Origin of the sequence: Cellulomonas phragmiteti (assembly GCF_016862775.1) — a bacterium.
Taxonomy (GTDB): Bacteria; Actinomycetota; Actinomycetes; order Actinomycetales; family Cellulomonadaceae; genus Cellulomonas; species Cellulomonas phragmiteti.
In genome coordinates this window covers 1-54,280 of sequence record NZ_BONP01000026.1, presented here as the reverse complement: position 1 = coordinate 54,280, position 54,280 = coordinate 1, and the positions used below count along the sequence as shown (strand labels likewise).

The window sequence follows — 54,280 nt, the reverse complement described above, 5'->3', positions numbered from 1 at the left end:
TTCTACAAGGGCAGCAACAACGTGAGCTGGACGCCCACCGGCGTCTGCTCGTAGACCCACCGCACCCACGACGACGCCCGTCGCCGCACCGACCACGTCGGCAGCGGCGGCGGGCGTCGTCGCTAGCATCGTGCGGGTGTACGTCCCCGTCTTCAACGCCCTCGACGACGCCGACCAGATCCGTGCCCTGGTCGCGGCGGCCGGCTCCGCCGAGCTCGTCACCGTCGGCGCCGACGGCTACCCGGTGTCGACGCTCCTGCCGGTCGTGTGGGACGGCGACCGCCTGCTGCTGCACATGGCCCGCGCCAACCCGCAGTGGCGCACCATCGGTGACGACGCCCCGGCGCTGGCCGTCGTCACCGGCCCGCAGGCGTACGTCTCCCCCTCCTGGTACCCGAGCAAGGCCGAGCACGGCCGCGTCGTCCCGACGTGGAACTACTCGGCCGTCCACCTCACCGGCCGCGCCCGGGTCCGCACCGACGCGCAGTGGCTCCACGAGGCCGTCACGCTGCTCACCGACCTCCACGAGGCCGGCCGCGCCGACCCGTGGCACGTCGCCGACGCCCCGGAGAGGTTCGTCGAGAAGCAGCTGCGCGCGGTCGTCGGCATCGAGGTGCGGGTCGAGCGTGTCGAGGCGAAGGCGAAGTGGAGCCAGAACCGCTCGGACGCGGACCACGCCGGGGTCGTCGCAGGGCTGACGGCCGAGGACGACCCGCAGTCGGCCGCCGTGGCGCAGGCGATGCGTGGCACCGCCCGGGCCGCTCGACCCGCCGGCACGGCGGCCTCGGGGTGACCCGGTCGGCCGCGGCTCCCCGGTGGAACCACAACCTGCACTACCACCCCCTCGTGCTCGCGGAGGTGCCGCCGCACGCGCGGACCGCGCTCGACGTCGGCACGGGCGACGGGTTGCTCGCGGCGGACCTGCGCGGGCGCGTGCCGCACGTCGTGGGCCTCGACGTCGACGCCGGGGTCCTCACGCGCGCCCGGGACGCCGACCCGCACGTCGCCTGGGTGCGCGGCGACGTCATGGCGGCGCCCTTCGCGCCCGCGTCGTTCGACGTGGTCGCGTCGATCGCGACGCTGCACCACCTGCCCGACACGGCCGAGGGCCTGCGGCGGCTGGCGGACCTCACCGCGCCGGGCGGCGTCCTGGTCGTCGTCGGGCTGGCGCGCTCGACCGGCATCCGGGACCTCCCCTGGGAGGTCGCCGCCGTCGCGCAGCACCAGGTGCTGCGCCGCACCCGGACCTACTGGGAGCACACCGCCCCGACGTCGTGGGACCGGCCGCCCTCCTACGACGAGGTCCGCGCAGCGGCGCGGGAGGCGCTGCCGGGCGTCCGGTGGCGCCGGCTGGCGCTGTGGCGGTACGCCCTCGTGTGGTCCCGGGGCGCCTGAGCCACCCGAACGGGTGCGCAGGCGAAGCGTTTCGCCACCTTCGGCAGCGGCAGGTTTATCGCTAAATTCCAGCCCTGCCGTGAGCGCTCGCGCATCCGCGGCACACCCGCGCACCGGCACCGGCGCCGGGCGCACCGGCAGGGAGGAACCACCGTGCGACTGCAGAACACACCCCGGTACCTACGCGGGGTGATCGCGGCCTCGGCCGCCGCCCTCGTCCTGGCAGGTCTGGCGGCGCCCGCGTCCGCCCAACCCGCCCCGGCCCTGGCCGGAGGTGTCGCGCCCACGGCGGTGACCGCCGGCTGCGGCAGCGCACCCCGCCTGGCCAGCGGCAACCACACGATCACCAGCAGCGGCCAGCAGCGTCAGTTCCGCCTCGACGTGCCCGCCAACTACGACCCGAACCGGCCCTACCGCCTGGTCCTGGGCATCCACTGGTGGCACGGCACGTCCCAGGACGTCGTGAACGAGGGCTTCTACGGCCTGAAGCCGCTGGCGAACAACAGCACGATCTTCGTCGCCCCGCAGGGCCTCGACAACGCCTGGCCCAACACCAACGGGCGTGACGTCACGTTCATCGACGACATCCTGCGCACCGTCGAGGCCGCGCTCTGCGTCGACACCACGCAGCGGTTCTCCACCGGGTTCAGCTACGGCGGCGGCATGAGCAACGCCCTGGCCTGCGCCCGCGCCGACGTCTTCCGTGCCGTGGCGGTCCTCAACGGCGCCCAGCTGTCCGGCTGCGCCGGCGGCACCCAGCCGATCGCGTACCTCGGCTCGCACGGCGTCGTCGACTCCGTCCTCAACATCTCGCAGGGCCGCGCGCTGCGCGACCGCGCGCTGCGCAACAACGGCTGCCAGGCGCAGAACGCGCCCGAGCCGGCCGGCAACAGCGGTCAGCGGCACATCAAGACGACCTACACCTGCCGCGACGGGTTCCCGGTCGTCTGGATCGCCAACGACAGCGACCACCAGTGGGCCGCCGTCGACCGCGGGCAGCAGCAGTCTCACGTGCCCGGCGAGATCTGGCAGTTCTTCACCGCGCTGCGGTCGACGACCACGACGCCCACGCCCGGGCCCACCACGAACCCGACGCCCACCCCCGCGCCGACGTCGAACCCGACGCCGAGCCCGACTCCCGCGCCCGGCGGCAACGACTCCGGCAGCAACACGACCAACGGCTGCACGGTGACCTGGACCCGGACCCAGGAGTGGGGCGACCGGTTCAACGTCACCTACACCGTGACGGGCCGCTCGAGCTGGACCGTGACGGTCTACCCGAACACCGGCCAGTCCATCCAGAACTCGTGGGGCGCCACCCGCAGCGGCAACACGTTCCGGCCCAGCGGCTCGAACAGCTTCGGCGTGACGTACTACAAGGGCTCGCAGAACATCAGCTGGATCCCCTGGGGCATCTGCTCCTGACAGCAGGGACCTGCGCGGGGCCGCCCGCCGGAGCACTCCTCCGGCGGGCGGCCCCGCGTCGTTCCCGTCACCGACCGCACCGTGCCGGCGGGAAACCACCTGAGCGCGCGACCGTCACGCGCTACGGTCGCGCGATGGACCAGGACACGCTCGACGACCGGATCCAGCGGTACTACGCCCACCACGTCGACGAGTCCGTCCGTCTCACCTCGCGGGCCGCCGGACGCGTCGAGCTCGCACGCGTCCGCGAGCTGGTCGCTCCGCGGCTGGCACCCGGGTCGCACGTGCTCGACGTCGGCGGGGCGGCCGGTGTGCACGCGACGTGGCTCGCCGCCGAGGGTCACCACGTCACCCTGCTCGACCCGGTGCGCGCACAGGTCGACGCCGCGCGCCGCATCGGGACGTTCACGGCCGACGTCGGCGACGCACGCGCGCTGCCCGCGGCGGACGCGTCGTACGACGCCGTGCTGATCGCCGGCCCGCTCTACCACCTCGCCACCCGGGACGACCGGCTGCAGGCGCTGCGTGAGGCGGCGCGCGTCCTGCGCCCGGGCGGGCTGGTCTTCGCCGGTGCGATCTCCCGGACGGTCGCCGCGCTGGACGCCGTGCTCCGGCGGCGCTTCACCGACCTGCCCGGCGTCGCCCTGACGCGCCTGCTCGAGACCGGGGAGGTCGCGGACGAGATCCGCAACCCCGAGGGGGAGTTCCCCGGCGCGCACTTCCACACCGCCGCCGAGCTCGCCGAGGAGCTGGTCACCGCCGGGTTCCACGACGCGTCGGTGACGGGCCTCGAGGGGCCCGGCAGCATCGCGCTGGAGTTCGCGCCCGCGGACGACGACGTCGTGGCCGCAGCCCTCGTCCTGGCACGACGCACCCAGCAGGACCCCGAGGCCGTCGACCTCTCGAGCCACCTGCTGGGCATCGCCGTCCGCTGAGGCAGGCGAAGCGTTTCGCCGCCTACGTCCTGCGCAGGTATATCGCTACATTCGCGCCAGCCGTGAACGTTCACCCACCCGCGGCCCCACCCGCGCACCGGCACCGGCGCCGGGCGCACCGGCAGGGAGGAACCACCCCCGTGCGACTGCGTCACTCACCTCGATCCCTCCGGGCGGTGCTCGCGGTGTCCGCCGCGGCGTTCGTCCTCGGAGGCCTGGCGGCACCCGCGTCCGCCCAGCCCGCGCCCGCCCTGGCGGGAGGTGTCGCCTCCACCGCCCTCACGGCCGGCTGCGGCAGCGCGCCCCGCCTGGCCACCGGCAACCACACGATCACCAGCGGCGGCCAGCAGCGTCAGTTCCGCCTCGACGTGCCCGCCGGGTACAACCCGAACACGGCCTACCGCCTCGTCGTCGGCCTGCACTGGCTCAACGGCACGTCCCAGGACGTCGTCAACCAGAACTTCTACGGCCTGAAGCCGCTGGCGAACAACAGCACGATCTTCGTCGCCCCCCAGGGCATCAGCAACGGGTGGCCCAACACCAACGGCCGCGACGTCACGTTCATCGACGACCTGCTGCGGACCCTGGACGCCGCCCTGTGCATCGACACAACCCAGCGGTTCGCCACCGGGTTCAGCTACGGCGGCGGCATGAGCAACGCCCTGGCCTGCGCCCGCGCCGACGTCTTCCGTGCCGTCGCGGTCCTCAACGGCGCCCAGCTGTCCGGCTGCGCCGGCGGCACGGCACCGATCGCCTACCTCGGGTCGCACGGCACCTTCGACTCCGTCCTCAACATCTCCCAGGGCCGTGCCCTGCGCGACCGCGCCCTGCGCAACAACGGCTGCCAGGCGCAGAACGCGCCCGAGCCCGCCCGGGGCAGCGGCACCCACATCAAGACGACCTACAGCTGCCGCGACGGCTACCCGGTCGTGTGGATCGCCAACGACAGCGACCACCAGTGGGACGCGCGTGACCGCAACCAGCAGCAGTCGCACGTGCCCGGCGAGATCTGGCAGTTCTTCACGGCCCTGCGGTCGACCACGACCACGCCGACGCCCACGCCCAGCGCCACGCCCACGCCGAGCCCCACGCCCAGCGTCACCCCCACGCCGAGCCCGACACCCAGCGTCACCCCGACGCCCGGTCCCACCACCCCGCCGCCCGTCGGCGGCTGCACCGCGACGTACACGACGGTGAACTCCTGGCCCGGTGGGTTCCAGGGTGAGGTGACCGTGCGCGCCGGCGCCGCGACCACCGGCTGGAGCGTGAGCTGGCGGACCGCCGGCGAGCGCATCGACCAGCTCTGGAACGGCACGCTGGCACCGCAGGGCGACCTCGTCGTCGTGCGCAACGCCTCGTGGAACGGCACGCTGCCGGCCAACGGCACCGCGACGTTCGGGTTCCTCGGTGGCGGCTCGCCGTCCAGCCCTGCGCTCACCTGCACGGCCTCCTGACGGGTCCGCACCTCCCCCCGCCCCGGACCAGGTCCGCCTGCCCGGGGCGGGTTCCCTCCCCGGTGTCCGGGGACGCGGTGGGTCGCGCCGTCCTGGTGACACGGCGCGGCCCACCGCCGGGCACGCACCACCGCTCCGGTGGCGGGCCCGGCACGCGGTCAGCGGGACGTGAGCCAGAGGCCCGCGACCGCGGCCACGAGACCGGCCGCGAGCATGACGAGGGCGTGCAGGGCCGCGGCCGCCCCCCGCCCCGCGAGCAGCAGGCGGGCGCCCTCCACGCTCGCGGTGCTGAACGTCGAGTAGCCGCCGAGGAACCCGACGCCGAGCACCGCGCGCACCCCGCCGTGGCCCGGGTGCGTCAGCGCCCAGCCGACGACCGCCCCGAGCAGCAGACACGCGGTGACGTTGACGACCAGCGTGCCCAGCGGGAACGGCGCCCGGCTGCGCCGCGCCACCCAGGTGTCGACGGTGAACCGCGACGCCGCGCCCAGGCCGCCGGCGAGGGCGAGCAGGACGATCACGACCCGTCACCCGGCGCGTCGTCGACGGCGGTCCGGGCGGGACGCCGGTCGAGCACGTGGCCCACGGTCACGATCGCCGCGCCGGCTGCGGCGATGCCGAGCACCACGCTCGCTGCGGCGTACGCGGCGCCGACGACGGCGTGACCGTCGGCGACCAGCTGCTCGACCTCGAGCGCGAAGGTGCTGTACGTCGTGAAGCCGCCGAGCACGCCCGTGCCCAGGCCCAGCCGCACGACACGCCGCCGGCCGACGTCCGGGCCGCGCTGCAGCACCGCGAGCAGCCCGCCCAGCAGCAGCGAGCCCACCACGTTGATGCCGAACGTCGTCCAGGGCCACGCACCGGCCGCGGGCGCGGACGACTGCGCGAGCAGCGCCCGGATCAGCACGCCCACGGTCCCCCCGGCGGCGACGAGGGCGGCCGCGGCGGGCAGGGCCAGCGCGTCGGGCAGCGGCGACGACGGCGCACCGCTGTGCCCGGGCGGTGTCAGCGCTGCCACGGGGCCCGCGGGTCCTTCCAGTCGACGACGCTGAGCGGCACCGTCAGGACGGGCCGGTGCTGGTGGTAGGCGAGGTGCAGGGCGATCGACCCCTCGAGCAGCTCGCGCAGCCGCCCGGACCGGCTGCCGACGACGATCGCGGAGGCGTTCACCGCGCGGGCCAGGTGCGTCAGCGCCCGGTCGGGCCGCCCCGCCAGGTAGTGCACCCGCCACTCGACGCCCTGGTCGGCGAGGTGCTCCGCGGCCTGCGCGCGCAGCTCGTCCCGGGTGCGCTGCCACGCGTCGTCGAGGCCGTCGGAGTCCATCGACATGTGCGCGACGGACCCGTCGGGCCGCTCCTGCACGACGTAGCGCGTCGGGTCGACGTAGGCGAGGTGCAGCTGCCGGGCGCCGACGGCCCGCCCCCAGGCGGCGGCCGTGCGCATCACGAGCGGGTCCTGCCGGGGCACGACGCCCACGACGAGGGGCTGGCCCGCCGGGTCGACCATGCGGTCGAGCGCGGGCTGCGGGACTGCGCCGACGTCCATGACCATCCCTTCCCGGGCACCCGTCGCGCCCTCGTACCGCGGGGCCGCCGCGGGCAGGACGAGGCGTCGGCAGGGCCGGCGACACGGCTGGACCCCCCGGACTCCGTCGCCGGGCCCAGCCTACGCGGGCAGCGACCCGTCGTGCCGGGACCCCGCAATGCCGTGGACCGGTGGGCACGCCACCGCCTAGCGTCGCGGTCATGAGCGAGGACCTGCAGGGACGCACCGCCGTCGTGACCGGAGTGAGCCGACGGCGCGGGATCGGCTTCGCGGTCGCGTCGCGGCTCGCGCGCGCCGGGGCGAGCCTGTACCTCCAGCACTGGTCGCCGCACGACGCCGACCAGCCGTGGGGCGCGGACGACGTCGACGCGCTGCTCGCCGAGCTGCAGGCCGAGCTGGTGCCCGGGGCACGCCTGGACGCGACGAGCCTCGACCTCGCGGAGCCCACCGCCGGGCAGGAGCTGGTGACGCGGGCCGTCGCCGCGCTGGGGCACCTCGACGTGCTCGTGTGCAACCACGCCCGCAGCGGTGGCGACGGTCCGCTCGCCGAGCAGACCGCGCAGTCGCTCGACGCCCACTGGGCGGTCAACGCCCGCTCGACGATCCTGGCGACGCAGGCGTTCGCGGCGCAGCACGACGGCCGGCCCGGCGGCCGGGTCGTGTGGATGACCTCCGGCCAGCTGCACGGGCCGATGCCGGGCGAGATCGCGTACGTGGCGTCGAAGGCCGCGCTGGCGGGCCTGACCCCCTCCGTCGCCGCCGACCTGGCCGCCCGCGGCATCCTGCTCAACACCGTGAACCCCGGCCCGGTGAACACCGGCTACCTCGACCTCGAGACGGCGAACCGTCCGCCCGAGGTGCTCGAGGCGGTGCTCGCGCACTTCCCCGGGGGTCGGTTCGGGGAGCCCGACGACCCGGCCCGGCTGATCGCCTGGCTCGTCTCGGACGCCGGCCGGTGGGTGGTCGGCCAGGTGCTGTCCACCGAGGGCGGCTTCCGCCGCTGACCGCCCGGGACGCCCCGCGACGGCCTCGGACGGCCCCGCGGGGGTGGCGAGCGGGTGATCCTGGGCCGTCGGGGGTGCCTGCGGGCACCGCAGACCTGGACGAACACCTCCCGGACCCCGAAGGTGGGGCAGGTGGCAACGTCGACGCGCACCGGCACGTCCGACGTCCTGGTGCGCACGACCGCGTTCCTCTTCACCGTCGGTGGCGTGTCCGCCGCGCTGCTCTCCCTTGACGTGGTCCGCGTCGACGGCCCCCGCGGGGGTCCGCTGCTGGGCCTCGCGCTGGCGGCCGCGGCCACGGGCCCCGTGCTCCTCGCGGTGGGTCCGCGCATCCCCACGCGGGGGCTCGCCGCGACCGTGCTCGTCGGCGGGGCGGCGCTGGGCATCGGGACGTCGATGGCCCCGACGCTCACCCTGGCGCTGGCCTCCGCGGCCCTGGCGATGCTGGTCGCGATCGAGTCCATGCTCTTCCTGCGGCGGCGCGTCGCCTGGGTCCTCGTCGCGGTCGCGGTCACCTGCCAGGTCGTCCCGCTGCTCGTCGTCCACGACGTCCCGCCGCTGGTCTGCGCCGCGTACGCCGTCCTGTGGGTCGGCGTCGCGTGGGCCGTCGGGGTGCTCGCCCGGCACGCGTCCACCGCCGGGGTCGACGCGCTCACGGGCCTGGCCGACCGCCGCGGGTGGGACGCGGCGCTCGAGCAGGCCATCGACCGGCGCGAGCGGCGCGGCGTGCCGCTGTCCCTCGCCCTGGTCGACATCGACCACTTCAAGCTCGTCAACGACGAGGGCGGCCACGCGGCGGGCGACGACCTGCTGCGCGCGACCGCGGACGCGTGGCGCGAGCTCGACGTCCCGGGCATGGTCCTGGGCCGCCGCGGCGGCGACGAGTTCGCTGTGCTGCTGCCGGGCGTCACCGGGCCCGAGGCGCACGCCGTGGCCGACCGGCTGTGCGCGGCCGCGCCCGCTGCCGCGTCGTGCGGTGTCGCCGAGCACGTCGAGGGCGAGACCGTGGCCGAGGTGCTGCGCCGCACCGACACGGCCCTGTACGCGGCGAAGGCTGCGGGGCGCGGGCGCACCGTGCTGTCCGAGCGGCGCCGCAGCCGGCTCGTCGACGACCTGGTGCGCGGGCTGGCGGCCGGTGACCTGCGGGTCGCGCTGCAGCCGATCGTCGACGTCGCGTCGTGCACCGTCGTGGGTGTCGAGGCGCTCGCCCGCTGGGACCACCCCCGGCTGGGACCCGTGCCGCCGGTGGAGTTCGTGGCCGCGGCCGAGGACGGCGGGGTGATCGACCAGCTGGGCGCGGCGGTCCTCGCGCTCGCGTGCGCCGACGCGCACGTCCTGCAGGCGGCCTGGGGGCACCCGGTGCAGATGGGCATCAACGTGTCGGGGCGCGAGCTCGTCGGCCAGGGCTACGCGGCGCGGGTGCTGGCCGGCCTGCAGGCGGCGCGGTGGCCCGCGACGCAGTTCGTCCTCGAGGTCACGGAGAGCGTCGTCGAGGCGTCGGGCCCGGCGGCGCTGCGCGCGCTGCGCACGCTGCGGGAGGGCGGCATCCGCATCGCGATCGACGACTTCGGCACGGGGTACTCCTCGCTCAGCCGCCTCGACGAGCTGCCCGCGGACTACCTCAAGCTCGACCGCCAGTTCCTCACGTCGTTGACGACGTCCACGCGGCGCACCGGGATGGTCCGTGCCCTGCTGGGCCTGTGCGCCGAGCTCGACATGCGGGTCATCGCCGAGGGCGTCGAGACGGCCGAGCAGGCGACGCTGCTCGAGGAGCTCGGCTGCCCGGCTGCGCAGGGGTACCACTACGGCCGCCCGGTGCCGGTGGCGGAGCTCGCCGCCCGGCCGTGGCGGATGGTCCCGGCGGCGCCCCCGGTAGCGTCGGGCGGGTGACGACGGACGCGACGACCTCGACGACGCCGGGGCACGGGGAGCACGGGCTCGACACCACCCGCTACCGGTTCAGCACCGACCGCGACGACGTCGACCGGGCGACCGTGCACCGGTGGCTGGCCGAGCGCTCGTACTGGGCGCGCGGCCGGGCCCGGGAGGTGCAGGACGCCGCGATCGACGGGTCCCTGTGCTTCGGTGTCCTGGAGCGGGCGTCCGGGCGGCAGGTCGCGTTCGCGCGCGTCGTCACCGACGGTGCGACGTTCGCGTGGCTCTGCGACGTGTTCGTCGACGAGGACGCGCGCGGGCACGGGCTCGGGACCGCGCTCGTCGCGGGCGTCGTCGCGGACCTGCAGGCCAGGGGCCTGCCCCGCGTGCTGCTGGCCACCGCGGACGCGCACGGGCTGTACGCACGGTTCGGGTTCGCCGAGGTCGAGGCGGGGAAGTACCTGGCGCTGCTGCGCGACCGGGGCCCCGCGACGCCCGACGCCCCCTGACGCCCCTGCCGCCCCTGACGCCCGGTGCGCCGCGGCGTCAGAACGCGTGGATCGGCTGCGCCCGCTCGCGGCGCGTCAGGGCGGCGACGACCCGCGCCTGCCCGTGCCGCGCGACCGCGAGGCGGACCAGCAGGTCACGGACCGGGTCGAACACCTCCGGAGGGAAGGTGGGGGTCGTCAGCCCGACGCTGACCGCCAGGTCGTCGGCGTGCACGACGACCTCGAGGAGCCGGGTGAGCAGGAAGTCCTCGCGCCGCAGCGCCCAGCCCGCCCACGGCACGGGGACGACGTCGCGTGCGGCGCCCGAGGCCAGCGCGGCACGGAACGCGTCCCGGTGGGCGACGACCCGGTCGTGCAGGGCGACGGGCCCGTCGAGCGCCGCCGTCTCGTCGCCGCTGCGGTCGTTGACCGGGTCCTCCGGGGCGGCGGTCGGCCACGCCGAGCGGGCGTAGTGCGCGTCGGCGTCGGCCAGCACGGGCAGGTCGCCGGGGTCGCGGTCGACGAGCTGCGCGGCGCGCACCACCTGGTTGCCGAGGTGCACGGCGAGCGCCCCGACGCTCAGGAGCGGCAGCGCGCTCGGCTCGGACCAGCGCACGGTGACGTCGGGCTGGTCGACGAGGGCGAGGACGGCGTCGGCCGCCAGCAGGAACGCGTCGTCACGGCTCATGCGGGGAGTCTGGCAGGGTGACGGACGCCGCGGAAAGCGTGCGGGGTCGCGCGTGGGAGCGGGCTAGCGTGGGCGGGTGCCGGCGCGTGTGCTCGAGACCGTCCTGCCCGAGCGCCTCGGTCGTCCGTTCCGGTGGCTGCTCGGGTCGTCGTGGTCCTCGAACCTCGGCGACGGGATCGTGCTGGCGGCCGGTCCTCTGCTCGTCGCGTCGCGGACGGACGAGGCGTTCCTCGTGGCCCTGGCCGCGCTGCTGGGCTGGCTGCCGCCGCTGCTGTTCGGGCTCTTCGCCGGCGCGGTCACCGACCGGGTGGACCGGCGCCGGCTCGTCATGGCGATGGACGGCGTGCGCGTCGGCGTGCTGGCGGTGCTCGCGACGTGCGTCGCGATCCAGGCCGCGCCGATCTGGCTGATCCTCGTCGCGCTGTTCCTGCTCGGCACCGCCGAGACGTTCGCGGACAACGTGTCCGGCACGCTCGTGCCGATGATCGTGCACCGCGACGACCTGGCGGTCGCGAACGCCCGGACGATGGCGGGGTACATCGGGCTCAACCAGCTCGCCGGCCCCCCGCTGGGGGCCGCGCTGTTCGCCGCCGGGCAGTGGTCGCCGTTCGCGGGCGCCGCCGTGCTCATGGCGGCGGGCGTCGTGCTCGTCTCGCGGGTCGTGCTGCCGCCGCACGGCCGCGCGGTCCACGAGCGCCGCACCGTCCGCGCCGACATCGCCGAGGGCGTGCGGTGGACCTGGCGCCACCCCGCGGTGCGCACGCTCGTCCTGACGATCCTCATCTTCAACGTGACCTTCGGTGCGGCGTGGTCCGTGCTCGTCCTGTACGCGCAGCAGCGCCTGGGCCTGGGGGACGTGGGCTTCGGCCTGGTGACGACGGCGCAGGCGCTCGGCGGGCTGCTGGGCGTGGCCGCGTACGGGTGGCTGACGGCACGCGTCACGCTCACCTCGATCATGCGCGTCGGCCTGGTCGTGGAGACGCTCACGCACCTGGCGCTGGCCCTGACGAGGAGCCCGTGGGTCGCGATGCCGGTGTTCGTCGTCTTCGGGGCCCACGCGTTCGTGTGGGGGACGACGTCCCTGACGATCCGGCAGCGCGCGGTGCCGACCGCGCTGCAGGGCCGCGTCAACAGCGTCAACCTCATCGGCACCTTCGGGGGCCTGGTCGTCGGCGCGGCCGTCGGCGGGGTGCTCGCCCAGCACTGGGGCGTGACCGCGCCGTTCTGGTTCGCGTTCGTCGGGTCGGCCGTGTTCGTGGTGCTGATCTGGCGGCAGCTGCGGCACGTCGCGCACACCGACGCGCAGCCGGCGGTCGACGCGCAGCCGGCCACCTGACGGGCGTGTCAGGGGCATCTGGCAGGCTCGCTCCCGTGGTGACCGCCGACACGACCCCCGACCCCCTCGCTCCCGGGCGGCTGACGCCCGAGCGCGCCGAGCCGCCCCACCGGACGGACGAGGCGGGCACCCTGCTGGGCTTCCTCGACTACCACCGCCGCACGCTGCTGGTGAAGATCGACGGCCTCGACGCGGACGCCCTGCGGCGCCGCCTCCCGCCGTCGACCATGACGCTCGGCGGGCTGGTCAAGCACCTGGCGCTGGTCGAGGACAACTGGTTCTCCCAGGTGTGGCTGGACGAGCCCGTCGAGCCGTGGGCGTCGGCCGACTGGGACGCCGACCGCGACTGGGAGTGGACGAGCGCCGCCGACGACTCCCCCGAGGAGCTGCGCGCGCTGTGGGACGCGGCGGTGTCGCGCTCGCAGCGGACCGTGGCGGCCGCGCTCGCGGCGGGCGGGCTGGACCAGGGCTCCCGCCGTGCGCACTCGCTGACCGGTGAGTCGGTGTCGCTGCGCTGGATCCTCGTCCACATGGTCGAGGAGTACGCGCGGCACAACGGCCACGCCGACCTGCTGCGCGAGGCGATCGACGGCGCCACCGGGGAGTAGGAGCGGGTGTCGGAGGGGCGCGGCAGGATGACGACGTGAGCGACGACCTGCCCGAGCTGCTGCTGCCCGACGCGTCCGCCTGGCGCGACTGGCTCGCGGCGCACCACACGCAACCCACCGGGGTCTGGCTCGTCCTGCACAAGAAGGGCGGCGACGTCACGACGCTGACGTACGTGCAGGCCGTCGAGGAGGCCCTGTGCTTCGGGTGGATCGACGGCCAGGGGCGGCGGCGCGACGAGCACAGCAGCTTCCAGCGCATGACGCCCCGGCGCTCCCGGAGCGCGTGGTCGGCCGTCAACGTCGAGCGGGTGGAGCGGCTGGAGCGCGAGGGCCGCATGCGTGACGCGGGCCGCGCGCAGGTCGAGGCCGCGCGGGCCGACGGGCGGTGGGACGCCGCCTACCGGGGGCCGGCGACCATCGAGGTGCCCGACGACCTGACGGCCGCCCTCGACGCCGTGCCCGCCGCCCGGGCGTGGTTCGACGCGCTGACGTCCGCCAACCGGTTCGCGATCCTGGTCCGCATCGGCCAGGCCAAGCGCCCCGAGACGCGCGAGCGCCGCATCGCCGGCTTCGTCGCGGACCTCGCCGAGGGGCGGACCCCCTACCCGCAGAAGCGCCGACCCGACGGAGTCTGACGCGCGTCCAGGAAACCGGTCGCCCCGCCCGTTTTCTCCCGTATCCTCCGCTTCATGGCTGTCCGGCTGCACTACCGCGCGGCACGTCCGCAGGCTCTGAGCCCCGACGAGATCGCGCTCGCCCGCGGGCTGGTCGCCGCCCACAACGCGGCGTTCCCGTTCGAGGGTGAGCTGCTCACCCTCGCCGACCCGGGCGACGCCGCGCTCGACGGCACGACGACGCTGCCCGAGCAGGACCCGTTCGCGACGTTCCTCGGCCTGGCCCACTGGTGCCAGGCCCTCACCGAGGTCCGCCGCGCCCTGCCGGGCACCACCTGGCAGGTCAGCGTCGACGACGAGCCCGTGCCGTGGGACGACGAGACGGGGTTCGGGTGGCCCGAGCAGCGCGACCCGGCGACGCTGCGGATGATGGAGCAGATGCGCGCGGGTGCGTGACGCACCATCCGTCGCTCAGGTCGCCGCCACCAGCGCGTCGATGACCGGCTGCTGGCCCGCGACGAGCAGGGGCCGGGCGCGGGCGACGTCGACCCACGCGGCGCGGTCCACCTCGGGGACGTCGACGCGGCGCCCCGAGCGCGGCGGCCACTCGACCTGCACGGTGCTGACGCCCGGGCGCGTCGCGAGGAGGTCCGCGCACGCGGGGTCGTCCGGCGACCCGACGAGGGCGGCAGGGACCTCGACGGCAAGGACGTGCACGACCTTGCCGGAGGCGTAGCGGAACGCCCCGAGGTCGAGAGCCGGCAGGTCCGGAGCGGGCACGCCCAGCTCCTCGAGGAACTCGCGGCGCGCGGCGGCCGCGACGTCCTCCCCCGGCTCGACGACGCCCTTGGGCACGGACCAGGCGCGCTCGTCCTTGCGGGCCCAGAACGGCCCGCCCATGTGCGCGATGAGCACGTGCGCGTCGGCGCCGCGCCCGTGGTGCAGCAGCAGTCCGGCGCTGGTGACCGGCACGGTCAGGCCGTCAGGGCCGCGTCGACCTCCCGCAGGAACGCCTCGAGGTCGTCGGGGGTGCGCGACGTGACGAGGCGGAACCCGTGGGTGTCGTCGGTGACGACCTCCTCGTCGACCCACGTGCCGCCGGCGTTGCGCACGTCGGTCGTCAGCGAGGGGTACGACGTGAGGCGCTTGCCCTCGACGAGGCCGGCCTCGACCAGCAGCCACGGGCCGTGGCAGATGGCCGCGACGGGGCGGCCCGACGACGCGAACGTCTTGGCGAGCTGCACCACCTCGTCCTGCAGGCGCAGGTTGTCGGCGTTGAGCGTGCCGCCGGGGATCAGCAGCAGGTCGTATGCGTCGGGGTCGACCGCGCTGACCGTGGTGGTCGGCTGCACGGTGCGGCCGGGGTCCTTGTCGCCGACGAGCGTCTCGATCGGGGCGTCGTCCACGGCGGCGACGTCGACGGTGGCGCCGTCCTCGCGCAGGTGCTCCACGGGGACGACGAGCTCGTCCTGCTCGACGCCGTAGTTGGTGACGACGGCCAGCACGCGGCGGCGGCGGAGGTCCGCATCGGACATGGTGTGCTCCTCGGGGGTCGGGTAGGGCCCGGGGTCGCCGGGCGAGCGCCACGTTAGGCACGCCGGTGCCGTCCCGCACCCGGAGCGCTGTCGAAATCCGGGGGTCTCGCGCGTCGTCCGGGTGGACGGGCACAGTGGGTGCCTCGACGAGCGGAGGACGACATGACGACGCCGACCACGACCACCCCGGTCACGGCCACGCCGGCCACGTGGATGCTGCTGCTGTGGGGCGACCCTGACGCGTGCGTCGACCTGGAGGCGGCCTTCGCCGCGCACGACGTGTTCTCCACGGCGTGCGCGGAGCACGGCCACGAGATCGTCGGGGGTGAGGAGCTCGCCAGCCCGACGCGCTCCCGGCTGCTGCGCGTCGACGCCGACGGTCCGCAGGTGACCGACGGGCCGTTCGCGGAGATCACCGAGCAGCTCGGGGGGTTCTACCTGATCCGCACGGCCGACCCGGACGGCCTGCTGCGTCTGGCGGCTCCGCTGCTGATCAACGACCCCGGCACGATCGAGCTGCGCCCGGTGGCCGTCCACACCGCGGAGGAGGCGTCGGTCGAGGGGGCGCCGGTGGAGGGGACGGCGGTGCCCGCCGCCGTGGCGGTCCCGTGAGGTTCGTCGTCCTGGTCTACGAGGCCGAGGAGACGTACCTGTCCGCCGACGCGGAGGGGCGCGCCCTGTACGAGCGTGGTCACGCGGCGTTCGCACGGGAGGCCGGGGCCCGGGGGGTGACGATCCTCGCGTGCGAGGCCCTCGCCGGCGTGGCCTCGGCGCGCACCGTCCGCCACGCGGGCGACGACGTCGAGGTCACCGACGGCCCCTTCGCGGAGACCACCGAGCAGCTGGGCGGCCTGTACCTCGTCGAGGCACCGGACGAGCGGACGGTGGTGGACCTGGCGCGCCTGCTGCCGGAGACGACGCACGAGGTGCGCGAGTGCGTCGAGCCGTGAGGCCGTCGCCGCCGGTCGGGACCCGGCCCTCGTGGTGACGGGGGTCGGTGTCCCGACCGACGGCGGCGGAGAGCCGACGCCCGGGCAGGGCGACGTCGCGGCCGCGCTCGCGGCGGCGTGGCGGGCGCACTGGTCGCACGTCGTCGCGCTGCTCGTCGCGCAGTTCGGCAGCCCGGACCTGGCGGAGGACGCCGCGGGGGACGCGTTCGAGGCCGCCGCGCGCACGTGGCCGCGCGACGGGATCCCGACGAGCACGGGCGCGTGGCTGCTGACGGCCGCGCGGCGCCGTGTGCTCGACCGGCTGCGCGCGCAGTCGGTGCAGCGCCGCAAGGAGCCCCTCATGGTGGTCGACGACGAGATGCGGGCGCTGGCCGCCGCGACGCAGGACCCCGGCGCGCACGTGGCCGACGAGCAGCTGCGGCTGGTGCTCACGTGCTGCCACCCGGCCCTGGCCCCGGCGGACCGCGTCGCGATGACGCTGCGGTTCGTCGTCGGCCTGGGGACCGCGGACATCGCGCGGCTGCAGCTGGTGCAGCACACGGCGATGTCGGCGCGTCTCACACGGGCGAAGAAGCGCCTCGCGGCGGCGGGCGTGCCGTTCGTCGTCCCCCCGCCGGGGCAGCTCGCCGAGCGCCTGGACGCGGTGACGACCGTGCTGTACCTGCTGTTCACGGCCGGGTACCAGCCGGCCGAGGTGCCCGGCGGCCTGCGCGTCGACCTCGCGGACGAGGCCGTGCGGCTCACCCGCGAGCTCGACGGGCTGCTGGGCGGGTCACCCCGCGTGCACGCGCTGCTGGCCCTCATGCTGCTGCAGCACTCGCGCCGCGACGCCCGCCTCGACGACGACGGCCGCCTGGTGCTGCTGCCCGACCAGGACCGCTCCCGCTGGCACGCCGCGGAGATCGCCGAGGGGGTGGCGCTGCTCGCCGGCGTGCCCCCGCTGGACGGGCTCGCGGAGGAGCACCGGCTGCAGGCCCTCGCCGCCGCGGAGCACGCGACGGCACCGACGGCGGCGCAGACCCGGTGGGACGTCGTGGCGCGCGTCTACGCGGTGCTCGAGGCGCGCACCGGGTCCCCGGTGGTGCGGCTCGCGCGGGCCGTCGCGGTGGCGGAGGCCGCCGGTCCTGCCGCGGGGCTCGCCCTGCTCGACGGGCTGGACGACGCGCTGCGCCACCACCACCGGCTGCCGGCGGTGCGCGGTGAGCTGCTGCTGCGCGCCGGGCACGGTGCGCAGGCCGTGCAGGAGCTGGAGCGCGCGCTCACGCTCGTCCCCGACACCGCCGAGCGCCACCACCTGGAGACGCGCCTCGCGCAGGCCCGAGCCCTCCCCTCCATGACCCCCTCCCCCGCGAGAGCAACCCCCCCACCCCCGTGAGAGAGCAATCCAGCTCCCCCGCGAGCGTGCCCAGCCCCACCCCTTTTTCCCGTGAGAGAGCAATCCAGCCCAGCGGCCGGCCCTTCAGGCCGCGACCACCGACCGCTCCCACGCGCGCTCGTCGACGCGCCGGAACCCGACGCGCTCGAGGTACGCCACCGCGCCCGCGGGTGCCGTGGGTACGACGAGCCGGCGCAGCCCGTGCCGCGCGAACACGTCGGAGTCCCGGTACACGAACTCCCCGGGGGTGAAGTCGCGGAACCGGGGCGTCACCCAGTCCAGGACGACGACGCCCGTGCCGTCGCCGACGTCCCGCACCAGCACCACGCCGACGGTCTCGTCGCCGCGCACGACGAGGAACGCCAGCGCGTCCCCGCGGGCGTCGTCCCCGACCACGTCGTCCTGCGGCACGGTCCGGTGCCGGGCGACGTCGACCGCGTGCACCGCGAGCACGTGGCGCAGGTACGCGTCGTCGGGGGCGACCTCGACCACGGCGTAGACAGCCGCGTCGGACCGCTCCCGACGCAGCCGCCACAGCCAGTACACGTCGATGACCGCGATGGCGCCGTTCATCGCCGCGAACGCCCAGATGCCGAACGTCGCGTTGTACGCCGTGGCCAGCACCGCGCCCGCGAGGTTCATCACCCGGAACCGCCACACGCGCGCCTGCATGAGCGACACGACGACCAGGACCGACCCGGCCCACCCCACGACCTCCCACCACGGCATCCCCGCAGGCTATGCCCCGACGCCCGGGGCGGCCGGTAAAGGGCTCGACGCGAGACCGCGGCGCGCGGATCGTGGACACCATGACGACCTGGTCGATCCGTGAGCTGCCCGTGCCGGCGTCGCTCGACGCCCCCGACGCCTGGCTCCTGCACGGCATGGTCGCGGCGCAGAACGCGACGACGCGCGCCGTGTGGGGGACCGACGACTTCGCCACCACGCCCCGCCGCGCGCTGTCGCAGGTGCAGCACCAGGAGTACGCCCTGCGCCCGCGGCTGGTCGCGGTGGACGACTCGACGGACGCGGCCGACCCGGACCGCGTCCTGGGCTTCGCCCGCCTGGAGCTGCCGCTGGCCGACAACACCCACACGGGCTGGCTCGACCTGGGCGTGCGCGTCGAGCACCGCGGCCGCGGCATCGGTGACGCGCTGCACACCGCGGCGTGCGAGGCCGCCCGGGCGGCCGGGCGCACCCGGCTGCTGGCGGAGACCGAGCAGGCGGTCGAGCCCGCCCCCGGGCCCGACGCGCTGGGCGCGCCGACGGGCGAGGGGCTGATCTCCCGCACGGACCCCTCCGTGCGGTTCGCGCTCGCCCGCGGCTGGGACCTCGAGCAGGTGGCCCGGCACTCCCGGCTCACCCTGCCGGTGGACGCGGCGACGCTCGAGGAGCACCGCGCCCGGGCCGCCGCGGCAGCCGGCCCCGACTACCGTCCCGTGACCTGGGTGGACGCGACCCCCGACGACCGCGTCGAGCAGATGGCCGACCTGTACGTGCGCATGAGCACCGACGAGCCGACGGCGGGACTGGACGTCGAGGAGGAGGTGTGGGACGCGGCGCGCGTGCGCGACGAGGACGCCGAGGCGCTGGGCCGCGGTGAGCACCTGCTGACCACGGCCGTCGAGCACGTCCCGACGGGGCGGCTCGTCGCGTACTCGGCGTTCATGGTCCCGCCCCACACCGACGAGTTCGTGTGGCAGGAGGACACGCTGGTCGCCCACGAGCACCGCGGGCACCGGCTGGGCATGCTCGTGAAGACCGTGCAGCTGCAGACGCTGCTCGCGCAGCGTCCGTCGGTGCGGCGCATCAGCACGTGGAACGCCGAGGAGAACCGCTGGATGCTGGCGATCAACGTGGCCCTGGGCTTCCGGCCCGCGGGCGGTTGCGGGGTGTGGCAGCGCAGCCTGTGAGGTCGCGGCCGTCGGGCCCGGGTCGGGCGCGGGTCGGGCCCGGGGTCGGGCACAGGTTCGTCAGGTGCGGCGCAGCCCCCACCAGCCGGCCCAGCGCCGCCGCGCCTCGTCGAGCACGGCCTCGTCCAGCCCGTACGTCGACAGCGTCGCGTCGACCGTGCCGTGCGGCGGGCGCTCCACAGCCGGGCGCATCACGAGGAGGAGCAGCGACTCCGCGATCCCGTGCAGGTGGATGCCCACCTGGTGCTCCGTCTTGTAGACGACGGTGCCGCCGACGCGCGAGCCGTCGGGCCGCGTCGCGTCGACGTGCCCCCGCACGGGCAGGCCGCGCACGCCGTGCAGCCCGGCGCGGAACAGCAGCGGGTCGCGGCGGTCGCCGGCGTCCAGGCCGTGCGCCTGCAGGGTGACGCGGTCCTCGCCCGGGTGCACGTCGAGGGCGAACGCGAGCTGGTGGACGAACTGGATCCAGCCCTCGTCCATCTCGTCGAAGACCCCGTCGAACGCCGGCAGCTCGTCGCGCCCGGCGCGGGTCACCGCGACGCGGGTCAGCTCCGGGTCGGCGTCGCGGGCGGTGACGACCATCCGGTCGTGGTTGCGCCACACCAGCGTGCGCGTCGTGACCCCGTCGGCCTCGTCGTGCTCCTCGCGCACGGTGTCGACGAAGATCTCGCGGATCTCGGCGTCGAGCCCGTCATAGTCCCAGCCGAACCACCGTCGGACCAGGTGCGGGTCCCGCAGGTGCTCCCACACGGTCGCGACGGGGGTGCGGACGTCGACGGAGACGACCTCACGACGCTCGAGGGTCATGCCGCTCACCTCACTGTGCTCGGTACAAACCTGTGCTCGGTGCGGAAACTCCGCTCGGTGCGGGACGCCGACGTCCCTGCCCCTGCTCCGACGTTAGCCCGACAGCCCGGCGACCGCAGCGGCGTCGGCGCGCAGCGCGACCCGCTCGCCGGGGGTGCACGTCCAGCCGGCGGGGGCCAGCGCGCTGACCCGGCCGACCCCGTCGACGTCGACGACGACCTCGGTGCGACCGCGCCGCGAGCGCAGGACCCGCACCACGCCGTCGACGTCCCGTGCGCCGCCCGGGTGCCCGTCCCGTGCGACGACGAACGCCCCGGCCGCGAGCGCGAGCACGCCCCCGGTCGGCAGCAGCGCGAGCCCGGCGGTGCGCGCGGCGTCGACGAGCGCGCGGACCGCCGGGGCGACGGCGTCGCCCGCACCCGGCACGTCGACGAACGCCTCGTACCCGAGGAACTGCGCGACGCGCCGCGACGCGGGGCGCGCCCACAGGTCGCCGGGTGCGGCGACCTGCAGGAGCCGCCCGGCGTCCATGACGGCGACGCGGTCGGCCACCGCGAACGCCTCGTCCTGGTCGTGGGTGACGAACAGCGCGGTCGTCCCGGTGGCGACCAGCACGTCGCGCAGGTCGAGCGCGAGCCGCTCGCGCAGGGCGCGGTCGAGCGCGGACAGCGGCTCGTCGAGCAGCAGCAGGCGCGGCCGGGGCGCGAGGGCGCGGGCGAGGGCCACGCGCTGCCGCTCGCCGCCGGACAGGGTGCCGACGTCGCGGCGCTGCGTGCCGGGCAGCCCGACGAGGTCGAGCAGCTCGGCGACGCGCGCGTCGCGGGCGACCCGGTCGCGCCGCTCCGCGAGCCCGTAGGCGACGTTGCCGGCCACGTCGCGGTGCGCGAACAGCTGCCCGTCCTGGAAGAGCAGGCCGAACCCGCGGCGGTGCACGGGCACGTCCGCGACGGACACGCCGTCCCACGCGACGTCGCCGCCGCTCAGCGGCTCGAGGCCGGCGACCGCCCGCAGCAGGGAGGACTTGCCGCACCCGGACGGGCCGAGCAGCGCGACGACCTCCCCGGTCGGCACGGCCAGGTCGACGCCGTCGACGGCCGGCGCCGCCGCCGCGGCGTACCGCACGACGACGTCGGCGGCCTGCAGCCCGTCGCTCACCACGCACCTCCGATCCCCGGGCGGCGCAGCCGCTCGCACACCGCCACGATGCCCGCCGTGAGGGCGGCCAGCAGCACGGACGCCGCGAGCGCGGCCCCGTAGTTCTCGGCGCCGGGGCGTCCCAGCAGCCGGAAGATCACGACGGGCAGCGTCGGGTCCTGCGGGCGCGCGAGGAACGACGTGGCCCCGAACTCCCCGAGGGACGCGGCGAACGCGAACCCGAGCGCCAGCCCGACGGCCCGCAGCGCGACCGCGAGGTCGACGGTCCGCAGCACCCGGCCGGGTGCCGCGCCCAGGGTCGCGGCGACCTCGCGCTGGCGCGGGTCGACGGCCCGCAGCACGGGCAGCACGGTGCGCACGACGAGCGGCACGGCGACCACGGCCTGCGCGACCGCGACGAGCACGGGCGACGTCCGCAGGTCCACCGGGATGCCCAGCGGCGCGTCCATGGAGACGAGGAACCCGAACCCGACGGTCACGGCCGAGACGCCCAGCGGCAGCATGAACAGCGTGTCGAGCCCGGCGACGGCGCGCCGCGCCGGGGCCCCGCGCGGGCGCCGCGAGACCACCAGCGCGACCAGCCCTCCCACGACCAGCGCGATCACGGTCGCGTCGACCGCCGTGCGCACCGACGTGCCAGCCGCCTGCCACGCCGAGACGGCCAGGGTGTCCTGCGGGACCGCGAGCGCGGCGTAGTTGTCCAGCCCCCAGCCGCGCGGGGTGCGCATCGAGCGGACGACGAGGTTGACCAGCGGCAGCGCGAGCAGCCCGCCGACGGTGAGCGCGGTGACGACGACGGCGACGGCGTCGACCGGCTCGCGCAGCCGCACGGGACGGGCCGTGGCGGCCGGGCCGCCGAGCGTCAGCGCGCGCTCGGTGCGGGCGCGGGCCCGGCCGGCCACGGACAGCGCCGCGACGACGACCACGAGCTGGACGACGGACAGCACCGCGGCGGCCCGCAGGTCGAGGAACTGCGTCGTCTGGATCCAGATCTCCGTCTCGACGGTCCCGTAGCGCCGCCCGCCCAGGACGAGGACGGTGCCGAACGCGGTGGCGCAGAACAGGAAGACCAGCGACGCCGCCGAGGCCACCGCCGGCCCCAGCGCGGGCAGCGTCACCGTGCGCAGGACGCGCCACGGCGACGCCCCCAGGGCGCGGGCGGCCTGCTCGGTGCGCGGGTCCAGCCGCTCCCACATGCCGCCGACGGTCCGCACGACGATCGCGTAGTTGAAGAACACCAGGGCCAGCACGATCGCGGTGAACGTGCCGTCCAGGCCCAGGCCGCCGAGCAGCCCGCCGTCGACGAGCAGCGAGCGGAACGCGACGCCGACGACGACGGTCGGCAGCACGAACGGCACGGTGACGAACGCGCGCAGCGCGTCGCGCCCGCGGAACCGGCAGCGGTACAGCAGGTACGCGCCGGGCACCCCGAGCAGCACGGCGCCGACGGTCCCGAGGGTCGCCTGCGCGAGCGTCTGCCCCACGACCCGCCACGTGCGTGGCCGGGAGAACACGTCGCCGAACCCGCCCAGGTCGAGCCGGCCGTCGGCGACGAACCCGCGGCCCACGATCTCCGCGACGGGCCCGACGAAGAACACGGCGAGGAACGCCAGCGGGACCGCGACCGCGACCGTCCACCCGGCCCGCGCACCGCGCCCGCCGCCGGGGGTGCGCGGACGCACCTGCGGCGCGGGGGCGAGCGCGGGCGCGGTGGGCACGGTCAGCCGATGACCGTGTCGGACCAGGTCGTCAGCCACGCCTCGCGGTGCTCCGCGATGTCGGCGGGCGCGACCTCGAACGGCTCGTCGGCCAGCGGGGCCCACGTCGCCCAGTCCTGCGGCAGCTCGACGGCCGTGCTCACGGGGTACATGTACATCGACGCCGGGATGTCGGCCTGCACGTCGTCGGACAGCAGGAAGTCCAGCAGCAGCGCCGCACCCTCGGGGTTCGCCGCCCCGGCCAGCACCCCGGCGTACTCGACCTGGCGGAAGCACGTGTCGAGCAGCGCGCGGGTCGTGGGGGCGTCGCCGCCCTCGGGGACGGTGAACGGCGGGGACGACGCGTAGGACAGCACGACGGGCCGCGGGCCGTCGCCGCCGCCGGCGGTGAAGTCCGTGTAGTACGCCTCGGACCAGCCGTCGGCCACCTGCAGGCCGTTGTCCCGCAGGCCCGCCCAGTAGTCCACCCAGCCGTCCTCGCCGAACGCGCCGACGGTCGCGAGCAGGAACGCCAGGCCGGGCGACGAGGTCACCGGGTCGGGGACCACGAGCAGGTCGCGGTACGCCGGGTCGAGCAGCGACTCCAGCGTCGTCGGCTCCGGCACCCCCTGGGCGGCGAACCACGCGGTGTCGACGTTGAGGCACACGTCGCCCACGTCGACGGCGGTCAGCGCGCCGTCGTCCCCGGGCACCGCGTACGCGGCCGCGTCGGACGCCGCCGGCGCGGTGAGCTCGGCGGGCACCACGACGCCCTCGTCGAGCGCGCGCGACGCGAACGCGTTGTCGATCCCGTAGACCAGGTCCCCCAGCGGGGCGTCCTGGGTGAGCACCAGCTGGTTGACCAGCGCACCGGCGTCCGCCTGCTGCACGACCTCGACCCTCAGCCCGGTCTCGTCCTCGAACTGCTCGAGCAACCCCTCGGACAGCGCGAACGACTCGTGCGTCACGAGCGTGACCGTGCCCGTGGCGCCGCTCGTCGTGTCGTCGGCGGGGGTCGCGCCGCCGACCGCCGAGCACGCGGTGAGCGCGGCCAGGGCGACGCTCGCGGCGGCACCGGTCGTGACGCGCCGGGCGCGCGGGGTCCTGCGGGGGCTGGGGGTGGCCATGTGGCGGTGATCCTCCGTCGTGTCGGAGGGGTCCCACGGGCGCCGCGGCACGGGCCGACCCACGTCGACGCCCGCGCGCGACGACCGAGGAGAGAAAGCCCGACTCCCTACGCCGGTACCAACCGGATCAGGTTCGAGGGTCTGCGGTGGTCCGCACTCTCAGCGTCCTCGCCCCGGACCACGGCCCGACGCCTGACGCTCCCCTGTCGTTCGCCGCCGATCCTAACCCCGACCTGTGCGATCGCCCGATCCCGGGTAGCGTCCCAGCAGACGACGACGAGGAGGACCCGGGATGTCGGACGACGACCAGAAGCAGTCCATGACCGCGAAGCTCGTGGGTGCGGGCGTGGCCCTCGCCGCGGCGTGGGCGGTGCAGAAGATCATCGACACCGCGTGGGAGAAGACGAAGGGGCACAAGCCCCCGGCCGCGGACTCGACGGCCGACGACATCCGGTTCAGCGAGGTCGCCGCGGCCGCGGCGATCACGGGTGCCGCCGTCGCCCTCGCGCGGGTGCTGGCGACCCGCGGCGCGGCGCGGTTCGCCGGGCGCGTCAGCCGCTGACGCGCCGCCGCGCGGCTGCCAGGACGGGCACGTCGCGCGGCAGCCCCAGGGGGACGGCGACGGCGGCGACGGTCAGCACCCACGCCCAGTAGTCCAGCCCGAGGAACGCCCAGATGCTGCCGTGCATCGCCAGCACGGCCAGCGCGAACGGGATGCGCGTGACGCGCACCGCGAGCAGCACGGGCGCGACGAGCTCGAGGACCAGCGCCCCGCCGGCGAGCAGCTGCGGCAGCGGGGGCTGGTCGGCGACGAACGCGTTCAGGCCGTCCCCCAGGGGCGAGGTCCCCCAGCGCAGCACCCACGCCATGTTGTCGCCGGTGGCCCACTCCACGCCGCTGTGGCGCAGCTTCTGCACCCCGGTGATCAGGTACACGGTGGCGACGACGGCCAGCGCGGCGCGCGGCGGCCAGCCCCAGGCCACCCGACGGTCCCGGGGGTCGACCGACCGGTCCGGCACCTGGGCGAGCAGCAGCACGGCCCCGACGCTCACCGTGAGGACGTCGTTGTGCTGGGTCTCGGCCGACGCCGCCCACAGGCCGGTGAGCACGGTGTACGTCGCCCACGCCAGGGCGAACCCCCACCGCGGGTGACGCCGCGCGACGACGAGCGTCACCCCGACGAGCCCGGCGACCTGCAGCGCCACGAGGAGCCACGAGGGCACCGGCGCCGGCACCCACCCGACCAGGTGCGCGCGGGTCGTCAGCACGTCCGGCCGCTCGGCGACCAGCGTCCAGTCGCGGGTCGCGAGCCGCAGCCCGATGACCAGGGCGACGAGCGTGTGCACCTCGAGCAGCCGGAACGCCGGGCCCGGGGCGACCAGCCGCTCGTCGAGCCGCGCGGGGCTCCACCACGGGCGCACCGGCGCCGTCGCCGTCCCCGCGGTCACGGCACGACCTCGACGAGCAGCTCGCGCGACGTCTCGCGCCGTGCGCCGGTCCCGGCGTCCAGCTCCAGCACGACCCGCTCCAGGCGGGTGGTGGCCACGTCCGCGACGTCCACGCCGGCAGCGCTCAGCCACGCCCGCACCTTGGCCCGCTGCACCTCCGGGTCCTCCCCGGGCACCTGCGCGTACTGCCCGCCCGTCGCGAGCACGACGGGGTTGCGGGGGTCCAGCCGCACGGGCGTCCGGGTGCCGTCCTCGGCGACGGCGACGAGGTCGATGGTCGTCGTCGTCGCGGTCCGCACGTCGCTGAACAGCCGGTACGCGGTCAGCGGCCACAGCTCGACCTGGACGGCCGCCGCCACGACCAGCAGACCGACGGCGGTCCACGTCACCGTGCGCGCGCGTCGCCGCTGACCCGTCTCGTCTTCGGCGGATGCGCCCTGCCGGGGTCCTGCAGTGCCAACGTCCTCGTCCACGCGCCCCTCACCGTTCCGCCGACCCCGTCGTCCGCCCGTCACGCTACGGGTGACCTCGCCGTCGCGCAGGGCGAGTCGCGCCCCCGTGGTGCGCGACGCGACAATGGCGCCATGGACGTCGTCGTCGTCGGTTCGGGTCCCAACGGTCTTGCCGCTGCGGTGACGATGGCGCGCGCCGGGCTGTCCGTCACCGTCCTGGAGGCGCAGTCCACGATCGGCGGGGGCGCGCGGACGCTCGACCTGGGCCTGGCCGACGGGCTCGTGCACGACATCTGCTCGGCGGTGCACCCGATGGCCTGGGCCTCGCCGTTCTTCCGCGCGTTCGGCCTCGAGCGCAAGGTCGACCTGCTGGTCCCCGAGCTGTCGTTCGCCCAGCCGCTGCCGGGCGGCCGGGCGGGCCTGGCGTGGCACGACCTGGACCGCACGGTCGACGGCCTGGGCGAGGACGGCCCGGCGTGGCGCTCGCTGGTGGGCGCCCTGGCGCAGCGCAGCCCGGACGTGGTGCGGGCCGCGCTGTTCGACAAGCGCAGCCTGCCCGCGGGCCTGGTGCCCGCGGGGCTGCCCGGTGCGGCGAGGTTCGGCCTCGGGGTCCTCGAGCAGGGCACGCCCCTGTGGGGACGGCGGTTCCGGGGCGACGTGGCCCCGGCCCTGCTGACGGGCGTCGCGGCGCACGCGATCTCGCCCCTGCCGAGCCCGGCGGCCGCGGGGACGGCGCTGCTGCTGGCGGCGCTCGCGCACGCGGGGCGCGGGTGGCCGATCCCGCGCGGCGGGTCCGGGGCGATCGTGGCGGCGCTGGTCGACGACCTCGTGGCGCACGGCGGCACCGTCGTCGCCGACCACCCGGTCCGCTCGCGCGCGGACCTGCCCACGGCCCGCTGCTACCTGTTCGACACGACCCCGCGGGGCCTGGTCGAGGTGCTCGGCGACGAGCTGCCGGTGCGCCGGCGGGCCGCCCTCGAGCGGTACCGGCACGGCGACGGCGCCGCCAAGGTCGACTTCGTCCTGTCGGGGCCCGTCCCGTGGGAGCACCCGGACGTCGGGCGGGCGGGCACCGTGCACGTGGGGGGCACCCGCCCGGAGATGGCGCACGCGGAGGCGGAGGTCCACGCGGGCCGGCACGCCGAGCTGCCGATGTGCCTGGTCAGCGACCCGTCCGTCGTCGACCCCGGCCGCGTGCGCGGCGGGCTGCGTCCGCTGTGGACGTACGCGCACGTCCCCGCGGGGTCCGACGTCGACGCGACCGAGGCGATCACGCGGCACGTCGAGCGCTACGCGCCGGGGTTCCGCGACGTGGTCGTGGCGTCGCGCTCCGTCCCGGCGTCGCAGATGTCGCACCACAACGCCAACTGGGTCGGGGGGGACATCGCGACCGGCTCGGTGGACCTGCGGCAGATGTTCGCGCGGCCCACGGCGGCGCTCGACCCCTACGCGGTCGGTGCGGACGGCGTCTACCTGTGCTCCGCGGCCACCCCACCCGGTCCGGGCGTGCACGGGCTCGGCGGGTGGTTCGCGGCCCGCCGGGCGCTGCGGCGCGAGTTCGGCATCCGGGTCCGCTCGGTCTTCGCGGACTGACGCGGCACCGGGCGGGACGGTGCGGCGCGCGGCGCCGCGTCAGAGGTCCGCGTCACGCCCCGGGGCGCCGGGGCGGGTGCCCTCCAGGTCACGCGTCAGCTCGTCGACGACCAGCAGGTCGTTGCGGACCTTCCCGGTGCGGAAGCCGGCACGGCCGACCATGTGCGCGGCGACGGGTGCGGTGAGCATCTGGAACACCGCGACGAGCACCAGCGCCCACACCGCGCCGCCCTCGCGCAGCCGCAGCGCCAGCCCGACGAGCACGAGCACGAGCCCCAGGACCTGCGGCTTGGTGCCGGCGTGCATGCGCGAGAGCAGGTCGGGGAAGCGCAGGGCGCCCATGCCGGCGGCGAACGCGAAGAACGCGCCGCCCAGCAGGCAGACGATCGACACGACGTCCGCGACGGTCTCCCACTGCTGCACGGTCATCGGATCTCCTCGTCGGCCGGGCCACCGTGGTGCTCGTCGTCCGGCGCCGGCTCGACGGTCGACGTCGAGGTCGCCGGGGCCGGGAAGACGGGTGCGCCGGGCACCGGGGCGCCCGTGGCCGGGTCCCGCGGGGCGACCAGCGTGACCTGCTCGTCCTCGACCCGGCGTGCCTCGTCCTCCGCCGCGCGCCGGCGGCGGCGCCGGCCCGCCTCCTCCTCCTGCTCGAGGCGCAGCTTCTCCGCCTCCTCCGCGGCGACCTCCTCGCGGGTGCGCACCCGGCCCTCGCCCTCGGGCTCCACGGCGGCGAACCGCGCGACGGTGACCGACCCGACGAACCCGACGAGCGAGAGCACCACCAGCAGCGGGACCACGTCCGCACGGCGGAAGTAGGCGGCGTACAGCGCGACGCCGGCGATCATCGCCGTGACGACGATGTCCAGCGCGACCGTCCGGTCGAGGGTCGAGGGCCCCTTCTCGGCGCGGACCACCGCGAACAGCGCACCGAGGGTGAGCAGCACGGCGCAGACCACCGTGACGACGTCGAACGTGCTCATCGTGCCGCCACCTCCCGGGCGCGCCGTCCGCGGTGCAGGCCCGCGTCGGCCAGCTCCTCGTCGGAGCCGATCGCCCGCAGCAGGCGGGCCTCCTGGTCCAGCACGTTCTGCCGCGCCTGCTCGACCCCGCCGCTGGTCTCCACGTCGAGGACGTGCACGTACAGCCGGCCGGTGAGCCGGTGCGCCTCGACGATGATCGACCCGGGCACCAGGGACACGAGCTCGGCCGTCATCGTGAGGTACAGGTCCGAGTGGCTGCGCAGCTGGACGCAGATCACGGCACCGCGCGGCGTGTACCGGGGGCGCAGCGCGACGGCGCTGACCTCGAACGACGCACGCACCAGGTCGAGCGCGAACCGGCCCAGCAGCACCAGCAGCGCCACGGGGTGCACCCGGCCACGGAAGTCGACGGGCGTCATGCGCAGCCCTGCGGTGACCAGCACGCCCAGCAGCACGCCGGTGACGAGGTTGCCCCACGTGATGTCGCCCCACAGCAGGACCCACACGATCGTCAGCCAGACGATCGTCACCCACTGGAAGCGCCATCCGGTGCGGCGCGGGTGCAGGCTCATCCGCCGTCCTCCGCTTCCTCGGCCGCACGCTGCGACTCGCCGTCACCGCGCTGCCCGTCGGGCAGGACGGCCTCGATGTAGGGCCAGCGCTCGGCCAGGCTCTGCGCGGCGCGCGCCGTGTACGCGTACAGCGGTCCGGCGAAGACGGTCAGCGCGAGGCTGAACACCACGAGCGCCGCCGTCGGCGCGATCATCATCGGGGGCACGCGGTGGGCCGGCAGCTCCTCCGGCGGGCTCTGCCAGAACGCCTTGTTCCACGCCTTGATCAGCGCGTACAGCGTCAGCAGCGACGTCACGACGGACCCGGCGACCAGCGTGTACCCCAGCGCCGAGCCCCGCTCGACACCGGCCTCCAGCAGCCCCACCTTGCCGAGGAACCCGGAGAACGGCGGGATGCCGCCCAGGTTCATCGCGGGGACGAAGAACAGCACGGCCAGCACCGGGGTCATCTTCGCCAGGCCGCCGAGTCGGTCCAGGGACGTCGTGCCGCCGAAGCGTTCGACGAGGCCGACGACGAGGAACAGCGCGGTCTGCACCGTGATGTGGTGCGCGACGTAGTAGATCGCCGCGGTCCAGCCGTGCACGCTGCCCAGCGCGATGCCGAACACCATGTAGCCGATGTGACTGACCAGCGTGAACGACAGCAGACGTTTGACGTCGTCCTGCGCGACGGCGCCCAGGATCCCCACGAGCATCGTGGCCAGCGCGACCCACAGCAGGATGTCGTCGAGGCGCCCGCCGGGGAACAGCAGCGACTGCGTGCGGATGATCGCGTACACGCCGACCTTGGTGAGCAGGCCGGCGAACACGGCCGTGACGGGTGCCGGTGCGGTCGGGTAGGAGTCCGGCAGCCACGCGGACAGCGGGAACACGGCGGCCTTGATGCCGAACGCGAGGAGCAGCATGGACTGCAGGACCAGCCGCACGCCCGGGTCGACCTCGGGCAGGCGGATCGCGAGCTGCGCGAGGTTCACGGTGCCGACGGCCGCGTACACCGCCGCGATCGCGACGAGGAACAGCACGGACGACAGGATCGCCACGACCACGTAGATCGTGCCCGCGCGGATGCGCTCGGTGGTGCCGGACAACGTGATGAGCACGTACGACGCCGCGAGCAGGATCTCGAACCCGACGTAGATGTTGAACAGGTCCCCCGAGAGGAACGCGTTGGCGACCCCGGCGGACAGCACGAGGTAGGTGGGGTGGAAGATCGAGATGGGCGCGAACCGCTCGCCGTCCTCCCGCCCCTGCGCGAGGGAGTAGACGAGGACGCACAGGATCACGACGGACGACACCGTGAGCATCAGCGCGGACAGCCGGTCCGCGACGAGGCTGATCCCCACGGGCGTCGCCCAGTCCCCGACCTCGACGACGACCGGCCCGGAGTCGGCCAGCACCAGCAGCGCCGCGGAGACCACGGCGACGAGCGTCAGGGTCGCGAGCGACACGATGCGCTGCAGCCGCGGGCGCCGGTACAGCGCCAGGGCCAGGCCGGCCGCGGACAGCGGCAGCACCACGGGCAGGGGGACGAGCCAGCTCCAGTCGGTCAACGTCCCTCCTCCCCGTGCGTCGGTCCGCCGCGCGGCGGCGGGGGCGTGGCGCGGCCCTCGTCGGTCTCGTCGCGGGCGCTCGCGGCCTCCTCGTCGAGGGTCTCGCCGTCGGACTCGGTGTCGTCGTCCTCGAACGCGCGCTCGTCACGCGCGGCGAGGCGCACGATGCGGCGGTCCTCGACGTCGTCCTGCACCTCGTCGTGCCGGTGCAGCTGCCAGGACCGGTAGGCCATGGCGAGCAGGAACGCGGTGAGCCCGAGCGTGATGACGATGGCCGTGAGGATGAGCGCCTGCGGCAGCGGGTCGCTCATGGGGCGGTCGGACGCGACGCCGATGATCGGCGGTGCGCCCGCGGCTCCCCCGGCGACGAGGATGAGCAGGTTGGTGCCGTTGCTCAGCAGGACGATGCCCAGCAGGATGCGCGTGAGGCTGCGCTCGAGCACCAGGTAGACCCCGACGGTGAACAGCACCGCGATCGTCACGACGACGACGATGTTGGGGCTCATGACGACGTCGCTCACGGGACCATCCCCTCGCCGGTGCCGTCGGACCGGACCCGCGGGGGGTCCGCGCCGCGGTCGCCCCGGGCGACCACCACGTGGTCGTAGCCGCTGACGGCGTGCTCGGCCACGTCGTCCTCCCCGGTCTCGGCGCGGCGGTCGATCTCGGCGCCGACGCTGCGCAGGATGTCGAGGACCAGCCCGACGACGACGAGGTAGACCCCGACGTCGAAGAACAGGCTGGTGACGAGCTTGACGTGCCCCCAGACGGGCAGGTCGAACTCGAGGATCCAGGACTCCAGCACGTTGCCGCCGACGAACAGCGCCGCGAGCCCCACCCCGGCGGACAGGAACAGGCCCGTGCCGAGCAGCACGCCGGGCTGCACGGGTGCGGCCTCCCCGAGCTCGTACCGCCCGCCGGCGAGGTAGCGCACGGCCAGCGCGATGCCGGTGACGAGGCCGGCGGCGAACCCGCCGCCGGGCTGGTTGTGCCCGCTGAACAGCAGGAACGCGGAGTACACGATCATCGTGTGGAACAGCAGCCGCACGACGACCTCGAAGATGACGGAGCGGCGCTGCGGGGCCACGGTCCGGCCGGCGCGCAGCCACTCCCGCGCCCGCGCTCCGGCGGCCCGCGCCGTGCCGCGGCCCGGGGTGGCCGGCACGCCGCCGTCCGGGTCGGGCGTGGCGTCGGCGGTGCGCGGGCGGCGCAGCGCGGCCATGGGGTCGGGGACCCCGCCGCCCCACACGGCGCGGTCCGCGGGGGCCTCGCGCTCGCGGAAGATCCGGCCGCCGCGGGCGGAGAGGAACACGAGCGACGCGACGCCGGTGGCCGCCACCAGCAGCACGGAGAGCTCGCCCATCGTGTCCCACGCGCGGATGTCGACGAGCGTCACGTTGACGATGTTCTTGCCGCCGCCGAACTCGTAGGCCTCGGTGGCGAAGTCGGCGGACACCGGGGCGTGCACGCGCGCCGACGGTGCGACCAGCGCGACGCCCGCCACGACGAGGCCGACGGCCAGTCCGAGGCCCAGGCGCACGTACCGCGACGCCGCGAGCGGACGGTCGGAGAAGTACGGGGGGAGGCGGCGCAGCACGAGGACGAACACGACCAGCGTGATCGTCTCGACCAGCACCTGCGTGACCGCCAGGTCGGGGGCGCCGTAGAGCAGGAACATGCCGGCGAGCGCGTACCCGCTGATCCCGGCGAGGATCACGGCCTTGAGCCGGCGGCGGGCGCGGGCCACGAGGATCGCCGAGACGATCGCGGCGGCGGCGAACACCGTCTGCGCGGCGTAGTCCCAGGGCCGGGTCGCGGTGGGGAACGACGTCCCGGTGAGCAGCGCGGAGCCGACCGCGACGACCCACGTCAGCAGGATGATGCCGAGGTACAGCGGCAGGGACCCGCGCTGGGTGACGGCCGTGACGTCCGCGGCCAGGTCGTCGAGCTTGCGCATCGAGCGCCGGTACGTGAGGTCCGCCTCGAGGAGGTGCGGGACGCGCGCCTGCCACCGCTCGACCTTGTCCCGCACGAGGAACAACGCACCGCCGACGGCCAGGATCCCCACGGTGAGCCACAGCACCAGCCCGAACCCGCCCCACAGCAGCAGGTGCCCGGGCTCGCCGATCGGGTAGGTGGCCGCGTACGGCGCCAGGAGCTGCTCCCCGAGCTGCGGGAGCAGGGCCACGACCAGGCCGAGGAACGACAGCACCAGGGCGGGCGCGGTGAGCAGGAACGACGGGCGCGTCACCGGTGCGGGCTCGACGGACTCGTCGCCGCCGACCGCCAGGGACGTCGTGGTCGCGACGCCCTCGGCGTCCTGCGTCTTCGACTGCGGGACGAGGGCGTCCTTGGTCGCGAACGCCCCCCACCACAGGCGCAGCCCGTAGGCGACGGTCAGCGCCGACCCGACGACGACGGCCACGAGCACGATCCAGCCGACGGTGCCGCCCTCCAGGTGCGCCACGCCCTCGAGCCCGGCCTCCTTGGCGACGTACCCGGCGAACGGCGGCAGGCCGATCATCGACGCCGTGGCCAGACCGCCCGCGAGCGCGGTCCACGGCAGGGCGCGCCCCACGCCGGACAGCCGCCGCAGGTCGCGCGTCCCGCAGGCGACGTCCACGGTGCCGACGACGAGGAACAGGGCGGCCTTGAACATCGCGTGCGCGCCCAGCATCGCCAGGCCGGCCAGCGCGGTGGCCTGCGTGCCCAGGCCGACGAGCAGGATGATGAGGCCCAGCTGGCTGACGGTGCCGAACGCGAGGATCAGCTTGAGGTCGTGCTGCCGCAGCGCGCGGTACCCGCCGAGCAGCAGCGTCCCGCCGCCGAGGGCGACGACCGACCAGCGCCACACGGGCATCTCGGCGAACGCGGGCGCGAACCGCGCGACGAGGTAGACGCCGGCCTTCACCATCGCGGCCGCGTGCAGGTAGGCGCTCACGGGTGTCGGTGCCGCCATGGCCGCCGGCAGCCAGAAGTGGAAGGGGATGAGCGCGGACTTGGTCGCGGCGCCGGCGAGCAGGCACGCGACGGCCGCCACGATCGCGGGGGACGCGGCGGGCGGGTCGGCGACGAGCGTCGACATCGAGTAGGTGCCGGCGGCGTGCCCGAGGATCACGACGCCCACGAGCATCGCCAGACCGCCGGCGGTGGTGATGATGATCGCCTGCATGGCGGCGCGCCGGCTGGCCTTGCGGTCCGCGTAGTGCCCGATGAGCAGGTACGACGTGACGGTGGTGAGCTCCCAGAACACGAACAGCAGGAGCATGTCGTCGGCCGTGACCAGGCCGAGCATCGAGCCGGCGAAGGCCGTGAACACCCCGCCGAACCGGCCGAGGCCGGACGCGGTCGGGGAGAAGTAGGCGGCGCAGTAGACGAGGACGAGCGCGCCGACGCCCCCGACCACGATCGTCATGAGCCAGGAGAGGGTGTCGAGCCGGAAGCTCAGCTCGAGGCCGAGCGCGGGCACCCACTCGACGGTCTGGACGGGGCCGCGTCCCGCCCGCACGTCGGCCGTCCACGTCAGCGCCCACACCGCCGCGGAGGCGGGCGCGGCCGCGAGCACCCAGAACGCGCGACGCCCCCACAGGCGGAAGAGCACGGGCGCGACGAGGGCCGCTGCGAGGTGGACCGTCAGCAGCAGCAGCACGTCCGGCTCCGTCCGTGTCGGGGGCGGGTGGTCGGTCGGTCGGCAGTCAGGGCGTGAGCCCCCGGGTGTCGAGGTGCGACGACGCACGGCGCTCGACGACCTGAGGCGACCCGGGGGGCGGGTCCGTGCTGGTCACGAGCGTCGTGGCGGGGTCGGGGGGACGCGCTGATGCTATCAACGCACACCCTCGCACCGGCCGCGCGGCGCGATCCCCGACGCGTCACGCACGCCACACCCACCCCCACCCCGCGAGAGAGCAATCCAGCCCTCCCCCCCGCACCCCACCCCAGCCCGCGAGAGAGCAATCCAGCCCGCCTCCCGCCCCCACCCCAGCCCGCGAGAGAGCCATCCGGTCGACCCGGCGTGACCGCGCACCGGGCGACCCACGTCACCGTCCGACGCGGACGCTAGGTTGACCGCGTGAACCCGACGCAGCTGGTGGCACTCGTCCTGGCCGCGCTCGCGACCGTCGTCGGCGTGGCGGTGTTCGCGCGCGGCGTCGTCGTCATCGTGCGGACCGTGCGGATCGGGCGGCCGCTGCCGGGCCGCTGGGGTCCCGTCGGCCCCCGGCTCGCGACGCTCGCACGCGAGGTGGTGGGTCACGGCCGGTTCCAGCAGCGTCCCGCGGTGCGGGTGGCGCACTGGGTGGTCATGGTGTCGTTCCCGGTGCTGGTGGTCACGCTGCTGACCGGGTACGGGCAGCTGGTCGACCCGCGGTACGGCCTGCCGTTCCTCGCGCACTTCGTGCCGCTGGAGTGGGCGATCGAGGCGTTCGCGTGGCTGGGGCTGCTGGGCATCGGCTACCTGATCGTGCTGCGGCAGCGGGTCCAGCCGCGCGCCGACGAGTCCGAGGCGCAGCAGCGCAGGTCGCGGTTCTTCGGGTCCAACCGCGCGTGGGCGTACGTCGTCGAGGCGACGATCCTGCTGGTCGTCGTCGCCGTGCTCGCACTGCGTGGGCTGGAGTACGCGCTCGGGGTGCAGGACGGCGAGGCGTGGGCGTCGACGCTGCACTTCCCGCTGACGGCGTGGCTCGGCGAGCTCTGGGTCGAGATTGACCCGGCCACGCTCGAGACGGTCGTGGTGGTCGTCGCCCTGGTGAAGATCCTGGTGTCGAACGCGTGGTTCGTGGTCGTCGGGCTGCTGCCGACGATGGGCGTGGCGTGGCACCGGTTCCTGGCGGTGGTCAACGTGTACGCCCGGCGCGAGGTCGACGGGCGGCCCGCGCTGGGTCCGCTCGTCCCGCTGCGGGACGCCGCCGGTGAGCCGCTGGACCTGACGGCCGTCGAGGACCTCCCGGAGGACCTGCGGCTGGGTGTCGGCGCGGTCGAGGACCTGCCGTGGAAGGGCCTGCTCGACGTCGCGACGTGCACCGAGTGCGGCCGCTGCCAGGACCAGTGCCCGGCGTGGGCGACCGGCAAGCCGCTGAGCCCCAAGCTGCTGACGCTCGCGCTGCGGGACCACGCCGCGGCGACCGCGCCGTACGTGCAGGCCGCCCGGGCCGCGGGCGCGTCGCCGGAGGCGCTGGCCGACCCGCACCTGGGCGTGGACCTGGTCGCGTCCGGCGTCATCGACGCCGACGCCCTGTGGGCGTGCACGATGTGCGGCGCGTGCGTGCAGCAGTGCCCCGTCGACATCGAGCACGTCGACACGATCGTCGACATCCGCCGCTACCAGACGCTCATGGAGTCGGCGTTCCCGGCCGAGCTGGGCGGCACGTTCACCAAGATGGAGCGGCGCGGCAACCCGTGGGGCCTGCCGGCGCGGCAGCGGCTGGACTGGGCCAAGGGCCTGGAGTTCGACGTGCCGGTCGTCGGTGCGGACGTCGAGTCCGCCGCCGACGTCGACTGGCTGTTCTGGGTCGGGTGTGCGGGCGCCTTCGAGGACCGCGCGAAGAAGACGACGCGTGCGGTCGCCGAGCTGCTGCACGCGGCGGGCGTGACGTTCGCCGTGCTGGGCGACGGCGAGACCTGCACGGGCGATCCCGCACGCCGCGCGGGCAACGAGGCGCTGTACCAGATGCTCGCCGCGCAGAACGTGGAGACCCTCAACGAGGTGGGCACGCAGCGCATCGTCGTGACGTGCGCGCACTGCTTCAACACGATCTCCCGCGAGTACCCGGCCATGGGCGGGCGCTACGAGGTGGTCCACCACACGCAGCTGCTCGACACGCTCGTCACCGAGGGTCGCTTGCGGTTCGCTCCCGGCGTCGGCGAGGACGCGGACGGCGCTTCCGTCACGTACCACGACCCCTGCTACCTGGGCCGGCACAACGAGGTCTACGAGCCGCCGCGCGAGCTGCTCGCCGCCGCGGGCGTCACCGTCGCGGAGATGCCGCGCAACCGCGAGACGTCCTTCTGCTGCGGTGCCGGCGGCGCGCGCATGTGGATGGAGGAGACGATCGGCGAGCGCATCGGCACCGTCCGCGCGGCGGAGGCCGTCGCGACGGGCGCGGGTGCGATCGCCACCGCGTGCCCGTTCTGCACGGTGATGCTCAGCGACGGGGTCGCGGCACACACGCGGGCGGCGACCGAGGGCGCCGACGCGGCGGACGGGACGACGCCCGTGGACGGTGGCACCCGCCCGGCCCCCGGCGCCGGGGCGACCGGCACCCAGGAGCCCGCCGGTCCGCTCACACCCGCCGCCGTGCCCGCCCGGCCGCCGGTCGGGGTCCCCGAGGTCGCCGACATCGCGGTGCTGCTGCGCGACCGCCTCGACCGGGGCTGATCCGCGGGCGCGTGCATGAGGTTGCTGTTATTGCAGATGGTCGTACGGTAGGCCGCATGGCGACCTATGCGCGCTCCACGACTCTCGACCCTGCGGACCCCGCCGTACGGTCCGGCGCCAGAGAGCTGGCGGACCGGCTGGTGGGTGACACCCCGGTCGAGGCCGCTGTGCGTGCGGTGCTCGACGACGTCGCGCACGGCACGCGGGTCGTGGTACTGCGCGCTGAGGACGAGCTCAGCCCTGCGAAGGCGGCAGAGGTACTCGGCGTGACGCGGCAGTTCGTCGACCGCCTGTGCGAAGACGGCGTACTCCCCTTCCGCCGCCTGCCGGGCAGCCGTCACCGCCGCATCCGCGTGCAGGACGTCGTGGATGTGGCCGCCGAGCGCGAACAGCGCCGGACCGGTGCCGACGCGATCCGCGCGACCCTCGGGGCGTAGGCAGGTGGCCCGCCTGTGGCGGGTCTTCATCGACACGAGCGAGCCGTTCCCCGTGCCGGCCCGACCCAAGTCCCGGAGGTGATCCTGGGTGCCCGGTTCTCTGGACGAGATGATGGCCCGGGCCGAGAGCCTGGCAGACCGCTTCGAGGCGCACGAGCCCGAGCCCGGCGACCGCGACACCGTCTCACCCGTGACCCAGCTGAGGCTCGCAGTCCTCAAGCGCGCTGAGGCCGAACGCGAGATCGCTGAGGCGGTGGCGATCGCCAGGCGCTCGGACACGCCGTGGAAGGTGATCGGTGCCGCGGTCGGGACGAGCGGTGAGACCGCCCGCCGGCGGTACGGCGGCAAGCACGCGTCGTGAGGGTCGACGGCGCCGCCAAGGCGACCCGTTGCCAGTCCCCGCTGTCGACGTACTCGCTGTCAGCGCCGCGCCCTGCCGTCATCGGAGCTGCCTGCGTAACATGGCATTCCTGGGAGCTGGAGGAGGGCACATGGAGCGTCGAGTCGTCGACAAGAACGCGGTCAAGCGTTCCGCCGAGCGTTCCACCCGAGCCTCCGCCAAGCTCGAAGGCCGAGTCGTCCCCAAGGAGTTCGTGCGCTCCGCCAAGGTCGAGCAGTTCGTCGCCGCGCGCACCCGTCGCGCTTCGTGACACCGCTCGAACCCGGCTACGGCGAGACGCCGCTCGACTGGGACGAGCTTGCGGCACTCCTCCCCGACGCGCGCGACGCACTGCCCGACCCGCCCACCAAGGCAGACGTCTACGACCTCGAGCAAGCAGTCCAGACGGCGGTCACCGAGGACCTCGTCGACTCTGTCCTCGACGGGACTGCTGGTGTGACCGACGTGGTCACCGATCACTTCCTTCGTGACCTGCACGCCCAGCTCTACAGGGACATCTGGACGTGGGGTGGCAGGCTCCGACGGCACGAGCTCAACCTCGGTGTCGCCCCGGAACAGATCGCCACGGCACTGCGGAGCTCGCTCGACGGGATCCTGTACCGCTGGCAGCACACGTCGGACTGGACCGCCCACCAGCTGGGGATCGCTGTCCACGCAGAGACCGTTCGAATCCACCCCTTCGCGGACGGGAACGGTCGCTCCACCCGCCTGCTGGCCGACCTCACCCTGCTCGCCGCCCAACGCGCCGACGAGCCGCCGTCGACCTACGACTGGGACGTCGACAAGTCGCAGTACATCGACGCGTTGCGACGCTACGACCAGCACCGCGATCCGACCGAGCTGGCGACGACCATCCTGAGCCGACCCATCGACGCGTAGATCGACCCCGTCGGCACCACCGGTCCGGGCAACGCGACTGCGGTTGTCCCTCTGAACTCTAGGCCGCGAGGCGCTGCCGCGTCCGCGACACCCCAGGCAGCTCGGCTCAGCGCATCGGTGGTCGCCGCAGCGTGCTGCACGGGCCCTTGCCGATGGGCCAGCCTCCCACCGACGCACGAGCGGCCGACCGGCTCGCAAGGACGCCCCACCGGCGTTCACGGCCGGCAGGCTGGCAGATTCGCCCGATGACGGGCGGCCTGGACCCTTCGACCGAGCAGGTCGTGCACCGCGTGTGGGCGGAACGCCTGGGCGTCGCGCCCCGCGTCCTCGCCACACCGGGGCCGGTCGCCATCGACCGGCCGGACCTGACGGCGGTCGTGGTGGTCCGCCACGGCGAGACGGTGGCCGTCGCGGCGCCCGAGGCAGCGTTGTCTCGGCTCACGCGGCTCGCAGCACCGGAGCTGCTCGACGTCGCGTCGCTGCTGGCCGCGTTGACCCCCCTGCGCCCGAGCCTGCTCGGGGCGGCATCGCTGTCGTTCGGCGACCGCCGCACGCTCGTTCCGGTGCCGGCTGTTGCCGCTCGGGCGGCCCCGCAGAGCGACGTGGACGCCGTCGTCTCTCGATGCTCCACCGAGGAGCGCGACGAGAGCGGCGTGCTCGACGTGGACATGCGATGGGTCGTCTCCGGCGGCGGTGGCGAGCCGGCCGGCGTGGCGGGTTACGAGATCTGGGGCGACGGGCTCGCCCATGTCGGCGTGGCGGTCGCTGCGGGGTCTCGTGGCCAGGGCGTCGGATCCCGCGTCGCCGCGGCGGCGGTGAAGCACGCCGTCGGGGAAGGGCTGGTGCCGCAGTGGCGGTGCCGGCTGGACAACGTCGCGTCGGCGCGCACGGGCGAACGGCTCGGACTCGTCCGGCTCGGCGATCAGCTGGCGATCGACCTCGCCCGGAGCGACCTCGAGCCGACGCGCGCAGCCGGCTGAGGACGGCGACGGGGGGTGGCCCACCGACGCGGCCCGTCGCTACCGTGAACCATGGCCCTCGACCGCCCCGTGCTCGACTGGCTCCTCGACTCCGACCCCGCCCTGCGCTGGCAGGTCGAGCGCGACCTGGCGGGCGCGCCGGAGGACGTGTGGCGCGCGACGAGGGCGCGTGTCGCCACGGAGGGGTTAGGAGCGCGGCTGCTCGCCCTGCAGGACGACGACGGGCAGTGGGCGGGCGGGGCGTACTTCCCGCGGGGGTACGACTTCCACGGGCCGGAGGCGCAGCCCGGAGCGGGCCAGCCGTGGACGGCGACGACGTGGACGCTCAACACGCTGCGTGACTGGGGACTCGATGCGGGGGTGCTGGCCGGCACGGCCGGCAAGCTGAAGGAGCACAGTCGCTGGGAGTACGACGACCTGCCCTACTGGGATGGCGAGGTCGACTGCTGCATCAACGCGTTCACCCTGGCCAACGGCGCGTGGCTCGGTGCGGACGTCGCAGCGCTGGCCGACTGGTTCCCCGCGCACCAGCTGCCCGACGGCGGCTGGAACTGCGAGTGGGTCGAGGGCTCGACGCGCTCGTCCGTGCACTCGACCCTCAACTCCGTGAAGGGGCTGCTCTCTTACGAGGCCGCGACCGGTGGCTCCGACGCGCTGCGCGACGCCCGGCACGCCGGCGAGGAGTACCTGCTGGAACGGCGGCTGCTGCGACGCGTGACGACCGGTGAGCCGCTCGGACCGTGGGTGACGGTGTTCTGCTACCCGTTCCGGTGGCTCTTCAGCACGCTGCACGCCCTCGACCACTTCCGCGCCGCGTCCCTGCACGACGGCACCGCGCCCGATCCGCGCCTGGCCGAGGCGGTCGAGACCGTGCGCGCGGCCCGGCAGCCCGACGGCACGTGGCTGCAGGAGCACCGCATGCCGGGCCGCGTCTGGTTCGAGGTCGACGTTCCGCCCGGCGAGCCGTCGCGGTGGGTGACGTTCCACGCCGCTCGCGTCCTGGCGTGGTGGGACGGCGCCGCCTCGTGAGCCTGCCGGCTCAGCTCAGCCGCCCGCCTTGTCGGCGAAGGCCTCGAGCAGCCCACCCCAGCCGCCCGGCGAGCCGAGCGACGCCCGCATCTCCGCAGCCTGCTCCCCGTAGGCGTCGAGCCCGCGGTGCTCGAAGTCGACGCGTGTCGTCGCGGCACCGTCCGGGCCCGTCGCACCCGCGAACCGGACCTCGATCTGCGTGACCAGTTCGGGGTCGTACGTCCAGTCGGCGCTGATCTGCCACGCCAGGACGAGGCGTCCGGGAGGCTCCCACGCGAGCACCCGTCCCCAGGTGCACTCGGCGCCCTCGGCGTCGCGCTCGTACCAGCGCCCTCCCGCGCGGGGCTCGACGACGACGTCGACGAACGGCTTGTCGCCCAGGTGGTATTCCCCGTTCCACCAGCGCGCCATGCCAGCGGTGAAGACCTCGAACGCGCGCTCCGGCGGCGCGGCGACGGTGAGGGTCCGGACGATCGGGTCGGTGCTCATGGCCTCTCCTCGGGTGCGAGGTCCTGCTCGACGGCGCGGGCGTAGGCGGCAAGCGAGTCGTCCCAGAACCGGTCCAGGTACGCGCGCAGGGCCGCGGCACCGCGGGCGTCCAGCCGGTACACCCGCTGGGTCCCGACGGCGGTGTCAGTGACGAGACCGGCGTCCTTCAGCACGCGCAGGTGCTGCGAGACGGCCGGCCGGCTCACGGGCAGTCGCGCGGCGAGCTCACCCACGGGCTGCGGGCGCTCCGCGACCAGCTCGAGGACGCTGCGACGTGTCGGGTCGCCGAGCGCATCCAGCACCGCTCCGTAAGTCGTCACGAACGGTAAGTTACGACTGACGAACGGTCCGGGTCAAGGGTCACGGCACCGGCGTCAGCGGCTCCCGAGTTCCCTCTGGCGTCGGGGGCGCCGACGTCAGCGGAACTCGAACTCGAGCTCGATGGTCGGGTCGATGCCCTGGACGATGCCGGTGTAGAACACCCTCGCCTGGTCCTGCAGGATCTCCGTGTTCGCCTCGACGTACTCGCTCTGGGCGTCCTGGTCGAGGATCGTGTTGATCATCTCCACGACGTCGATCTGCGGGGTCACCCAGCTCAGGACGCCGTTGTCCTCGACGACCGTCCGGAAGCTCTCGTCGTCGTGCCCGATGAAGATGAACTCGGGGACCGAGATGCGGAACTTGCCCTCGCCGGTCGGGACGATCCTCACGTCCTTGCCCTCGATGCCCAGCTTGGCGTTGAAGCCGTACTGCACGAACGACGACCGCCCGCTCCCGGGGATGTCCATCCCGAGGAACGAGCCCCGCTCGGTCTGCTCGGCGATGCCCTCGATCCCCAGGCTCAGGAGCACCACCTGCTCCTGACGGGTGACCGAGGTGACGACCCGGGTGTCGCGCTCCTCGGAGGCCGAGCCGACCAGGGAGAACCTGCTGAACGCCGTCATCGCTACGTACGTCACGAGCGCTCCGAGGCAGACCGCGACCAGCAGCCACAGCGCAGTCCTGGACCGGCGCGACGTCGTCATGGGGGCTCCCGGACTCTCTCTGGCGCGGGCGGGTGTGGGTGAGCGCGCCCAGGCTCCCGCATCGGCGGGGTCTCGGCACGTCGGGAGCCGGGGACGACGCGGTCAGCGACCAGCAGGAGCGACCGCGTAGAACGTCAGGCGGGCGCGCTTGGTGGGCAGGTCGACCTCCGGACCGAGAACGGCGCCGGTGCGCTCGGCCAGACGCAGCATCGCCGCGTTACGGGCGTCGGGCTCGCCGACGATGCGCGTCGCGCCCGTGAGGTCGGCGAGCACCTGCGCGAGCGTCGTCACGAGGCGGTCCGCGTACCCGCGTCCCGGCGTGCCGCCGCCCGGGCGCCGTCCGCCGTCCGCAGCCGGACCGCGCCGCGTCGGCCGCGCCCCCACCAGCACGTGCATGCCCAGGTCACCGGGCTGCACGTCGTACACGTCGCCCACCGGGTCGTGCGCGGGCTCGTACGCCTGCACCAGCGCGACGCGCGTCCCGTCGAGGCGCACGAGCAGCGCGTGGTGGTGGTCGATCGCGGCCAGCCCGGCGTACGTGTCCCGCAGGTCGTCGACGCCCAGGTCGCCCAGCCCCCAGAACCCGGTGCCGCGGGCTGTGCACCACGCGTGCAGGGTCGCCAGGTCCGCGTCGAGGTCCAGCAGGGCGGTGCTCAGCACGCCGAGGCCGTCGACCGTGCGCTCGTCGAGCACCGTCCCGCCCGGCAGCCCTGCCCACGGCGCGGTCAGCCCGACCACCTCGACGCTCACGCCCCCGCCCCCGGCGGCAGCGGCTCCGGCGTCAGCAGCGCCCAGTCGGTCACGACCTCGACCGTCCCCGCGGCCGCCCACACCGGGTGCTGGTCCGCGAAGTGCGCGCTGCGCGGGTCACCGCTCGCACCGAACGGCACGCCCCACCGGCTGCGCGAGCGGTCCCCCAGGTCCCACACCCACCGGGCCACGGACCCCCGGAACGCGCGGTCGGTCACGCCCGGCACGGTCCCGGTGCACCGCACGGTGTCCTGGTCGCCGCCCAGCGGCAGCGCGGGTACGCCCGGCACGGCGGCGCCGGGGACGTCGGCCAGCACGTGCGCCGGGAGCACGGTGTGCCGGCTGCCCCACGTGCCGCCGTCGGCCCGCGTCGCGACCTCCTCCAACGCGGCCCGGACGTGGCCCGGGCCGTCGATGCCCAGGTCCGCACGGTCCAGCAGCGCCGGGAGCACCGCCCCGACGCGACCCCGCAGGCTGAACCAGGCGTCGAACGCCGCGCCGGCCCGGTGCGGCGCCGCGAGCGCCCGGACCGCGGGCTCCTCCACGAGTCGGCCGACGAGCACCGCGCGCAGGTCCGCGAGCAACGCGGCCTGCGGGGAGTCGGCGGCCAGGTGCAGGTCCCACGCGAGCAGGCGGTCGCGGACGGCAGCGGCCGCCGGGCTGAGGCCGTCGAGGTCGGCGGTGTGCCGCAGCAGCCGCCCGGCGCCGGCCCAGTGCGTGTCCCCGTGGACGGCGGCGAGGTCGGCCACGTCCCACACGGGCCGCTCGGCGAGCAGCACCGCGAGGCGCGCCGCACGGTCCGGGGCGTACCCGCTGCCGTGGTCGCGCGCGGGGTCGGCGGGCCGCTCGTTGGCGTCGACCGCCACGTCGGTGACCACGCGCGGCGGCGCGAGCGTGCGCCAGGCCCGCGGCGCGTGGGCGGCGTCCCAGGCGCGCAGCGGCAGCAGCCGGTCGTCGGGTGCCCGGTCGGCGACGAGCCCCGCGTCGAACGTCAGGACCGCGCCGTGGGCGTCGGCGGCGACGACGCGGTTGACCGGGTCGACCCAGCCCGCGAGCGCGTCGGCGACGTCGTCCGCCGTGCGGGCGCGCAGCAGGGGGCGCAGGCAGCCGAACCCGAGGTCCGCCTGGACGCGCGGCTGCAGGCGCACGGACCGGGCCTCCTCGAGCGTGACCTGCGGCAGCGGCCCGGTGGTGACGTCGTCCTGGTCGACGGGACGGCCCGCGGGCAGTCCGCGCACCACCACGGGTCCCCGCGCGGTCTCCAGCACCTCGACGGTCAGCGGCTCGTCACCACGGACGGCGACGTGCGCGGTCGTCCGCTGCACGGCCTCGAACCCGTCGGGGCCGAGCGCCTCCCACCCGTCGTCGACGCGGCTGAGCAGCTCGCGGTACACCTCGGCGGCGTGCGCGGCGGCGTTGGTGATGCCCCACGCGGCGTCGCCGGTGTGGCCGAAGTGCGGGAGCCCGGGGACGCCGGGGAACGCGAGCCCGAGCACGTCGTACTGCGGGCAGGCGAGCCGGACCTGCTGGTACGGGCCGGGCAGCTCGAGGACGCGGTGCGGGTCGCCCGCGAGCAGCGGTGCGCCGGTGGCGGTGCGCGAGCCGTGCAGCGCCCAGGCGTTGGAGCCGCTGGTGGGGCCGTCGGACGCGGGGTCGAACAGGCGCACGAGGTCCCGCGGGTCGACGTCGGCGAGCCCGGGGTGGTCGGAGTACCGCGCGGCGCGCACCACGTGGTCGTGCCACAGCACGCGCGGGAACGTCGAGAACAGGGCGTGGTTGACGAGGAACACCCCCAGCGGCGCCCACGCGGGCCACGGGTCGTCGGGCGTGGTGCCGCCCAGGACGCGGTCGAGCTCGTCGACCTCGACGGGGCGCGGCGCCGACGCGAGCCCGGCGTTCACGCCGGCGGTGTACGCGTCGACCCACGCGCGGTCGTCGTCCCGCAGCGCCGCGTACGCACGCTGCGCGGTGTCCGGCAGCCGCAGCCGGTGCGCGACGACGTCCCAGGCGACCCCCGCCTGGCCGAGGTGCTCGGCCAGGCGCCCCTCGGCGCGCCAACGGTCCGTCTGCACCTGCCACGTGCGGTCGCGCGCGGTCACCCAGCCCTGGCCGTACGCGAGCGCCAGCTCGTCGGACGCGCGCACGTGCGGCACGCCCCACGTGTCGCGGAAGACCTCGAACCCCACGTCAGGCGCTCTCCTCGCGCGCGACCGGGTTGGCCAGCGTCCCGGCGTAGATGAGCGACGAGGACTGGTCCGCCAGGTCGACCATCTGCAGCGTGTTGCGCAGCTGCAGGCGGTTGAGGCACGAGTGCGCGAACCGCGGCGCGCGCAGGTCGACGCGCGACGGCAGGTCCGGGTGGTCGGCGTGGTGCGCGTCGATCGTCTCGGCGACGACGCCCCAGAACACGTCCTGCGTGAGCACGCCGTCGGTGACGAGGATCCCCGCGAGGTGCCGCAGGACCCCGTCGAACACGTCGGTGAAGATCGCCAGCGCCTTCTCGTCGTCGTCGACGACCGCGCGGACGCGCTCGACCGCGGCCGGCAGGGGCCGGTCCGACAGGACGGCGACCTCCTCGCCGATGTCCTTGAGCAGCGCGCCGACGGGCACGTGGTCCTGCCACACGAGCAGCACGTTCTCGCCGTGCGGCATGAACGCCAGGTCGTACGCGCGCAGGCAGTGCACGAGCGGGCGCAGGTAGACCCGCAGGTAGGCGCGCAGCCAGTCCGCGGGGTCGAGCCCGGACGCGCGCACGGCCGCCGTCGCGAACGCGTCGCCGGCGGCGTCGCGGTGCAGCAGCGCGGCCATCGTCGTCGCGCGCTGCCCGGGCGCGAGGAACGCGAACGGCTGCTCGCGCCACAGCGCCGCGAGCATCTTGCGGTGCGCGTTGGGCCGCGGCGTGCGGTGGTAGACGTCGCCGGTGTAGCCGATCGACGCGCGCTCGCGCAGCACCCGCACGTGGCAGGCCGCGAGCTCGGGGTCCGTGTCCACGAGGTCGGCGACCCAGTCGTTGATCGCGGGCGTCGCGCGCATGTACGCCGGGGACAGCCCGCGCAGGAACCCCATGTTCTGGATCGCGACGGCCGTCTTCACGTAGTGCCGGTCGGGGCGGTCGACGTTGAGGAACGTGCGGATCGACTGCTGCGCGCGGTACGTGTCGTCGGACTCCCCCAGCAGGACGAGGTCGCGTCGCGCGACGTCGGGCGCGAACGTCACGGCGACGCGGTGCTCCCACTGCCACGGGTGCACGGGCAGGTACCGGTAGTCGCCGGGGTCCAGGCCGAGCTCGAGCAGGCGGCACGCGAACCGGGCGCGCGTGGCGTCGTCGAGCTCGTGGCGGTACAGCGCGTCCGCGGTGAGGCCCGCACCCGTGGCGACGTGGCTGACGGCCCGCCGGGCCGCGAGCCACACCAGCCGCACCGGCCGCCCGGCCTCGGGGGCGTAGGCGTCGTGCTCGCTGACGCCGTAGCCGATGCGCCCGTTGTTCGCGATGAAGGACGGGTGCCCCTCGGTCATCGCCTGCTCGACGGTGGCGAGGTCCGCGTGCAGCAGGTCGGCGACCGACGGGCCGCCGTGCGCGCGCCGGTACGCGGCGGACGCGAGCGTCGAGGACAGCTCCTCCAGGTACAGCGCGAGCAGGCCGTCGGGCACCTGCAGCAGCGGCTGCAGCTCCAGCACCAGGTCGAGCACGTCCAGCGGCGCCGGCTGCCCGTCGACCTCGCGCGTCACGCTCGTGCGGTCGATCGCCCAGTGCTCCAGCGCGAGCCGGCGGGCACGAAACCGGTAGACGACCGTGCTCCCGCCGGGGGCGTCAAGGGTCAGCACGTACGGGCGCTCGGCGTCGTCGTCCGGGGCAGCGGCAGCGGCGCGGTCCAGGCTCGGGGCGACGAGGCGCTCGTGCGCGAGCTCCGCGAGCGCCTTGCCCACCAGGTGGCGCTGCGCGGCGGCGAGGTGCTCGGGGGTCAGGTGGTCGGCCGGGTGCGGGGCGGGCAGGGCACGTCCCGGCACGACGGGCAGGTCGGTGAGCGTCATCGGGCGTCCTCGTGGATGGTGCGGGCGCCGAGCCGGCTGGCGGCGAAGTCCTCGCGCGTGCACACCGACAGCGCCGCGCGCTTGCCGGGCAGCTCGATCTCGCGGACCACCCGGAACCCGGCGGCGGCGTTCTTGGCGGCGATCGCGGTGTTGCGCACGTCCGGCTCGACGACGACGCGCTGGGCGCGCAGGGTGCCGAAGCAGAACCGCAGGGTGGCGGCCATGACCGCGTCGGTCAGCCCGTGCAGCGGCGGGCCGGCGGGCGGGGAGACGAGCAGGTGCATGCCGACGTCGCCGGTGCGCGCCCGGTACAGCCCGCGCAGCAGGACCCGTGCCGGGTCGTACGTCTCGACCATGAAGGTGGGGCGTGCCGCGACGCGGCCGATCCACGCGTGCTCGTCGGTGGACTCCGCGAGCCGCCGGGAGTACGCCAGCACGTCGTCCAGGCCGAGGTCCGTCATGCGCCAGAACGCCGAGGCGGGGTGCGTCAGCCAGTGGTGCAGCGTCTCGGCGTCGCGCTCGGGCACGACGCGGTCGAGGCGGACCGGCCCGATGCGCTTCCACGCCTCGTCGCGGACGGTCTGCGCGGACAGCGGCTCGGTGGCCTGCGAGCGCCAGCCCGTCACCGTCGCGCCCCGTCCGCGACGGCGCCGGGTGCGGCCGGTGCAGGGACCGTCCCGGCAGGCGCGGGGTGCGCCCCCGTCGGGACCCCGAACTCCTGGAACGCGATCCGCTGCTCGCGCGGGTACACCTCGCGGCCGCACACGGCCGCGAGGATCGCCGACGACCGCCACGCCCCGAAGCCGAGGTCGGGCGCTGTCAGACCGTGCGTGTGCTCCTCGCCGTTCTGCACGAACACCCTCCTGCTCCCGCCGTCGACCGAGTAGTCCCGGGCGACGTCCAGCCGTCCGCGATCGTCCCACGCGAGGCGGTGCGCGATGCCCAGGACGACGTCGGGCACCTGCGCGGCGTAGCCCGTGGCCAGGACGAGGGCGTCGGTGGTGCGCTCGTGCTCGACGCCGAGCTGCGCGTGCCGCAGCCGCAGCGTGTACCGGGCGCCGTCCCAGGTGGCACCGAGCACCTCGGTGTCGGTCAGGAGCGTCGTGGGCACCGGCCCCGTCGCGCTGCGGCGGTACAGCGCGTCGTAGATGTCGTCGACGAGGTCGGCGCTGATGCCCTTGTACAGGCTGCGCTGCTCGCGGGTCAGCCGGTCGCGCACGTCCGCCGGCAGGGCGTGGAAGTGGTCGGTGTACTCCGGCGACGTCATCTCGAGCGTCAGCTTGGTGTACTCCATGGGGAAGAACCGCGGCGAGCGCGTCACCCAGTCCAGGCGCTGCCCGCCCGGGCCGGTGGTCTCCAGCAGGTCGCGGTAGACCTCGGCCGCGGACTGGCCGGAGCCGACGACGGTCACCGAGCCCGCCGCGCGCAGCGTCTCGCGGTGCATCAGGTAGTCCGCGGAGTGCACGACCGGGCCGTCGAGCCCGCGCAGCGCCGCCGGGACGACGGGCTGCGTGCCGACCCCGAGCACGACGTGCCGCGTCCGGTACGACTCCGTGCCGTGGGCGGTGCGCGCGTGCACGACGTACAGGTCGTCGTCGTGCGGGTCGACCTCGACGGCCGTGACGGTCCGGCCCCAGCGCAGCGTGCCGAGCCCGTCGGCGACCCACCGGCAGTACGCGTCGTACTCGGCGCGCAGCGGGTAGAAGCTCTCGCGGATGTAGAAGGGGTACAGCCGCCCGGTGTGCTTGAGCCAGTTGAGGAACGAGTACGGGCTGGTCGGGTCGGCCATGGTCACGAGGTCCGCGAGGAACGGGACCTGGATCGTCGCGCCCTCGAGCATCATCCCCGGGTGCCAGCGGAACTCCGCGGCGCGGTCGAGGAAGACGGTGTCGAGGTCGAGCGGGTCGGCGAGCGCGGCCAGGCCCAGGTTGAAGGGGCCGATGCCGACGCCGACGAGGTCGTGGACGTGCGCGTCGGCGCTCACCGTCGCGTCTGCCGTGCTCACCGCGCCACCTCCACGTCCTGGCGCAGCAGGTCGTCGCCCTCGAGCAGCGCGGCGGCGGCCTGCCGCACCAGCTCCAGGACGTGCCGCACGTCCGCGAGGGTCGTGTCGGGGTTGAGCAGCGTGAGCTTGAGGCACGGGCGGCCGTCGAGCGTGGTCCGGGCGACGAGTGCGCGACCGGAGCCGAACAGCACGCGGCGCACCTGCCCGACGAGGGCGTCGGCGCGCTCGTCGGCCAGGCCGTCGGGCTGGTAGCGGAACAGCACCGTCGACAGGTCCGTCGGGGCGAGCAGCCGCAGGTCGGGGTCGGTGGCGACGACGCCGTGCACGGCCGCGGCCAGGTCGGCCGTCGCGTCGACCATCTCCCCGAGGCGGTCGGCGCCGAGCGCGCGCAGCGTGGTCCACAGCTTGAGGGCGTCGAACCGGCGGGTGGTCTGCAGGGACACGTCGACCTGGTTGGGCTCGTCCTCGCCCGCGGGGTTGAGGTAGTCGTGGTGGTGCGCGACGAGCCGCAGGTCCGCCGCGTGCCGCACGACCAGCGCCGAGGACGACACGGGCTGGAAGAACGCCTTGTGGAAGTCGACGGTGACGGACCGGGCGCGCTCGATGCCGTCGAGCAGGTGCCGCCGCGTCCGGCTGACGAGCAGACCGCATCCGTACGCGGCGTCCACGTGCAGCCACACGTCGGCGACGTCGCACACGTCGGCGATGCCGGCGAGCGGGTCGACGCACCCGCGGTCCGTCGTCCCGGCCGTGGCGACGACGGCGGCAGCGTGCCGGCCGTCCGCGGCGACGTGCCGCAGCGCGATCCGCAGGGCGTCGGGGCGCATGCGACCGCGCTCGTCGACGGGCACCAGGCGGACCGCGTCGGGTGCCAGGCCCAGCAGGTACGCCGAGCGCTGCACCGAGAAGTGGCTCGACGCGGTCGCCAGCACGACGAGGTCGCGCAGGTCAACCCCGGGCGTGGTGGCCAGCGCGTGCTCCCGGGCCAGCAGCAGCGCCTGCAGGTTGGACTGCGTGCCGCCGGACGTGAACACCCCGCCGCCGGCGAGGAAGCCGATGCGCGCGGCGGTCCACGCGACCAGGCGTCGCTCCATCAGGGTGCCGACCGTCGACTGGTCGTAGGTGTCCACGCTGGGGTTGATCGCGGCGAGGACGGCCTCGGCGGCGACGGCCGGCACGGCGACCGGGCAGTTGAGGTGCGCCGTGTACGCGGGGTCGTGGAACCAGACGGCGTGCTGGGCGAACAGCTCGTCGACCTCGCGCAGCGCGGTGGCCGTCCCCCGGCCCGGGCCGTCGAGGTCGACGGCGTCGACGAGGTCCTGCAGGTGCTCGCGGCTCGCGCCGGAGAACGGCTGGGTGGTGGTGCGGAACCGGGCGGCGACCCGGTCGACGGTCCCGCGCATGGCGTCGACGTAGACGTCGGCGCTCGCGGCGGACAGCAGCTCGTGCACGTGTGGTTCTCCCCTGCGCAGGACGCCCCGCGGACGGGACGTGAGGCTCGCCTAAGTGAGGCGAGGCTAACCTACGCGTCGAGGGCGAGACGTCAAGGCGTGTCCACCCGGAACCGGACGACCGTCCACGTCGTGACGTCAGGGGCGAGGACCTCGCAGCGAGACCTGGATCGAGCCGCCGACGGCCAGGTCCACCCGCGTGCACGCCGCATCCGGGTCCTCGATGACCACCGTCGGCCAGTGGTGCTCCTCCCCGAGGGCCTCGGTCGCGATCCGCTCCGCCGTGTCGAGGTCGACGCACGCCCCGGCGACCCGCGCACGCAGCACGTCGCGGATCTCGTCGACGACCTCGACCACCTCGTCGCCCCGCAGGCTGTCGCGGTCCTCCTTGGCGTGCGGCATCACTACGAGGGTGCGTTCGTCCGCGGCCGTGCCTCGGTCGCGGACCGACCACGGCTCGACGGCGAGCCAGACGTCCGCGCACGCCAGCTGCACGCTGTCGGTCCCGCGCGTCTGCGTCCGGACCACCCAGTCCGCGAGGCCGAGGCGGTCCAGCTCGACCTGTGCCGCGGCGGCCAGCGCGCTCTCGTCGAGACACGCGGACCCGAGCCCGTCGACGTAGTCCCGCGTGCTGTCGATCAGCTCCTGGACCGCCATGGCCTGCGGGTCGGCCGGGAGGAGCACGGCGCCGGCCGGCACGTCGGCGCGTGGTGCCACCACGATGCCCCCGTCATCCCCGCGGAGGAACGCCACCGCGTCCTCGATGGGCGGCAGCCCGGTCAGCTCCTGGTACCGCTGGCAGTCCGCGACGGGGTCCCCGGTCAGCATCGGCCCACCGGACCGCTCGTCCTCCGGCGCGTCCCACCGCGACAGGCACGAGATGCCGTCGTTCGGGCCCGTCCCCCGGTACCAGTCGTGGAACCCCGCGTAGGCGGCACCCCCGCCGACGAGCACGGTGGCCAACCCTCCCGCGAGCACCCCCCGGCGCACCCGTCGCTCGCGTCCCGCCCGCGCCCGCTCGTTCGTCGTGGCGTGCGTCGTCATGATCGCCTCCCGCATCGCGTCGTCGGCCCGCAGGTCGACGTGCGCGGCCGGGTCCGCCGCCCGCAGGCGTCGCATCAGGTCCTTGCTCATCTCGCCTCCTGAGGTCCGGGACGGGCACTCGCCCATCCACTGCCGACGTGTCCGGCCGGGTCGCGGCGTTGCACGGCGGGCGGCGGGTCGGGGTCCGCCTGCGCCTCCTCCAGCGCGGCGAGCTGCGCCAGCAGGCGACGCCGGGCGCGGTGCAGCCGCACGCGGACGGTCGCCCGCGGGACGCCGAGCACCAGCGCGATCTCGTCGCGTGCGAGCTCCTCCCACGCGACCAGGCGCAGCAGCTCGCGGTCGTCGGGCGGCAGGGCGTCCATCGCGCGCAGCAGCGTCGGGTCGCTCGGCTCGGGCTGCGGGACGACCTCGACGACCTGCTCACGCAGCCGGTCCGCGAGCGCGAACCGCCGACGCTCGCCGCGGTAGTGGTTCGCCAGGACGCGACGCGCCACGCCGAACAGCCACGGGCGTGCCGCGTCACCGTCCGGGACGTCGTCGAGCCGCCGCCACGCGACCAGGAACGCCTCGGCGACGACGTCCGCGGCGTCGGACGGGTCGGCGACGCGGCGGACCGCGTAGGCGAGGAGGGGGCCGTGCGTGCGGTCGAAGATCGCGGTGAACCGCGCGCGGCGCGCGGCGTCGTCGGTGCGGACGGGCGCGCCGGGCGAGTCGGGTGCGTCGGCGTCACCCGGCGGGGGTGAGGGGCTCACGGGTCTCCCTCCAGGGGCAGGAGTGTGTCACTGCCCACGTGTCCGGCTCCCGTGCGGGCGTTGCAGCCGTCGGCGGGAGCCGTCAGGCCGTGACCGTCCGCGTGATGCGGGCCGCCTCGCCGGAGGTGACCACGGTGATGCCGTGCCGGGCCGCCGCCTCGTCGAGCGGCTGCATGGTGAGCCTGTGGAGGAAGCCCTCCGCCGTGAAGGTCATCGACCCGGACGGCGCGCTCACGACGTACTGGTACGTGGACCGCAGCCCGCCGGACCCCGAGAGCTCCACCGTCTCGCCGCGGCGCACGGGCAGCCCCTCGTGGCGGGCACCGAGACGGCCGGCGAACAGGACGATCCCGTCGGGCCGGTCGAGCATCTCGACCATCGACCAGCCGCGGTACCACGGGGCCCGGCGCGCGCGGACGACGAACGCCCCCGCGCCCATGACGACCAGGCCGACCCACACGACCCACAACGGGAACGTCGTCCCGAAGCGCTGTGCGTCGCCCGCGAAGCCCGTCATGCCCTCCACGACGAGGCCGACGGCGCCGGCGGCGATCCCCACGACCGCGAGGACGGGCGTGAGAGCCGCCCCGAGGCGCGGGCCGCGGCCCGGCAGGTAGACGGCGGGCGCGGGGGTGGCGAAGGCGTCGCCGGGCGAGGTGGTCACCCGCGGACCGTAGCGCGCAGCGGGGAGCGCTGTGACCGGTTTCGGGGGTCGTCTCCGGCACACCGCCCGACACGCCGGGATCGGGACACACCGGACGCTTGACGCGCGTCACCCGAACGGCTGGGGTGGACGCCGCCCACCCCTCTGACCTGCACTGGAGCACCACTTGCGCCTCCCCGAGCGCCGCACCGACCCCGCCGCACGCCCGGCGCGCGCCGCCCGGCGGCCCCTCAGGTGAAGGGCGCGCACCACGCCCTGTGCGGCGCCGCCGCGTGGGTCGCCGTCGCCTCGACCGCGCCCTACACGCTCGGCTGGTACCCGGTCTCGCCGCTCGGCGTCGTGACCGGGGCGCTGGTGTGCGCCGGTGCGGCGCTGGCCCCCGACGCCGACCACCACGACGCGACCATCGCGCACTCCCTGCCGCCGGTCTCCGAGTGGGTGTGCGACGCCGTGGGACGCCTCGCCGGCGGGCACCGCAACGGCACGCACTCGGTGCTGGGCGTCGCCGTGCTCACCGGGATCGCGTGGGCGGCAGGGCAGGTGACGGTTGCCACGGGCGCACTCGGGGACCTCGCGCTCGGAGCCGGCGCCCTGTCGCTGCTGCTCGTCGCGTTCGCCGCGCGGGCGCTGCGCCTGGCCCGCAGGCGGCTCGACGCGTGGGCGCTCGCCCTCGCGCTGGCCGGGTTCATCACCGTCGCCGCACCGACCGAGTGGGACTGGCTGCCCGTGGCCGTCGGGCTGGGTGCCGCCGTGCACGTCGCCGGGGACATGCTGACCGGCGGCGGGGTGCCGCTGCTGTGGCCGTGGGAGCCGCGACCGCCGCGGTGGTGGCGCGCGACGCCCCTGCTCAACGACCTGTGGAGCCGCGGCGGCAACTTCGCGGTGCCCCTGCTGGGGACCACCGGGTCGCGGCGCGAGCAGCTGCTGGTCACGCCGCTGACGGCCTACGCGGCGTACGGGGTGGTCGCCGCGGTGGTCGTCGGATCGCTGACCGCGCTCGGGTACGACGCCGACCGGGTGATGGAGCGGGTGTGGGACGCGGCCGGTGCGCTGGTGGGGACCGCGACGGTCGTCGGCACGGTCGCGCTGGTGGCGCCGCTGCCGGGCTGAGCCGTGGCGTCGGGCGCGGTCACGGGCGCGGTGAGCCAGCGGTAGTAGGGCTGTCTGGCGAGCTTCAGGACCCGGCACGTCACCGCCACAGGCACCCCGTCGGCGGTGAGCTCGCTCACGAGCGGGTAGAGCCTTTTCCCGGCAGATGCGCCTGGGACAGGTAGGCCGCTGCGCGGCGCAGGACCTCGTTCTCCTGCTCGAGCAACCGGATCCGCCGGTTGGCCTCGCGCAGCTCAGCGGACTCGGTTCGGGTCACCCCCGGGCGGTTGCCGTCCTCGACGTCGGCGTCACGCAGCCAGTTGCGCAGGCACGACTCGGCGATCGGCGAAGTCGGCC

At 75.2% G+C, this 54,280-nt stretch carries 57 protein-coding genes, 1 pseudogene and 1 riboswitch; of the genes and pseudogenes, 26 read left to right on the top strand and 32 right to left on the bottom strand.

Going from position 1 to position 54,280, the window contains the following annotated elements:
* Nucleotides 1-136 precede the first annotated feature (136 nt).
* From Cph01nite_RS16375 to Cph01nite_RS16355, 5 genes are all read left to right on the top strand, one after another.
* Complete coding sequence (locus Cph01nite_RS16375; RefSeq protein ID WP_203675754.1) at nucleotides 137-793, top strand: FMN-binding negative transcriptional regulator; 657 nt, start codon at nucleotides 137-139, stop codon at nucleotides 791-793.
* A complete protein-coding gene (locus Cph01nite_RS16370; RefSeq protein ID WP_203675753.1) occupies nucleotides 790-1,395 on the top strand; it encodes a class I SAM-dependent methyltransferase in 606 nt (201 codons plus the stop codon). The genes Cph01nite_RS16375 and Cph01nite_RS16370 overlap by 4 nt, the downstream gene beginning before the upstream one ends.
* A 153-nt stretch (nucleotides 1,396-1,548) precedes the next feature.
* Nucleotides 1,549-2,820: a cellulose-binding protein gene (locus Cph01nite_RS16365; RefSeq protein WP_203675752.1), complete on the top strand. Its 1,272-nt coding sequence runs from the start codon at nucleotides 1,549-1,551 to the stop codon at nucleotides 2,818-2,820.
* A 134-nt stretch (nucleotides 2,821-2,954) separates the two neighbouring features.
* Nucleotides 2,955-3,755 (top strand): class I SAM-dependent methyltransferase, encoded by an 801-nt coding sequence (locus Cph01nite_RS16360; RefSeq protein ID WP_203675751.1) that lies wholly within the window; start codon nucleotides 2,955-2,957, stop codon nucleotides 3,753-3,755.
* 185 nt (nucleotides 3,756-3,940) lie between these two features.
* The gene (locus Cph01nite_RS16355; protein ID WP_239069321.1) at nucleotides 3,941-5,209 is read left to right on the top strand and encodes a CE1 family esterase; all 1,269 of its coding nucleotides are present in this window, start codon (nucleotides 3,941-3,943) and stop codon (nucleotides 5,207-5,209) included.
* Nucleotides 5,210-5,367: 158 nt separating this feature from the next.
* Here Cph01nite_RS16355 and Cph01nite_RS16350 read toward each other — a convergent pair whose 3' ends face one another.
* From Cph01nite_RS16350 to Cph01nite_RS16340, 3 genes are read right to left on the bottom strand one after another with little or no spacing between them, the layout of a single operon-like run.
* The gene (locus Cph01nite_RS16350) at nucleotides 5,368-5,730 is read right to left on the bottom strand and encodes a fluoride efflux transporter FluC (protein ID WP_203675749.1); all 363 of its coding nucleotides are present in this window, start codon (nucleotides 5,728-5,730) and stop codon (nucleotides 5,368-5,370) included.
* Nucleotides 5,727-6,227, bottom strand: a complete 501-nt coding sequence (locus Cph01nite_RS16345) for a CrcB family protein (protein ID WP_308439449.1) — start codon at nucleotides 6,225-6,227, stop codon at nucleotides 5,727-5,729. The genes Cph01nite_RS16350 and Cph01nite_RS16345 overlap by 4 nt, the downstream gene beginning before the upstream one ends.
* Nucleotides 6,215-6,754 (bottom strand): universal stress protein, encoded by a 540-nt coding sequence (locus tag Cph01nite_RS16340; RefSeq protein WP_203675748.1) that lies wholly within the window; start codon nucleotides 6,752-6,754, stop codon nucleotides 6,215-6,217. The genes Cph01nite_RS16345 and Cph01nite_RS16340 overlap by 13 nt, the downstream gene beginning before the upstream one ends.
* Before the next feature lie 200 nt (nucleotides 6,755-6,954).
* Between Cph01nite_RS16340 and Cph01nite_RS16335 the strand changes: the two genes are divergently transcribed.
* The 3 genes from Cph01nite_RS16335 (at nucleotide 6,955) to Cph01nite_RS16325 (ending at nucleotide 10,142) form a co-directional block, all read left to right on the top strand.
* Nucleotides 6,955-7,758: an SDR family oxidoreductase gene (locus Cph01nite_RS16335; protein WP_203675747.1), complete on the top strand. Its 804-nt coding sequence runs from the start codon at nucleotides 6,955-6,957 to the stop codon at nucleotides 7,756-7,758.
* Between the two features lie 132 nt (nucleotides 7,759-7,890).
* Nucleotides 7,891-9,648 (top strand): putative bifunctional diguanylate cyclase/phosphodiesterase, encoded by a 1,758-nt coding sequence (locus Cph01nite_RS16330; protein WP_203675746.1) that lies wholly within the window; start codon nucleotides 7,891-7,893, stop codon nucleotides 9,646-9,648.
* A complete protein-coding gene (locus Cph01nite_RS16325; protein ID WP_203675745.1) occupies nucleotides 9,645-10,142 on the top strand; it encodes a GNAT family N-acetyltransferase in 498 nt (165 codons plus the stop codon). The genes Cph01nite_RS16330 and Cph01nite_RS16325 overlap by 4 nt, the downstream gene beginning before the upstream one ends.
* A gap of 37 nt (nucleotides 10,143-10,179) precedes the next feature.
* On the opposite strand, the gene Cph01nite_RS16320 is transcribed toward Cph01nite_RS16325, so the two are convergent.
* Entirely contained in the window at nucleotides 10,180-10,809 is a 630-nt protein-coding gene (locus tag Cph01nite_RS16320; protein ID WP_203675744.1) for a maleylpyruvate isomerase N-terminal domain-containing protein, read from the bottom strand.
* Nucleotides 10,810-10,885: 76 nt separating this feature from the next.
* On the opposite strand from Cph01nite_RS16320, the gene Cph01nite_RS16315 reads away from it, so the two are divergent.
* Genes Cph01nite_RS16315 through Cph01nite_RS16300 form a run of 4 tightly spaced genes read left to right on the top strand, consistent with a single transcriptional unit; the run spans nucleotide 10,886 to nucleotide 13,823 of the window.
* Complete coding sequence (locus tag Cph01nite_RS16315) at nucleotides 10,886-12,145, top strand: MFS transporter (protein ID WP_203675743.1); 1,260 nt, start codon at nucleotides 10,886-10,888, stop codon at nucleotides 12,143-12,145.
* A 35-nt stretch (nucleotides 12,146-12,180) separates the two neighbouring features.
* Nucleotides 12,181-12,753 carry a DinB family protein gene (locus Cph01nite_RS16310; protein ID WP_239069320.1) on the top strand — a complete coding sequence of 191 codons (573 nt, stop codon included), beginning with the start codon at nucleotides 12,181-12,183 and terminating at the stop codon, nucleotides 12,751-12,753.
* 35 nt (nucleotides 12,754-12,788) lie between these two features.
* The gene (locus Cph01nite_RS16305) at nucleotides 12,789-13,388 is read left to right on the top strand and encodes a YdeI/OmpD-associated family protein (protein WP_203675742.1); all 600 of its coding nucleotides are present in this window, start codon (nucleotides 12,789-12,791) and stop codon (nucleotides 13,386-13,388) included.
* 54 nt (nucleotides 13,389-13,442) lie between these two features.
* Nucleotides 13,443-13,823 (top strand): hypothetical protein, encoded by a 381-nt coding sequence (locus tag Cph01nite_RS16300; protein ID WP_203675741.1) that lies wholly within the window; start codon nucleotides 13,443-13,445, stop codon nucleotides 13,821-13,823.
* A 15-nt stretch (nucleotides 13,824-13,838) separates the two neighbouring features.
* Here the strand turns inward: Cph01nite_RS16300 and Cph01nite_RS16295 are convergent, their stop codons facing one another.
* Together Cph01nite_RS16295 and Cph01nite_RS16290 are read right to left on the bottom strand one after the other, a co-directional pair.
* Nucleotides 13,839-14,339, bottom strand: a complete 501-nt coding sequence (locus tag Cph01nite_RS16295; protein ID WP_203675740.1) for an NUDIX hydrolase — start codon at nucleotides 14,337-14,339, stop codon at nucleotides 13,839-13,841.
* A 2-nt stretch (nucleotides 14,340-14,341) separates the two neighbouring features.
* Entirely contained in the window at nucleotides 14,342-14,902 is a 561-nt protein-coding gene (locus Cph01nite_RS16290; RefSeq protein WP_203675739.1) for a DJ-1/PfpI/YhbO family deglycase/protease, read from the bottom strand.
* A gap of 162 nt (nucleotides 14,903-15,064) precedes the next feature.
* On the opposite strand from Cph01nite_RS16290, the gene Cph01nite_RS16285 reads away from it, so the two are divergent.
* From Cph01nite_RS16285 to Cph01nite_RS16275, 3 genes are read left to right on the top strand one after another with little or no spacing between them, the layout of a single operon-like run.
* Nucleotides 15,065-15,514 carry a YciI family protein gene (locus Cph01nite_RS16285; RefSeq protein ID WP_239069319.1) on the top strand — a complete coding sequence of 150 codons (450 nt, stop codon included), beginning with the start codon at nucleotides 15,065-15,067 and terminating at the stop codon, nucleotides 15,512-15,514.
* Nucleotides 15,511-15,852, top strand: coding sequence for a YciI family protein (locus Cph01nite_RS16280; protein WP_203675738.1), 342 nt, complete (start codon nucleotides 15,511-15,513; stop codon nucleotides 15,850-15,852). Before Cph01nite_RS16285 ends, Cph01nite_RS16280 begins: the two co-directional genes overlap by 4 nt.
* A gap of 31 nt (nucleotides 15,853-15,883) precedes the next feature.
* Nucleotides 15,884-17,227, top strand: a complete 1,344-nt coding sequence (locus Cph01nite_RS16275) for an RNA polymerase sigma factor (protein WP_239069318.1) — start codon at nucleotides 15,884-15,886, stop codon at nucleotides 17,225-17,227.
* 84 nt (nucleotides 17,228-17,311) lie between these two features.
* On the opposite strand, the gene Cph01nite_RS16270 is transcribed toward Cph01nite_RS16275, so the two are convergent.
* Nucleotides 17,312-17,956 carry a hypothetical protein gene (locus Cph01nite_RS16270; RefSeq protein ID WP_203675737.1) on the bottom strand — a complete coding sequence of 215 codons (645 nt, stop codon included), beginning with the start codon at nucleotides 17,954-17,956 and terminating at the stop codon, nucleotides 17,312-17,314.
* 80 nt (nucleotides 17,957-18,036) lie between these two features.
* On the opposite strand from Cph01nite_RS16270, the gene Cph01nite_RS16265 reads away from it, so the two are divergent.
* Complete coding sequence (locus Cph01nite_RS16265; RefSeq protein WP_203675736.1) at nucleotides 18,037-19,140, top strand: GNAT family N-acetyltransferase; 1,104 nt, start codon at nucleotides 18,037-18,039, stop codon at nucleotides 19,138-19,140.
* 60 nt (nucleotides 19,141-19,200) lie between these two features.
* Here Cph01nite_RS16265 and Cph01nite_RS16260 read toward each other — a convergent pair whose 3' ends face one another.
* From Cph01nite_RS16260 to Cph01nite_RS16245, 4 genes are all read right to left on the bottom strand, one after another.
* Nucleotides 19,201-19,947, bottom strand: coding sequence for an SRPBCC family protein (locus Cph01nite_RS16260; RefSeq protein WP_203675735.1), 747 nt, complete (start codon nucleotides 19,945-19,947; stop codon nucleotides 19,201-19,203).
* 93 nt (nucleotides 19,948-20,040) lie between these two features.
* Nucleotides 20,041-21,102 (bottom strand): ABC transporter ATP-binding protein, encoded by a 1,062-nt coding sequence (locus tag Cph01nite_RS16255; RefSeq protein WP_203675734.1) that lies wholly within the window; start codon nucleotides 21,100-21,102, stop codon nucleotides 20,041-20,043.
* Nucleotides 21,099-22,820: an ABC transporter permease gene (locus tag Cph01nite_RS16250; protein WP_373307597.1), complete on the bottom strand. Its 1,722-nt coding sequence runs from the start codon at nucleotides 22,818-22,820 to the stop codon at nucleotides 21,099-21,101. The genes Cph01nite_RS16255 and Cph01nite_RS16250 overlap by 4 nt, the downstream gene beginning before the upstream one ends.
* A gap of 2 nt (nucleotides 22,821-22,822) precedes the next feature.
* Complete coding sequence (locus Cph01nite_RS16245; protein WP_203675733.1) at nucleotides 22,823-23,926, bottom strand: thiamine ABC transporter substrate-binding protein; 1,104 nt, start codon at nucleotides 23,924-23,926, stop codon at nucleotides 22,823-22,825.
* Between the two features lie 87 nt (nucleotides 23,927-24,013).
* Nucleotides 24,014-24,141: riboswitch (TPP riboswitch) on the bottom strand.
* 77 nt (nucleotides 24,142-24,218) lie between these two features.
* On the opposite strand from Cph01nite_RS16245, the gene Cph01nite_RS16240 reads away from it, so the two are divergent.
* Nucleotides 24,219-24,488 carry a DUF4235 domain-containing protein gene (locus Cph01nite_RS16240; RefSeq protein WP_203675732.1) on the top strand — a complete coding sequence of 90 codons (270 nt, stop codon included), beginning with the start codon at nucleotides 24,219-24,221 and terminating at the stop codon, nucleotides 24,486-24,488.
* On the opposite strand, the gene Cph01nite_RS16235 is transcribed toward Cph01nite_RS16240, so the two are convergent.
* Both Cph01nite_RS16235 and Cph01nite_RS16230 read right to left on the bottom strand, forming a co-directional pair.
* Complete coding sequence (locus Cph01nite_RS16235) at nucleotides 24,478-25,374, bottom strand: HTTM domain-containing protein (protein WP_239069317.1); 897 nt, start codon at nucleotides 25,372-25,374, stop codon at nucleotides 24,478-24,480. The genes Cph01nite_RS16240 and Cph01nite_RS16235 overlap by 11 nt on opposite strands.
* Nucleotides 25,371-25,763: a hypothetical protein gene (locus Cph01nite_RS16230; RefSeq protein WP_203675731.1), complete on the bottom strand. Its 393-nt coding sequence runs from the start codon at nucleotides 25,761-25,763 to the stop codon at nucleotides 25,371-25,373. The genes Cph01nite_RS16235 and Cph01nite_RS16230 overlap by 4 nt, the downstream gene beginning before the upstream one ends.
* A 195-nt stretch (nucleotides 25,764-25,958) precedes the next feature.
* Between Cph01nite_RS16230 and Cph01nite_RS16225 the strand changes: the two genes are divergently transcribed.
* Nucleotides 25,959-27,419 (top strand): phytoene desaturase family protein, encoded by a 1,461-nt coding sequence (locus Cph01nite_RS16225; RefSeq protein ID WP_203675730.1) that lies wholly within the window; start codon nucleotides 25,959-25,961, stop codon nucleotides 27,417-27,419.
* 39 nt (nucleotides 27,420-27,458) lie between these two features.
* On the opposite strand, the gene mnhG is transcribed toward Cph01nite_RS16225, so the two are convergent.
* Genes mnhG through Cph01nite_RS16195 form a run of 6 tightly spaced genes read right to left on the bottom strand, consistent with a single transcriptional unit; the run spans nucleotide 27,459 to nucleotide 34,173 of the window.
* Complete coding sequence (mnhG, locus tag Cph01nite_RS16220) at nucleotides 27,459-27,848, bottom strand: monovalent cation/H(+) antiporter subunit G (protein ID WP_203675729.1); 390 nt, start codon at nucleotides 27,846-27,848, stop codon at nucleotides 27,459-27,461.
* Entirely contained in the window at nucleotides 27,845-28,402 is a 558-nt protein-coding gene (locus tag Cph01nite_RS16215) for an MrpF/PhaF family protein (protein ID WP_203675728.1), read from the bottom strand. The genes mnhG and Cph01nite_RS16215 overlap by 4 nt, the downstream gene beginning before the upstream one ends.
* The gene (locus tag Cph01nite_RS16210) at nucleotides 28,399-28,974 is read right to left on the bottom strand and encodes a Na+/H+ antiporter subunit E (protein WP_203675727.1); all 576 of its coding nucleotides are present in this window, start codon (nucleotides 28,972-28,974) and stop codon (nucleotides 28,399-28,401) included. The genes Cph01nite_RS16215 and Cph01nite_RS16210 overlap by 4 nt, the downstream gene beginning before the upstream one ends.
* Nucleotides 28,971-30,524, bottom strand: coding sequence for a Na+/H+ antiporter subunit D (locus tag Cph01nite_RS16205; protein ID WP_203675726.1), 1,554 nt, complete (start codon nucleotides 30,522-30,524; stop codon nucleotides 28,971-28,973). The genes Cph01nite_RS16210 and Cph01nite_RS16205 overlap by 4 nt, the downstream gene beginning before the upstream one ends.
* Nucleotides 30,521-31,030 (bottom strand): Na(+)/H(+) antiporter subunit C, encoded by a 510-nt coding sequence (locus tag Cph01nite_RS16200; RefSeq protein WP_203675756.1) that lies wholly within the window; start codon nucleotides 31,028-31,030, stop codon nucleotides 30,521-30,523. The genes Cph01nite_RS16205 and Cph01nite_RS16200 overlap by 4 nt, the downstream gene beginning before the upstream one ends.
* Nucleotides 31,031-31,041: 11 nt before the next feature.
* Nucleotides 31,042-34,173: a Na+/H+ antiporter subunit A gene (locus Cph01nite_RS16195; protein WP_203675725.1), complete on the bottom strand. Its 3,132-nt coding sequence runs from the start codon at nucleotides 34,171-34,173 to the stop codon at nucleotides 31,042-31,044.
* Between the two features lie 420 nt (nucleotides 34,174-34,593).
* On the opposite strand from Cph01nite_RS16195, the gene Cph01nite_RS16190 reads away from it, so the two are divergent.
* The 7 genes from Cph01nite_RS16190 to Cph01nite_RS16160 all read left to right on the top strand — a co-directional run bounded on the left by Cph01nite_RS16190 (nucleotide 34,594) and on the right by Cph01nite_RS16160 (nucleotide 40,622).
* Entirely contained in the window at nucleotides 34,594-36,897 is a 2,304-nt protein-coding gene (locus tag Cph01nite_RS16190) for a (Fe-S)-binding protein (RefSeq protein ID WP_203675724.1), read from the top strand.
* A 56-nt stretch (nucleotides 36,898-36,953) separates the two neighbouring features.
* Nucleotides 36,954-37,334, top strand: coding sequence for a helix-turn-helix domain-containing protein (locus Cph01nite_RS16185; protein WP_203675723.1), 381 nt, complete (start codon nucleotides 36,954-36,956; stop codon nucleotides 37,332-37,334).
* Between the two features lie 88 nt (nucleotides 37,335-37,422).
* Nucleotides 37,423-37,695 (top strand): hypothetical protein, encoded by a 273-nt coding sequence (locus Cph01nite_RS16180; protein WP_203675722.1) that lies wholly within the window; start codon nucleotides 37,423-37,425, stop codon nucleotides 37,693-37,695.
* A 130-nt stretch (nucleotides 37,696-37,825) separates the two neighbouring features.
* The gene (locus Cph01nite_RS16175) at nucleotides 37,826-37,984 is read left to right on the top strand and encodes a hypothetical protein (RefSeq protein ID WP_203675721.1); all 159 of its coding nucleotides are present in this window, start codon (nucleotides 37,826-37,828) and stop codon (nucleotides 37,982-37,984) included.
* Entirely contained in the window at nucleotides 37,981-38,613 is a 633-nt protein-coding gene (locus Cph01nite_RS16170; protein WP_203675720.1) for a Fic family protein, read from the top strand. Before Cph01nite_RS16175 ends, Cph01nite_RS16170 begins: the two co-directional genes overlap by 4 nt.
* 131 nt (nucleotides 38,614-38,744) lie before the next feature.
* Complete coding sequence (locus Cph01nite_RS16165; protein WP_203675719.1) at nucleotides 38,745-39,593, top strand: GNAT family N-acetyltransferase; 849 nt, start codon at nucleotides 38,745-38,747, stop codon at nucleotides 39,591-39,593.
* Nucleotides 39,594-39,644: 51 nt separating this feature from the next.
* Nucleotides 39,645-40,622, top strand: a complete 978-nt coding sequence (locus Cph01nite_RS16160; protein ID WP_203675718.1) for a squalene cyclase — start codon at nucleotides 39,645-39,647, stop codon at nucleotides 40,620-40,622.
* A 15-nt stretch (nucleotides 40,623-40,637) separates the two neighbouring features.
* Here the strand turns inward: Cph01nite_RS16160 and Cph01nite_RS16155 are convergent, their stop codons facing one another.
* From Cph01nite_RS16155 to Cph01nite_RS16100, 12 genes are all read right to left on the bottom strand, one after another.
* Nucleotides 40,638-41,111, bottom strand: a complete 474-nt coding sequence (locus Cph01nite_RS16155; RefSeq protein ID WP_203675717.1) for an SRPBCC family protein — start codon at nucleotides 41,109-41,111, stop codon at nucleotides 40,638-40,640.
* The gene (locus tag Cph01nite_RS16150) at nucleotides 41,108-41,431 is read right to left on the bottom strand and encodes an ArsR/SmtB family transcription factor (RefSeq protein ID WP_203675716.1); all 324 of its coding nucleotides are present in this window, start codon (nucleotides 41,429-41,431) and stop codon (nucleotides 41,108-41,110) included. Before Cph01nite_RS16150 ends, Cph01nite_RS16155 begins: the two co-directional genes overlap by 4 nt.
* Nucleotides 41,432-41,527: 96 nt before the next feature.
* Nucleotides 41,528-42,136: a hypothetical protein gene (locus tag Cph01nite_RS16145; RefSeq protein ID WP_203675715.1), complete on the bottom strand. Its 609-nt coding sequence runs from the start codon at nucleotides 42,134-42,136 to the stop codon at nucleotides 41,528-41,530.
* 102 nt (nucleotides 42,137-42,238) lie between these two features.
* Nucleotides 42,239-42,886, bottom strand: coding sequence for a GNAT family N-acetyltransferase (locus tag Cph01nite_RS16140; protein WP_203675714.1), 648 nt, complete (start codon nucleotides 42,884-42,886; stop codon nucleotides 42,239-42,241).
* Complete coding sequence (locus tag Cph01nite_RS16135; protein WP_203675713.1) at nucleotides 42,883-45,072, bottom strand: penicillin acylase family protein; 2,190 nt, start codon at nucleotides 45,070-45,072, stop codon at nucleotides 42,883-42,885. The genes Cph01nite_RS16140 and Cph01nite_RS16135 overlap by 4 nt, the downstream gene beginning before the upstream one ends.
* Before the next feature lies 1 nt (nucleotide 45,073).
* Nucleotides 45,074-46,918 (bottom strand): IucA/IucC family protein, encoded by a 1,845-nt coding sequence (locus tag Cph01nite_RS16130; RefSeq protein WP_203675712.1) that lies wholly within the window; start codon nucleotides 46,916-46,918, stop codon nucleotides 45,074-45,076.
* Complete coding sequence (locus Cph01nite_RS16125) at nucleotides 46,915-47,544, bottom strand: GNAT family N-acetyltransferase (protein ID WP_203675711.1); 630 nt, start codon at nucleotides 47,542-47,544, stop codon at nucleotides 46,915-46,917. Before Cph01nite_RS16125 ends, Cph01nite_RS16130 begins: the two co-directional genes overlap by 4 nt.
* Nucleotides 47,541-48,923 carry a lysine N(6)-hydroxylase/L-ornithine N(5)-oxygenase family protein gene (locus Cph01nite_RS16120; protein ID WP_239069316.1) on the bottom strand — a complete coding sequence of 461 codons (1,383 nt, stop codon included), beginning with the start codon at nucleotides 48,921-48,923 and terminating at the stop codon, nucleotides 47,541-47,543. The genes Cph01nite_RS16125 and Cph01nite_RS16120 overlap by 4 nt, the downstream gene beginning before the upstream one ends.
* Nucleotides 48,920-50,374 carry a pyridoxal phosphate-dependent decarboxylase family protein gene (locus Cph01nite_RS16115; protein WP_203675710.1) on the bottom strand — a complete coding sequence of 485 codons (1,455 nt, stop codon included), beginning with the start codon at nucleotides 50,372-50,374 and terminating at the stop codon, nucleotides 48,920-48,922. The genes Cph01nite_RS16120 and Cph01nite_RS16115 overlap by 4 nt, the downstream gene beginning before the upstream one ends.
* Nucleotides 50,375-50,512: 138 nt before the next feature.
* Nucleotides 50,513-51,508 (bottom strand): hypothetical protein, encoded by a 996-nt coding sequence (locus Cph01nite_RS16110; protein WP_203675709.1) that lies wholly within the window; start codon nucleotides 51,506-51,508, stop codon nucleotides 50,513-50,515.
* Nucleotides 51,505-52,170 carry an RNA polymerase sigma factor gene (locus tag Cph01nite_RS16105; protein ID WP_203675708.1) on the bottom strand — a complete coding sequence of 222 codons (666 nt, stop codon included), beginning with the start codon at nucleotides 52,168-52,170 and terminating at the stop codon, nucleotides 51,505-51,507. Before Cph01nite_RS16105 ends, Cph01nite_RS16110 begins: the two co-directional genes overlap by 4 nt.
* An 82-nt stretch (nucleotides 52,171-52,252) precedes the next feature.
* Nucleotides 52,253-52,834, bottom strand: a complete 582-nt coding sequence (locus Cph01nite_RS16100) for a hypothetical protein (protein ID WP_203675707.1) — start codon at nucleotides 52,832-52,834, stop codon at nucleotides 52,253-52,255.
* 234 nt (nucleotides 52,835-53,068) lie between these two features.
* Between Cph01nite_RS16100 and Cph01nite_RS16095 the strand changes: the two genes are divergently transcribed.
* Nucleotides 53,069-53,944 (top strand): metal-dependent hydrolase, encoded by an 876-nt coding sequence (locus tag Cph01nite_RS16095; protein WP_203675706.1) that lies wholly within the window; start codon nucleotides 53,069-53,071, stop codon nucleotides 53,942-53,944.
* A gap of 115 nt (nucleotides 53,945-54,059) precedes the next feature.
* On the opposite strand, the pseudogene Cph01nite_RS16090 reads toward Cph01nite_RS16095, so the two are convergent.
* Nucleotides 54,060-54,280, bottom strand: a pseudogene (locus Cph01nite_RS16090) (hypothetical protein); the annotation flags it as partial.

What these genes read in the sequence shown, in the direction of transcription:
- Cph01nite_RS16240 (WP_203675732.1), top strand. Translation starts at nt 24,219, where the DNA reads ATGTCGGACGACGACCAGAAGCAGTCCATGACCGCGAAGCTCGTGGGT.
- Cph01nite_RS16340 (WP_203675748.1), bottom strand. Translation starts at nt 6,754, where the DNA reads ATGGACGTCGGCGCAGTCCCGCAGCCCGCGCTCGACCGCATGGTCGAC.
- Cph01nite_RS16320 (WP_203675744.1), bottom strand. Translation starts at nt 10,809, where the DNA reads ATGAGCCGTGACGACGCGTTCCTGCTGGCGGCCGACGCCGTCCTCGCC.
- Cph01nite_RS16185 (WP_203675723.1), top strand. Translation starts at nt 36,954, where the DNA reads ATGGCGACCTATGCGCGCTCCACGACTCTCGACCCTGCGGACCCCGCC.
- mnhG (WP_203675729.1), bottom strand. Translation starts at nt 27,848, where the DNA reads ATGACCGTGCAGCAGTGGGAGACCGTCGCGGACGTCGTGTCGATCGTC.
- Cph01nite_RS16210 (WP_203675727.1), bottom strand. Translation starts at nt 28,974, where the DNA reads ATGAGCCTGCACCCGCGCCGCACCGGATGGCGCTTCCAGTGGGTGACG.
- Cph01nite_RS16270 (WP_203675737.1), bottom strand. Translation starts at nt 17,956, where the DNA reads ATGCCGTGGTGGGAGGTCGTGGGGTGGGCCGGGTCGGTCCTGGTCGTC.
- Cph01nite_RS16155 (WP_203675717.1), bottom strand. Translation starts at nt 41,111, where the DNA reads ATGAGCACCGACCCGATCGTCCGGACCCTCACCGTCGCCGCGCCGCCG.
- Cph01nite_RS16285 (WP_239069319.1), top strand. Translation starts at nt 15,065, where the DNA reads ATGACGACGCCGACCACGACCACCCCGGTCACGGCCACGCCGGCCACG.
- Cph01nite_RS16290 (WP_203675739.1), bottom strand. Translation starts at nt 14,902, where the DNA reads ATGTCCGATGCGGACCTCCGCCGCCGCCGCGTGCTGGCCGTCGTCACC.
- Cph01nite_RS16160 (WP_203675718.1), top strand. Translation starts at nt 39,645, where the DNA reads ATGGCCCTCGACCGCCCCGTGCTCGACTGGCTCCTCGACTCCGACCCC.
- Cph01nite_RS16225 (WP_203675730.1), top strand. Translation starts at nt 25,959, where the DNA reads ATGGACGTCGTCGTCGTCGGTTCGGGTCCCAACGGTCTTGCCGCTGCG.
- Cph01nite_RS16300 (WP_203675741.1), top strand. Translation starts at nt 13,443, where the DNA reads ATGGCTGTCCGGCTGCACTACCGCGCGGCACGTCCGCAGGCTCTGAGC.
- Cph01nite_RS16200 (WP_203675756.1), bottom strand. Translation starts at nt 31,030, where the DNA reads ATGAGCCCCAACATCGTCGTCGTCGTGACGATCGCGGTGCTGTTCACC.
- Cph01nite_RS16145 (WP_203675715.1), bottom strand. Translation starts at nt 42,136, where the DNA reads ATGACGACGTCGCGCCGGTCCAGGACTGCGCTGTGGCTGCTGGTCGCG.
- Cph01nite_RS16130 (WP_203675712.1), bottom strand. Translation starts at nt 46,918, where the DNA reads ATGACGCTCACCGACCTGCCCGTCGTGCCGGGACGTGCCCTGCCCGCC.
- Cph01nite_RS16215 (WP_203675728.1), bottom strand. Translation starts at nt 28,402, where the DNA reads ATGAGCACGTTCGACGTCGTCACGGTGGTCTGCGCCGTGCTGCTCACC.
- Cph01nite_RS16260 (WP_203675735.1), bottom strand. Translation starts at nt 19,947, where the DNA reads ATGACCCTCGAGCGTCGTGAGGTCGTCTCCGTCGACGTCCGCACCCCC.
- Cph01nite_RS16175 (WP_203675721.1), top strand. Translation starts at nt 37,826, where the DNA reads ATGGAGCGTCGAGTCGTCGACAAGAACGCGGTCAAGCGTTCCGCCGAG.
- Cph01nite_RS16245 (WP_203675733.1), bottom strand. Translation starts at nt 23,926, where the DNA reads ATGGCCACCCCCAGCCCCCGCAGGACCCCGCGCGCCCGGCGCGTCACG.
- Cph01nite_RS16360 (WP_203675751.1), top strand. Translation starts at nt 2,955, where the DNA reads ATGGACCAGGACACGCTCGACGACCGGATCCAGCGGTACTACGCCCAC.
- Cph01nite_RS16110 (WP_203675709.1), bottom strand. Translation starts at nt 51,508, where the DNA reads ATGAGCAAGGACCTGATGCGACGCCTGCGGGCGGCGGACCCGGCCGCG.
- Cph01nite_RS16335 (WP_203675747.1), top strand. Translation starts at nt 6,955, where the DNA reads ATGAGCGAGGACCTGCAGGGACGCACCGCCGTCGTGACCGGAGTGAGC.
- Cph01nite_RS16265 (WP_203675736.1), top strand. Translation starts at nt 18,037, where the DNA reads ATGACGACCTGGTCGATCCGTGAGCTGCCCGTGCCGGCGTCGCTCGAC.